This window comes from Pseudidiomarina indica, from assembly GCF_900104245.1.
In the GTDB taxonomy this organism is placed as follows: domain Bacteria; phylum Pseudomonadota; class Gammaproteobacteria; order Enterobacterales; family Alteromonadaceae; genus Pseudidiomarina; species Pseudidiomarina indica.
Window position 1 is genome coordinate 230,687 of the sequence record NZ_FMXN01000002.1, and the last position, 56,233, is coordinate 286,919.

The following is a 56,233-nucleotide window of genomic DNA, read 5'->3' on the forward strand; positions in this document are numbered from 1 at the left end:
ATTCAAGGTTTCAGCGGCATCCTCAAAGGTCCAGCCATCGGTTTGTAATAAGCTAGAACGTCCCGCAATCAAGTTTCCTTGCGGCACAATCTGCGCATGCGTAATGCCGTTATAGCGAATGGTTGGAATCACCTCAGAATCAGGGTTGTAAGCAGTGTGACCACTGACTTCTGGAGTGATTTTACCGATTTCGCGCATATCGTTAGTCGCTCGCACCGATTCCAGTTCGATTAAACCGAGTGTGGTATCTAACGCGATGATTCCAGGAAATACTGACTTTCCTGACACATCGATAACGCGCGCATTGGCTGGCACTTCGAGCTGGCTGCCAATCGCCACAATTTTCCCTTGATCAAATAACAGATCCGTATTGGGTAACACCCCTTGGGTGACCGTATGCAAGGTACCGCCCTGTAACAAGACTGGCTGGCTCTGAGCAGCACCTGGCACCATGTCATGAGCAACCGCGCTAACACTTAAGCTGGCTGCGATTACGCTAGTTAATAACTTTTTCATTCGTGCTCTCCTTGGAAGGCATGCTCGTGATGGCTGCTGTGAATCACGAATTGGTCACTCCAAATGTCATGATTGTCCTCGCAATGCCATGTAGGTTGTGGCTTTTTATAGCCATCCGTACGACCTTGGCGCTCGCTGGCAGGGCTTTGTAGCACCTTCTGAATCAGCTGCTGCTTTTCTGCTTCAACAGCGGCACGGAGCTGCATATCACGCTCGCGATCAAAGAACTTACGGGCGTTAATCCAAGTTTGCTCAACCCGTGAGTACGCACTTAACGGATGCCCATTCCAAATGACGAAGTCCGCGTGTTTGTCTTCTTTGATGCTGCCCACGTACTGATCAATCTTCAACTGCTTAGCTGGGTTCAGCGTGATCATTTGCAAAGCTTCATGTTCTGACATGCCACAGTAAGTGACTGATTTGGCGGCTTCGGTATTTAATCGACGCTGCAAATCGTTACTGTCGGAGTTAATACTCATCATCACGCCTTTTTCAGACATCAAGCAGGCGTTTTGCGGAATCGCATCATAGACTTCAAATTTAAATGCCCACCAGTCCGCGAAGGTTGAACCACTCGCGCCATGACGTGCCATTTCTGATGCTACTTTGTAGCCTTCAAGAATGTGCGTGAAGGTGGTTAAAGTGAAGTCAAACTCCTCGGCTAACCGCAGCAGCATCAGAATTTCTGACTGCACATAGGAGTGCGCATGAACAAACCGCTCGCTCTGTAAAATCTCGAGCAAGGTTTGTAGGCGGTAGTCAACCCGTGGCGGTGCTGTTTTTGCTTTTTCGCTACGGCTTAACTTGTTGTACGCATCCATTTGCTTTTTATAGTCAAGTGCTGCGGCAAACCCATCCCGCATTAATGCCTCAACCCCCATCCGCGTTTGCGGATAGCGCACGGTAAAGCTGGTGCCCCAGTTACTTTGTTTGACGTTTTCGCCCAAAGCAAACTTGATGCTTGGCGGTGCCAAATCAAATTTCATGGTATTCGCGTCCGCGCCCCAACGTAACTTGATCACTTGCGCTTGACCGCCCATTGGGTTGGCAGAGCCATGCAGCAATTGCGCCATGGTGGTGCCGCCCGCTAGCGAACGATAAATGTGAATATCATCAGGGTTCACCACATCGCCGATCCGCACTTCCGCAGTAATCGCTTCCGAACCTTCGTTCACACCGCCTTCAATCGCAATATGCGAGTGCTCATCGATAATCCCTGGCGTGACATGCTTGCCAGTACCGTCAATAACCACATAGCCGGATGGGGTGCGTAAGTCCTTGCCAATGCGGTAGAACTCGCCGTTACGAATCAGCACGTCGGTATTTTCCAGTACGCCTGCCTCGTCGGCAGTCCACACGGTCGCGTTTTTGATGTGAACGTTTTGCCGCTCTGGCATTGCATCCAACCCATAAGCAACGTTCGGGAACGTCAACTTGCTCACCAGCTCAGGCATCGCCGTGGAGGTTTCAACAGCGTTATTCGCGGTTGCGGCTTGGCGTTGTGCCGTTACTTGATGTTCTTGTCCCGTTGGCGCAATGGCAACCCCGGTGTAGCTATCCGCCGAGGCTTGCTCAAGACGCCAGCGCCAGACACCAGCAACTCCCGCTAACTCAGCATCAACCACAAACTCAACGGCAGAGTCGGTGCGCTTCGCATGGCGAATTTTTTGCCCCGCCAGTTCACCCGATACTTGCTTGCCATCCTTCAGTGTTAGGGTGGCTGTTTCGCCATTACCAATAGTCACTGTTAACGTGCCACCGAAATCGGCTTGACGCATTGGCTCCAATGCCACTTCTTGACCTTGTAACCAGACCGATTTAATTTGCCCGTCCACGAACAAATCGCCACTGGCAATAACGAAGTCCGCCATATAACCCGGGGCAATTTTACCGGCTTTATCACTGACTCCAGCAATTTTAGCCGGCACCGTGGTCAAGGCTGCCAAGGCTTTGTCAGTGCTTAAACCATGCTTAACGGCACGGCGTAAGTTTGGCCAAAAGTCATCTGCTTTTTTCAATTGATGCAGGGTAAACGAGAAATCAATGTTGGCTTGTGCTAACACCGCAGGGTTAGTCGGTGCCCGCTCCCAATGACGTAAATTCGCCAAACTCACATCAAGGTGGTCATCCACGCCTTGGACATCGGGTGCCGCAGGGAAATCGAGCGGGAGAATCAAGGTGCTGTTGGTATTTTTGATAGCATCCACGCGCGCGTATTCATAACCGGACCCAACAAAGGTCACTGGCACATTGAACTCTGCAAGCACATCATGAGCACGCAATAATGAGCGATCATCGCTCACTTTAAACACCATACCCTGCTGTTCAATCCCAATCAGCGCCGCCAAAGCTGCGTTGTATTCGACTTTCCCTTTGTGGGTTTCTTTGCCTTGTGCTTGTTCGTACCAATTGGCATCGGACAAGGTTTGGCGAATCAACGCAATCGAGCCCATTAATGATGACGGGTACTGTTGCAGTGAGGAGCCTTTATCAAAGGAACCGAAATGTCGCGCTCGCGGATTGTAGACCGCATTGTTGGCAATGGTATCGGCCAATGAAACCGTCACCGCTTGGCCTTGGAAAATGCCGTCAAGGCGAGCACTTTGAACCGCAGTGAAACCTTGGTTGATATAATTTTTTGCGGCTTTTGCGTCGGTTGCGAACTTATCCACCCAAGTCACTTGCGCATGGATGGCATCGTTGGCAGCATTGCCCCCTTCACGTTTGTTATTATATTGCGGCGTGGTGCTGCGATACGGAGGCCGTTCCGGGTTTTCCACCGCTGGCACACCATAGTTGCTGTAAGCATCAATGAAACCGGGATAGATGACATGCCCGCTGGCGTCAATAACCCGTGCTCCAGCAGGAGCCTGATTGTTACGTGCAATGGAGACAATTTTGCCGTGATTGATCACTAAGGTGGCATTTTCTAGCTTTTTACCAGGTTCTGTCACAATGGTGGCATTTTGAATTGCTATAAAGGTGGATGAGTTATCATGTAGGCCTCGAACTGGCGTGGTCTGCGATGCGGCTGCCAATATTGGCAGTGCGGCGCAGACTGATAATGCCAGCCTACTTAATGGTTTAATCCCGTTCATTGAGTTCCCCTTGTTTTGGTTTAAGGTTATCATCTCACCATATGGGGAACCATCGTGCGGTGCAATCCACGAACAGACGAAAAGCAGGTTGCAGTCGTTAAATTACACAAAAAGGAGAAATACATGAAGTCAGTTTTAAAAGCTGCAGGAAGTTTCATGGGAGTTGTAGCGTTAACCTTATCGACTACCGCTGCCGCCAACCATGCCTTTAATAACCCGGAGAAAGCCGTTGAGTACCGGCAAAAAGCCTTCTCACTCATGCAAAATAACTTTGCAGTGATGGGCGACATGGTGAAAGGCGATATTAAATTTGATGGTCAAGAGTTTACCGCGCGTGCCAACGACTTTGCCGCCTTAGCCGGCATGCCTTGGGTTGGTTTTCAGCAAGAAGGCGCAAAACCAGGTGACGACAGTGATGCCCTGCCGGCTATCTGGACGAACTGGGATGACTTTATGAAAAAAGCCGATCAGTTCCAAAATGATGCCAAAGCACTGCAACAAGCAGCGCTTTCTGGCAAACAAAATGACATTCGTAAGGCGTTCATGAGCGCGGCCCGCAATTGCAAGGCCTGTCATGACTCTTACAAGGATTAATCGTTAATTAATCCATTGATAAAGCGCAGCAGCAATGATCGCTGCTGCGATAATTCCTACGAGTCCTGACACCAAGCGTGGCGCACGCACCCCCTCCCGATAACCATGCACCATGGCACTCACCAAATTCACGCCGCGCAAACGGTACAAAATAATGGCCAGCAAATGCACCGCGATCAACGCCAATAACACATTAAATGTGGTGGCATGCACGCTCATCGCCAGTTGACTCAGGTCACGCGACACCGCATTCGCTAAAGGGCCAGAGAAGAAAATATCATCGGTGGCAAACAACCCACTGACAAACTGCACCAATAGCGCGAGCAATAAGGCGATAACGGCCCAACCGCCAGCCGCATTATGGGTATTCGAGGGCTGGTACTGCCCATGCCCCAACTCTTTTAGATGCCCGACCACAGCGCGTGGTCTCCGCACAAAGCTTTTGAAACGAGCCGACTCACTGCCCCAGAACCCCCATAGGATCCGCGTAATCACTAACGCGCCGAGTCCCCCTGCAAGTTGTAGGTGCAACTCCATGTAACCTTCTTCTGCGGTGTACCACATGGCCGCCAACAACACGACCGTTAGCCAATGGCTTACGCGCACAAATCCATCCCAAATTTTTACTCGTTGCATTTTATTCTTCCCTTATGTTCAATACCTCTTTCACGACACGCTGATTAGGCATTATCATGAATCAAACAACACATAGAGTACTTATCATTGAAGACGATTTTATTTCAAGAGAAGTACTGAAAGCTATGGTACACCAATTTTCGTTACCAACCGAAGTGGCAGAAACCAGTGCCCAAGCAATTCAATTGGCTATCACATCGCGGCCTTCGTTGATTCTTCTGGATCAAGAGCTTCCCGATGGCTCCGGCTTAGCAACTTACCAAGCCATTCGCGCAGAATTACAAGAAGACACACCGCCTGCGGCCATGATTTCTGGACATCAAACTCCGAAATTTATCACGCAGTGCCTCGCCGCTGGCATTGAGCACTGCTGGAGCAAACCGGTCACGCCACGGCAATTAGCTGAGTTGTTTCGCATCACCGGCCACATTGAGTAAGCGCTGACTTTCTACCAAGAATTTCTGCGCAAACTCACCAAAGTATTTCCGGACCTCAGCAAAACGTTCGATGAAGCCTTGTTTATTACCCTGCTCTAACTCTTCCAGCAGTTCATCGTACAAGGTCACATAGCGACGCAGCATTTTAAAATGATGAGGGTTGGCCGCAATAATGTCCGCATACAAGTGGGCATCTTGTGCGAACAGCCGCCCTACCATCATCAATTCCAGGTGATAAATCGGGGAACTTAACTCCACCAGTTGCTGTACATCCACTTGCTCCTGCGCTAAATGCGCGCCATAAACAAAGCTGGATAAGTGCCGCAGCACTTGCACAAATGACATGGCTTGGTCGTGGGCAGCTGCTGAAATAAACTTGATCCGTGCTCCCCAATATTCAATGGCTTGCAGCAACCATTGGTAGCCGGCTTCATCTCGCCCATGACAGGCCACCACCAGTTGCTTGGCAAGGGTGACTTGTTGCGGGCCGAACATGGGGTGCAGTCCCACCACGGGGCCGCTATGTTTGGCCAGCATGGCGGCCAAGGGTTGCTCTTTAATGCTGGTAAGATCGGCTAAAACGCAGCTGGGGGGCAGCATCGGCAGCTGTAGAATAACCTCTTCGGTGACCGTGAGCGGAACCGCGATCAACACCGCATCGGCTTGCTCACAACTGGCCGCGGCTCGCTGCCAATCATCCTTGTCGATCACCTCGACCGTGGCACCAGCATTTTGAAATAAACGAGTAAACAAGCGCCCCATAGCACCCACACCGCCAATCACCACCACTCGCTTATCACTCAAATGCACATCGGCTGCTTGCTGCTGGCGATAGGAATCCCGAATCACCCGACGTAGCACATCTTCAATTAAATCAGGCGAAATACCTAAGCGATGGGCTTCATCGCGACGTTGTTGAAACATCGCGGCTTCACGCTCAGGAACATACAAGGGTTGCCCCAGTTTCCGCTTCACCACGCCCACCTGTGCTGCTAATGCTTGGCGCTGTTGCAATAGCTGCACCAATTGACTATCGGTGGCATCAATACGCCGCCGTAACTCATCCAGCTGCTGCTCTGAATTTTCCAAGGTCATCTCCTTCGGCTCCAACACCCGTTCATCACTGATAAATGATGCTCTGTTGTACCATAAAAAAACCCGCCAGGCGGCGGGTTTTTCAATATCGCTTGATGTTGCTTACTTGCTAACCAACTTTTCGCGAATACGTGCAGCCTTACCTGAACGCTCACGCAAGTAGTACAGCTTGGCACGACGAACCGCACCTTTACGCTTCACCACGATGCTATCAACAATCGGGCTGTGGACTTGGAACGTACGCTCAACACCTTCACCATTCGAGATTTTACGAACGGTAACAGCACTGTGTAAGCCACGATTGCGCTTAGCGATAACCACGCCTTCAAATGCCTGAATACGCTGACGGTTACCTTCAGTTACCTTAACATTAACGACCACTGTATCACCCGGCGCGTAAGCTGGGAGGTCGGTTTTTAATTGTTCATCTTCGATCGCTTTGATCAAATTTTGACTTACTTTTGCCATGATAGCCTCGCTTGCCTAGGTTAACTACCCGAGTTCGAATCAGAATTTTGCAATTGCTGTTGAATAAATTCTTCCAGTAATTGTTTCTGCTCGTCAGTCAGAGCTAGGTTTTTAATCAATTCAGGACGTCGCAACCAAGTTCGACCAAGAGCTTGTTGCAAACGCCATCGACGTATTTGTTCGTGGTTCCCACTCAGTAAAACTGAGGGAACCGCCTCACCATCTAAGACTTCTGGTCGTGTATAGTGGGGACAATCGAGCAACCCAGTGGCAAATGAATCTTCTTGCGCTGAGTCTTGGTGCCCTAATACCCCGGGAATGAGTCGTGCAATTGCATCGATCATCACCATGGCGGGTAATTCACCACCACTTAACACGTAATCTCCAATCGACCATTCTTCATCAACGTGTCGAGTAATCACTCGTTCGTCGATGCCTTCATAGCGACCGGCGATTAAGATGAGCTTGTCATGCTGAGCCAGTGACTGCACTCCATCATGATCAAGCTTGCGACCCTGAGGTGATAAATAAATCACCTTAGTATCGGCGCCGAGTTGCTGCTTAGCGGCTGCAATCGCATCGGTGAGCGGTTGCACCATCATCAGCATCCCAGGACCTCCGCCATACGGGCGGTCATCAACGGTGCGATGACGATCATGCGTAAAGTCACGCGGATTAATGAGTGTTAACTCCAATAACCCATCGCGCACTGCACGACCCGTTACCCCATTGCTGGTAATGGCCTGAAACATTTCAGGAAAGAGGCTAATGACCCCAACCTGCAAGTGTCCCGTCATTAAAAGTCCGCTGGCCAATCCACAACAATGCGCTGCTCCGCAGTATTCACCTCAGTCACATACTGACTTTGAATAAACGGAATTAGGCGTTCAGAGCGCCCAAACGCATCATTGCTGTTCGCTTTCACCACCATCACATCATTCGATGCTGTGGCCATAATCTGGTCGACAATTCCCATGTGATAACCTTCGTGATTCACGACAGCCATCCCAATCAAATCGCGCCAGTAAAACTCACCGTCTGGCAACTCTGGCAATAACGCGGCATCAATCACAATGTCCGAACCCGTCAATAGATGGGCTTGGTCTCGATCATCAATTCCGGTTAACTTCACAATCAGTCCTTTATTGTGCTGACGCCATTCGTCGACTTGGACTGCTTGCACCTTGCCTGATTTACTTAATTGCCAAGGGCGGTATTCAAAAATCGCTTCGGGATCATCGGTGAAGCTTTGAACTTTAATCCAACCTTTTACGCCATAGACTGCGCCAAGTTGACCGACAATGACGGTTGTAGAAGGCTGATTCATCACTACCTATGATTCCGTTATTACTTAAGCTGCGCTGCGCGCGTCTTGAACAAGTTTAGCAACTCGCTCAGACAACGTTGCACCGTGTGAAACCCAATGTTCAACACGATCTAAATCAACGCGTAATTTTTCTTCCTGACCGCGTGCAGTCGGGTTGAAAAAGCCAACATTTTCAATGAAACGACCGTCGCGGGCATTGCGACTGTCAGTCACTACCATTTGGTAGAATGGGCGTTTTTTAGCGCCACCACGTTGTAAACGAATGGTTACCATTACGTTCCTCGATACAGTTTTTTAATGTTAAGAAATAAAAACCTCTCCGAGCTAGGTCAGAGAGGTCGTGGAATTTACCCGAATTCAAGGCGAAATGCAAGTAAATACTAGCCCCTTGGGAACATTCCTGGCGGCAGCTTGCCACCCATCCCACCAAGGCTTCGCATCATTTTGGCCATGCCACCGCCTTTCATTTTTTTCATCATCTTTTGCATTTGCATGAACTGCTTCAATAAACGGTTCACATCTTGCACTTGGGTGCCCGATCCAGCAGCGATTCGACGCTTCCGTGAGCCTTTAATTAAATCTGGAAATTCGCGCTCTTGAGGTGTCATGGAGTTAATGATGGCTTCCATGCGAATCGTCATTTTATCGTCCATCTGGCCTTTCATTTGCGCGGACATTTGGCCCATGCCTGGCAACTTATCCAATAAGCCCATCATGCCGCCCATATCCCGCATTTGCACCAGCTGCTCACGGAAGTCTTCCAACGAGAACTTCCCTTCTTTGATCACTTTCTTGGCTACTTTCTCAGCTTTGGCGCGATCGATTTTGGTTTCCAACTCATCGATCAACGACAGCACGTCGCCCATTCCTAAAATGCGCGAAGCAACTCGGTCTGGGTGGAAAGGCTCCAAGGCGGTATTCTTTTCACCTACCCCTAAGAACTTAATCGGTTTGCCAGTAATGTGACGAATCGATAAGGCCGCCCCACCACGCGCATCACCGTCGGTTTTGGTTAAAATCACCCCGGTCAGTGGCAAAGCTTCGTTAAATGCTTGGGCGGTATTGGCGGCATCTTGCCCCGTCATGGCATCAACCACGAAGAGGGTTTCAATGGGTTGAATTGCCTGATGCAGCGCTTCAATTTCTGTCATCATGGCTTCATCAACAGCGGTTCGACCCGCGGTATCCACAATCACCACATCGATGAATTTTTTGCGCGCGTGCTCAATGGCTTGTTCCGCAATTGCCACAGGCTGTTGTGCGGTCGTGGAGGGGAAAAACTCAACCTTCGCTTCGGCGGCAAGAGTTTCTAATTGCTTAATCGCGGCCGGACGATAGACGTCGGCGCTCACCACCATGACTTTTTTCTTATGCTTTTCTTTCAAATAGCGCGCTAGCTTGCCGGCACTGGTGGTTTTACCCGCCCCTTGCAAGCCCGCCATTAAAATCACTGCTGGCGGCTGCGTCGCCAAATTAATAGGCACATTTCCTTCGCCCATGGCATGTTCGAGCTCTTTTTGGACAATCTTTAAAAACACTTGTCCCGGCGTCAGGCTTTTATTGACTTCAGCCCCTAACGCTTGCTCTTTCACACGACTAACAAACTCTCGTACCACCGGCAATGCAACGTCAGCTTCAAGCAGCGCCATCCGCACTTCTCGCAGCGTATCTTTTATATTGTCTTCAGTGAGTCGCCCACGACCAGTAATATTTTTCAACGATTGTGATAATCGTTCGCTTAAATTCTCAAACATGCGAATCTGCTCACTCTAATGTTGCCGACTTAGATCTCGATGAATACTATGGTGGCGAGTATATCGTATTTCAACCAAAGTTTCTTGATCCTATTGGGTTTGCTCGCAACAATGCATATACTTAAAACCAGCTTCTGTTCGGCTATTTCTTATAAGGTGACATTAGAATGCATGTGCTGATCGCGCTAACTCTTGTTCTCTACATTCTTGCTGCAACACTCTTGTGGCGCCAAGCAGTGCGCTCACAATCCACCTCTTGGCCATTATGGGTGGTGCCCTTTGCCGCGGTGGTGGTGCATTTCGCCTTGTTGTGGAATTACCTGCAGTCTGATCAGTTTGACCATCTTAATTTGGCCTCGAGTTTAAGCAGCGTGGCGTTACTCCTTGCTGCATTAACCTTGTTCCGCAAACGCCGCTCCGGTGGGTTGTTGTTAAGCCCTATTATCTACTTATTTGCAGCGGTCACCTTGCTGGTTGTGCAATTGAGTCCGGCCAACTGGGGGCCGCAATTAAGTGGTGGGGTGGGGTTAGTGGTGCATGTTGTGCTATCGCTGGTCGCCTATGCAGTGCTCATGCTAGCAACCCTTTACGCCATTCAGTTACTGTATTTAAACCACGTTTTAAAAAACCATCAAAGTCGAGTCTTGGCGGGCTATTTACCTCCCTTGATGGTGGTGGAACGCTACTTTTTCCGGTTGCTCACGTCCGGCACCTTGCTACTCGCAGTATCCATCATCAGTGGGTTCGTGTTTTTGGACAATATGTTAGCCCAAGGGCAAGCTCATAAAACCATTTTAAGTCTTATCGCTTTTGTCCTGTACGCCATTGTCATTTCCATGCACCAAGTTCTCCACATGCGTGGACGGCCGTTGGTGATTACCAGCGTCATCGCCAGCTTTATTTTATCCTTGGCATACTTTGGCAGTCGCTTTGTGAAAGATGTTTTACTTTCAATGTAATCGATCAAGGAAATGTTTCGAAACACTTGACATGTTCAGTGAGCTAGTTAAATTGAGCATTGGTGACAAGTTAGCATAGGGTTATTTTTTGGACGACATATCCAGCGCAACACTCCTCATTATTTTAGGAGGATTGTTGCTACTTTCTGCATTTTTCTCAGGCTCAGAAACAGGGATGATGTCCGTCAACCGCTATCGGTTGCGGCACCTCGCTCAGCAAGGACAACCCGGGGCTCAACGGATTCAAGCCATGCTGGCTAAACCTGACCGCCTTATTGGGCTGATTCTGATTGGCAATAATTTAGTGAATATTGCCGCGTCAGCCATTGCCACTATTCTGTGCCTCCGCTGGTTCGGTGATGCGGGCATTCTCATCGCTACGTTTGGCACCACGCTCATCGTCCTTATCTTTGCGGAAGTCACGCCCAAAACAATTGCAGCGCTTCACCCGGAGCGGGTTGCCACGCCAGCATCTTGGATCCTGCAACCCTTATTACGGGTCATGTACCCCGTGGTGGCGTTCATTAATCTATTAACGAATGGTCTGATTCGTTTATTGGGGATCAATCCGCAGTCCCCCGCACGGGCTGATGCACTGAGTTCGGACGAACTAAGAACCGTGGTCAATGAAGCAAGCTCCATGATTCCATCGTCTCACCAACAAATGTTGCTGAGCATTCTTGATTTAGAGAAAGTAACGGTCGAAGACGTCATGACCCCACGTTCAGATATTGTCGCTATCGACGTGCAAAGTGACGTGAAGTCTATGATGAAACAACTCAGCCAAGCGCAATACACGCGCATTTTGTTGTACCGCAATGAAATTGATGATGCCATCGGCTTTCTGCATGCGCGCGATATCATGCAGTTATTTACCAAAAACTCGAGTGAGCTCGATAAATCAGAAATAGTCCGCGCCGCTCGAGACATTTACTTCATTCCTGAAGGCACACCTCTCAACGTGCAATTACTCAAGTTTCAACGCTATAAAGAACGAATTGGCTTAGTGGTTGATGAATACGGTGATATTCAAGGATTAGTTACCTTGGAAGATATTCTTGAAGAAATTGTCGGTGAATTTACCACCACAATCTTACCTGCCTCTACCGATAACGCTGTGGTTGAAAGTGATGGTTCGATTATTGTTGAAGGGGTGGCCAACCTACGCGATCTCAACAAAGAAATGAACTGGAGCCTACCGACCGATGGCCCTAAAACAGTCAGCGGTCTCATTATTGAAACCTTAGGTGATATCCCACAGCAGCCGTTATGCTTACGCATTGACGGCTATGCCATGGAAATTATTGAAAGCAGTGACAACTTAATTAAACGGGTGCGGTTTTTACCACCGTCTGCAATTTAACCAAAGAATAACCGCCACAGCCAACCCCGCTGTAAATCTTCTTCGCATTGGCGCAATTGGGCGCCATAGCGTCCAGCACGTTCTTGCACCCGTTCTGCCGTGCGCATCAACCACTGTTTCTGGCGGTAGGTCTGCCGCTTATAGCCGCCCCACCCTTCGTGGTAATTCAGATACTGTGCATAAGCATCCCACTTTGAGACACCGTTAATGCGGTGACTCTTAGAAATATACCAGCCCATAAAATCCATGGCATCATTAAAGTTATCCCGTGATGACCAGGAGTTACCGGTTTCTTTCACGTAGTCATCCCAGGTGCCGGTCTTGGCTTGTGAGTAGCCATAAGCACTGCTCACTCGGCCCCAAGGGATCACCCATAAAATATAGTCACGAGGGGGTTTGGCGTTGTGTTTGAAGGAACTTTCCTGATACATAATCGCCATTGGCACTTGAATGGGAACACCCCATTTCTTTTCCATTTTAGCTGCAGCTTTATACCAGTCTCGCTTTTCTTCGAAAATTCGGCATAAATTCTCCGGCTCCTTGGGGGGAGCCGTGGCACATCCTGCGATAGAAAAAGTCAACGTTGCTGCAATCACACCATAGCGTAACTTCATCATTTAACAATCCGCGGATTGACACAATGCCTTGCGGAAATACTCCTCTAAAAAGTCATCAAAACTCGATGTCGCATCTTGCTGTTCTTGCTGTTCTTGTTCAGCGATCGACTGCTGTTGCCATTGGTTGAACTGCGCTAACGAGAAGTGCTCAAAAGGCGCCGTTACCAATTGCTGTTTATATTGACGCGCCAACGCCATGCCCAGTTCGCCATTTTCCAGCTGATGCTCTTGCAGCTGTGCCATGAATTGACCGGATAACGTTCGTTCCGGATTCAACACACAATGATATTGGTTGGCCACTGCTTGCGTATAGGCACGGGTTTGATGGGCTTGGTCCATTAAGTGGGCCAACGGTTGCAAGTCAGCAAACAATTCTTCCAACCAATCAGCAATGGGACGTTCATAGCCATTATCATTCAGCGTTAAACGTGGATTCCGACCGTCCAGCACCACCCGATTAAAGTTCGCATCCGTCACACTTTGTGCGTCCCAGTCTAACTCGGCGCTGGGTTTGAAAATACAATACAGTAAGAACAAATCTAAAAACCGCATTTGCTCATCACTGATCCCGACCGGGCTAAATGGGTTCACATCAAGCGCACGAATTTCAATGTATTCCACCCCTCCGCGCTCCAACGCTTGGGTTGGAGTTTCGCCGGCTCGCGCTACTCGTTTCGGGCGAATCGTGGCATAAAACTCATTTTCAATTTGCAAAATATTGCTGTTCAGTTGGCGATATTCACCCTCCACCTTCACGCCAATTTTGCTGAATGCTACCGACTCTGTCGTGACTGCTCGACGTAAGCCTTTCACATAGTCGGCCAAGGAGTTATAGGTGATTTTTAAATCCGCTTGTTCTTTATTGGTGTAGCCCAAGTCGCTCATGCGTAACGAGGTGCCGTATGGCCGATACAGGGTACCTTTACCATGCTTTTCAAAACTAATTTGCCCTTCTGTTTGCTGTAAGAAGGATTTGCAAATAGCGGGCGAAGCACCAAATAAATAAGGAATGATCCAACACAGACGTTTGTAATTTCGGATCAACTGAAAGTATTGGCTCGACACAAAATCCTGGTCATTATCGACACCATAATAATGCGCTAAATGCTCAAACACGGCCGGGGGCAAACTGAAGTTAAAGTGCACCCCAGAAATAATCTGCATGCCACTGCCATAACGATAGGTCAGGCCTTGGCGGTACAAGGTTTTCATTCGACCACTATGAGAACTGCCATATTGAGCGATCACAATGTCATCACTGGAGCTCACAAAGCACGGCATGCTCAGCGGCCACAGCAGTTCGTCACCAATCACTTGATAGGTGCGTTTATGAACGTCTGCCAATTGCTGCAGAGTCACCTCAATACTGTCCGCTACCGGAGTAATAAACTCCATTAAGGTTTCGGCGTAGTCCGTGGTGATCAAGGGGTGTTTAAATGCTGAACCCAATTGGGTTGGATGGGGCGTCGCAGCAAGTGTGCCTTGCTCAGTAATCCGCAAAGCTTCTCGTTCAACACCGCGATGAATGCCACGTAAACTAGTAACGTGCTCGGGTTTGGCAAACAATGCCACCAAGTCGGCAAATTGTGACTGCAAAATAATTCCTGCCTTGTATATCGAGCCAAAGTCATGGCGAAATATTACTGGTTTATCAACGCTGCGTCCATGAAAGTTATTCGGGTTAAACGTTGGCAGTCATTGTTGTGCATGGCATCATAGCATTTCTTCTTTACAAATTCGTTGAGATGAGGCTTCGGATGCAGTTATTTGCAGGGTTAAAAGCTTGGTTTAAACGTCGCCCCGCGGCGCCTGATCCCTCTGCTCAAACAGAGCAGCCCAAACACAGCCATGAGTCCCTTTCGGAACGTGAACATCGGCTGCAAGCCATTGCTGCGACCAACCAGGCAAAAAGTGAGTTTTTAGCCAATGTGAGTCACGAAATTCGGACGCCGATCAATGCCATTTTAGGCATGACACAACTGTGCCTGAAAACCGAGCTGGACGCCCAACAACGGAGCTATTTGCACTCCATCGAAAGTTCATCGAGATTGCTCCTTGGCATTGTGAATGACTTACTCGATTTTGCCAAAATTGAGTCTGGCCATCTGACCATTGAAAAAATCCCCTTCGATTTAGACGAGGTGCTCAGTAATCTCACCGAGATGTTTGCGTACCGAGCGTACGACAAGAACTTAGAATTTATCATTAACCTGCCCACCAACATCCCGACTCGCTTGGTGGGCGATCCGTTGCGGCTGAACCAAGTTCTGGTGAACTTAGTGAGTAATGCGATTAAATTCACCGACAGTGGTGAAATCGTGATTGCCGCCACCTTGTTGGATATTAACGACCATGAAGTATTTTTGCGCCTGTCGGTTACCGATACCGGAATTGGCATGGACGAAAGTCAGCGCGCACGGTTATTCGATGCCTTCACGCAAGCCGACGCCTCCACCACCCGACGCTTTGGCGGTACGGGGTTAGGGCTGGCAATTAGTCAGCGTATTGTGAAGTTGATGAACCAGCATGGGCTCGGGGTGATCAGTACTCTAGGGCAAGGCTCTACGTTCTTTTTGGAGCTACAACTGCCGATTCAGCAAGGCTTGGATACATCAACCCGTGATTCGTTAATTAAGCGGCTCAGCAATAAGCGTGTGTTGGCCATAGAGGACAACCTGACCACGCGCGAAATGTTAACCGAGCTGCTCCGAAGTTATGCGGTTGATGTGATGAGTTGCCGTACCGCAGAAGAAGGAATGAGCTTGCTGCAACAGCACTCATTTGATGCGGTCATTGTCGACTGGCAGTTACCGGGCGGCATGAGTGGCATTGAGTTTTGTCAGCAGGTGCTGACCCACCAGCAAGAAGCCCCGCGCCTAATTTTGGCAACCAGTTACCATGCCAAAGATTTAATTGAAGAAGCACAGCAACTTGGCGTGGCTGAATATATCGTGAAGCCTTACACCAGCTCGGCGTTATTACGAGTGCTGAGCTCAGCATTGTCACTCAGTTCGCTTGAGGTTACTCCGGTTCTCAATTCTCACCTTGAAGGACTCAGCCGTGCGCCGGTGTTATTGGTGGAAGACAACGACATCAACCAACTGATTGCCAAAGAAATGCTGCAACATCTCGGGCTCACGGTTGATGTGGCGAAAAACGGACAAGAAGCCGTCGCCATGGTCAAGCAAAAAAATTATGCGTTAGTCTTTATGGACATTCAGATGCCGGTGATGGATGGATTAACCGCCGCCGAAATCATTCGCGGCCATTTTTCGTATCAGCAACTGCCGATCATTGCCATGACTGCCAATACCAGCAGTGAAGACGTTGAGCGTTCCATGGCGGCCGGCATGCAAGATCATATCAGCAAGCCGATTGATGAAGTGCAATTGATTAACGCCATTAAAAAGTGGGGCGTACGTGGCGAGTACAGTGCCGTGACGCCGGCCCCTGAAACGCCCTCAGCAACGCCAATCCAGGTCAGCTACCCCAACCATAGTGATATTGATTTTACTGGGGCAATGGCGCGCTTAGGACACAATATGCCTCTTTACCAAAGTTTGGTGGATCGCTTGTACGATGATTATCATCAGGCGCCCCAACAAGTGCTAGAGTTTTTATCCAAAGGCCAGCACCAGCAAGCCAAGCGCTTTTTCCATTCACTGAAAGGCGCTTCAGCAAACTTAGGTCTCATTAAGTTAACCCAAATTGCCGCCCAGCTTGAAGCCAGCATGGCGCGCGCTGCCATTGATGAAGTGGCTGATAACATTACCCGGCTCGACCCGTTATTAGAACAAGCGAAGCAAGCAGCGGCCGATTTAGCCTTATGGCACCAGCACCAGCAATCGAAAGGATCCAAAGTATGACCCGCTATTTTTTCTTACTGCCGTTGATATTAAGTTTATTGTGGTATTTTTATTTACGTAGTAATGGCTGGACCATTAAGCAAGGCGTGAAAGGGTTTATTTATATTGCGATACTCAGTGCATTCATTGCTGCGTTTTATACGCTGATGCTCTGGTTAACTGGACGTTAAACGAAAGGAATTGAACGCTAAGAGAAATGGCGCACCCGGGAGGAGTCGAACCTCCAACCGCTCGGTTCGTAGCCGAGTACTCTATCCAGTTGAGCTACGGGTGCATCACAACGGCGTTAAAAAAAGGCGGTGAGGGAGGGATTCGAACCCTCGATAGGGCTATAAACCCTATACTCCCTTAGCAGGGGAGCGCCTTCAGCCTCTCGGCCACCTCACCGCTTACTTGTGGCGTTGAATTCTAGCGATGTTCTCACATATGTCAAACGATTTTTCTGAATTAAGCGTTTGATTGCGGGATTTTTAATCATCTCGGTTGAAATCGAATCACAACTGTCATTTTTTGAGCTGTGAGGCCCCACAAACATTAGTCGTTATCGGCGTTATCAGCCTGACTATTTTCCTGCTGATGTTCAGCTTGAATCCGATTATAAATTTCTTCACGGTGTACGGCGACATCTTTCGGCGCATTCACACCAATACGAACTTGGTTCCCTTTCACTCCCAACACTGTGACTGTCACTTCGTCACCAATCATTAGGGTCTCACCCACTCTACGGGTTAAGATCAACATGAGCTTACTCCTTTCCCTACTTCATCGATTCCATACGGCTTCACTTAAGCCTGCACCGTATTTATTGTGTGGCTAAATTAACATGCCGGTGAAAATATAACAATTGCTATATTCCCAGTGAGTTTACCGTCTTTTAAATCGCAAAATTAAGGCGGACTGGCTCTATTCTAACAGGGTCGCTTCACCAAAACACGCCCTGTAAACTATGCTTGTCCGCCACTTTATGCCGTTTATCTCAATAGCTCTTCCAGTTTGGCTTGGGCTGTGGCTAATGCGTCAGGCAAAGCTTTCACATCGCTCCCACCGGCTTGCGCAAGATCAGGACGACCGCCGCCTTTACCCCCCACTTTTTCAGCCGCAACGTTGACGACGTCGCCAGCACGAACACGAGCGGTCAGGTCTTTGGTGACCCCGACAATCAAGCTGACTTTACCATCGCTGGCCAAGCCTAACACGACCACCCCTGATTGTAGCTGATTTTTTAAATCATCCACCATGTTTCGTAATGCTTTTGCTTCAATATTGGCTACTTCCGCAATAATGACTCGAGTGCCATGAATCGTGAGCGCATTATCCACTAAACTCGAGCCCGCATGAGCCGCCAGTTTTTGATTCAGTTCATCAATGGTCCGCTCAAGCTGACGGCTCCGCTCCAACTGCTGTTGCAGTCGCTCACCCACATGCGTTGAATCGGTTTTGAGCAACTCAGCCACCTGCCGCAGTTGCTGCTGTTGCTGTAAGTTAAACAGCACCGCACCGGTCCCACTCACGGCTTCAATACGGCGAACGCCTGAGGCAATGCCAGCTTCCGAGACAATCCGTACCACTCCAATATCACCGGTGCGCTGCACGTGGGTGCCACCACAGAGTTCCATGGAATAGGCACCAATGGTCAGCACCCGCACGTCATCGTCATATTTTTCACCGAACAAGGCCATAGCGCCTGCTTGCTGCGCTTGTTCAATGGGCATAATCTGCGCTTCCACTGGATGGTTCTTAAGGATTTCTTCGTTAATTTGTCGCTCAATGATATCCAGCTGCTGCGCCGTGACTGCTTCATAATGAGAGAAGTCAAACCGCAACCGCTCGGCAGTGACCAAGGAGCCTTTTTGCACCACGTGCTCACCCAACACATTCCGCAATGCCGCATGCAATAAGTGGGTGGCGGTGTGGTTGCGTTTAATCGACTCACGTCGCTCACTATCAATTTGAGCAGAAACCGTATCACCAACGGTCAGTTTGCCGGTGGCCTGCCCGTGGTGCGCAATGGCCTTACCAATCAATTGGGTATCGGTGACTTGAAACTCAACCCCCTGACTGGTTAATTTACCAGTGTCCCCAACTTGACCACCGCTTTCAGCGTAGAAAGGGGTGCGCGATAGCACCACGATGCCCTTCTGGCCCGCGGCCAGCTCAGTTACGGATTCACCGTCGACAAATAATTCCACAATGGTGGCAACATCGCTGTCATTGGCGTAGCCAGAAAATTCCGTTTGTGCGGAAGACTTTAACCGTTGGTTATAATCCACTCCAAAAGAGGACGCCTGTTGCGCTCGCTGACGTTGCTGCTCCATGGCGGCTTGGAAACCATCTTCATCAATGGTTAATTCTTTTTCGCGAGCAATATCTGCGGTTAAATCCATCGGGAAGCCGTAGGTGTCATAGAGCTTAAATACCACGTCACCCGGCAATACCGTGCCATCAAGGTTTGCGATAGCGTCATGCAACATGGCCAAGCCACGTTCCAAGGTTTTCCGGAACTGTTCTTCTTCACGACGTAACGCATCTTCAATGATGCGTTGTTTGCTGCGCAACTCTGGGTAAGCATCTCCCATTTGGCGCACCAAGCTGGCCACCAACCGATAAAAGAAGGTTCCTTCCGCCCCTAACATGCTGCCGTGGCGCACGGCGCGGCGAATAATCCGACGTAAGACGTAACCACGCCCTTCGTTGGACGGTTGCACACCATCGGCAATCAAAAAGCTGCACGAACGAATATGGTCTGCAATGACCCGTAAGGATTGGCTGGACGTATCCGTGGTGCCAATAATTTCCGCCGCATCGTGAATGAGCGCCTTGAACAGATCAATCTCGTAGTTGCTATGCACGTGCTGCATCACTGCCGCAATCCGCTCGAGCCCCATGCCGGTATCCACCGAAGGCTTGGGTAACGGCAATAAGGTGCCGTCGGCTTGGCGGTTATACTGCATAAATACCAAGTTCCAAATTTCGATATAACGGTCTCCATCTTCTTCAGGAGTACCGGGAGGACCGCCCCACACATCGTCGCCGTGGTCATAGAAAATTTCGGAACAAGGACCACAAGGACCCGTGTCCCCCATGGACCAAAAGTTATCTTTCGCACCAATGCGTGAAATACGATCGGTGGGAACACCAATATGGTTGGCCCAAAGGTCATACGCTTCATCGTCTTCGGTATACACCGTGACCCATAGCTTGGACGCTGGAATTTGCAGTTTCCCAGTTAAGAATTCCCACGCAAAATCAATGGCTTCCTTCTTAAAGTAATCACCAAAACTGAAATTACCCAGCATTTCAAAGAAAGTATGGTGACGTGCGGTATAACCGACGTTTTCAAGATCGTTGTGTTTACCACCAGCTCGGATACAACGCTGTGCAGACACAGCTCGGGTGTAATCGCGCTGTTCATCGCCTAAGAATACGTCTTTAAACGGCACCATGCCCGCGTTGGTAAATAAAAGGGTCGGGTCATTCCCTGGAATTAACGATGCTGACGGGACGCGTTGATGCCCCTTGGCCGCGAAAAACGCCAGAAACGCTTCACGGATTTCCGCACTGGTCATATGCATGAACAATTTCCTAATGACATTTTGAAGTGAAAATTCTGCTGATTATATGGGCTAAAATGCTACCATGAAAGCAGGCGATACACTAGTCCGAAGCAGCCATTCTCTGCCGCTCTAACGCTTGCTGTATCTGGTCAAGACGATACCCTCGCTGCATTAAGTGACGCATGATTCGATTGCGTTCTTTCGGGTCTTGCGGAGGGGTGTGACCGAAGCGGCGTACCAAGCGTTCATAACACTGCTCCACCCAGTCTGGTTCTTGATCCTGCAACGCTTGTTCCAATAGCTCGCCTTGAATGCCTTTTTGAGCAGCGGCAGCACGGATTTTCTGAATGCCATCCCCACGGGCAAGGCAGCTTCGCAACCACACCTCAAGATAGCGTTGATCACTTTGCCAACCCAGTTGTTGTGCCTTGGTGAGAACCTTTTCGATGGTTTTGTGGTCAAAACCTCGGAGCTGCAGTTTTTGCTGTAATTCACGCGCGCTATGTTCACGACGAGCGAGCAAGCGGACGACAATTTCTTCAGCTTGTTGAATATCGTTATTCTGACTATCTGACATGTCACTCACGTTTAATTGTTTAGGGAACAGCTATGATGCCATATCGCTATGCTATTTTACTGCCACTGCTGGGGGCGACGTTAATCGGCTGCCAACCGGTGGTCAAAACCGATGAACAGCATACCATTCATGTTACCGGGCATGCAGTCACTGCAGTTACCCCGAATCAAGCTCATCTGACATTTAATATTGAGCGTGAAGGAGCCGAACTCAGCACCATCAAACAACAAATCGATGAGGTTTCCGCTGCCATCCTAGCGGCGTTGCGCTCTCATGATATCGATGATGAGGATATCACTTCCTACAACATGCAAGCGGGCCCCACCTACGATTATGTGGATGGCAAGCGAATTCCCCGTGGTTTTAGTGCGTCACGCTCCATCAAAGTGTATTTGGCCGAGCTGGATCACTACGATGCTATCATCGATCACGCGTTTAAAGCAGGGGCAAGCCACCTCAATCAAGTTCAATTCAGTGTCCGCGAAGCGGAAGAGATTTATCAGCAACTGTTAGCGCAAGCGGTGGCTCATGCGCAGCAAAAAGCGAAGAAGATGGCTGCGGCAAGTGACAGCGAGCTTGGCGCTGTGGTGACGATTCATGAATCCAGCTACGCGCCCCCCATGCGCCAAGAAGCGGCCATGATGCGAATGAGTGATAGCGCCAGTGTCAGTCTTCCTGGGAAACACGACATGCAAGCTCAAGTGAATGTGACCTTCGCCATCACACCTTAACGCCATACGGCTGTCGCAGGGGTGTGTAGGGTCATGCAGTGCAGCGCCCCCCCCGCTTTAATAAACTCGTCAGCGGCCACGCCTAGCACCGTTAATTCGGGCGCCGCTTGACGCAGCAATGCCAATGCCTCGGCATCGGTTGCCAAGTCAAACTGAGGCACAATGAGCACCTCTGCAACTCGGATAAAATTTACATAGCTGGCCAAGAGTGGGTGGACTCCGCGCGGGTACACCTGGGCCTGCTGCCGCACGGTGACATAATCAGCCGCGATCGGCGCGAGCGGTTCCGGTTGAGGAACTTGCACAATACGATACGCTTGGCCTGCGGTGTTACGCCAGCGTTGAATTTGCTGCAGCTGCGCGTGATAGGACTCCCAATAACGCCCCTGGGGTTGCGGCATTGCCACCACCAGGGTGTCCGCAGATAAAAACTGGACTTGGTTATCAACATGACCACCGGTTTCATCATCAGGGTGAGCAAACTCTAACCAGTAGACCTGCTGCACCCCGAGCTCTTCATGAAACAATTGTTCCACTGCGGCACGTGCCCAGTGTGGATTATTTCGTAACACGCTGGCTGCATGAACAACGATCGTCCCCGCCCCATCGGTGGTCAGCGCGCCACCTTCCAGAATCAGTGGATGCTGCTGAAACGGCAACCGCAATCGCTGCGCCAGCCGTTGCGCGAACTGTTGATCGTCGTGAAAATCTGGATATAACCCATGCCATGCTGAAAATTGAAAGCCTTGCGCATGCACCTGCTGGGAGCCCGGTAACTGCGTCCAGAGCGGCCCAATGTCCCGCGCCCAGGCATCATTGTATGCCACGGTGAAGTGGTGGAAAGAGTGAGGCAAGATGCGCTGCGCCCTTGCTAACTCACTGGGGTGCACGCCAATGTAAAATGGATGAATACCTTGCAGTTGCTCAGCCAGCGCAATGAGCTGCTGCTGGGCTGGCTGCCCATGCTCTCGCCAAACATCATCGCGAAAGGGCCATAACGTGAGCAATGGCCCGGTTAATTGCCAATCTGCTAACAGCATCATTTTCGCGTGCGAGCGCGTCCCTTGGTCGGTTTATCGCTCGCTCGTGCTTTGATTTTCTCGGCGTTCACGCGACGTGCGCGCGCATAACGTTTTTGCCGTGATTCGGTTTTCCGCGGGTCAAGAAAGGTGCGTGTTTCTGGCGGCAGGCCAACCAGCTCACGCAAATAGTTAATGGTGGGCAGCGGCAACTCGGCCCAGCCGCTTTGTGGCAGACCTTGTTCGAGTTTGATGTTGCCATAACGAATCCGAATCAGACGGCTTACTTGCACGCCTTGGGATTCCCACAACCGCCGCACTTCGCGATTTCGACCTTCGGTTAACATCACACGGAACCATTGGTTCATGCCTTCACCACCGCCGCGTTTGATATCTTTAAAAGAGGCCATGCCATCCTCTAACTGCACTCCCTGCTTCAGCTTGCGCAGCATGTCATCGGTCACTTCCCCGAACACTCGCGCCGAGTATTCACGCTCAATGGCATGCCCAGGGTGCATCAACCGGTTGGCCAGTTCACCGTCGGTGGTAAACAGCAGTAATCCCGAGGTATTAATATCTAACCGCCCGACCGCAACCCAACGGGCACCTTGCACCCGTGGCAAGCGATCATAAACCGTCGGACGCCCTTCTGGATCACGCCGCGTGCAAAGCTCGCCTTCTGGCTTGTGATACATCAGCACCCGACAAACCACTTCTTCTTGCGGTTTAATCGACACTTCATGCCCATCAATACGCACCACGGCGCTCTCATCAATGCGCTCGCCTAAACTGGCAACTTGACCATTGACACTGACACGCCCGGCGGCGATTTTGGCTTCTAATTCACGGCGTGAACCATGCCCCGAACGGGCTAATACTTTTTGCAGTTTTTCACTCATAGGTTGTTATGACTCTTCGTTGGTCGCTCTCTCAGCGGTTATTTCAAGTTTAATCTGAGCGATCTGCTCGGGTTGCTTCGCTTTGGTAGCAGGCTCCGGAATTGCAGGCAATTCAGATAAGTCTCGTAAACTAAAATAATCCAAAAATTCTGCGGTTGTCGCATACAGTTGCGGCCGCCCAGGTACTTCTCGGTGCCCCACCACTTTAATCCAGCCTCGTTCTTGCAGGGTTTTCATAATGCTCGAACTGACACTAACTCCGCGAATTTCTTCAATATCGCCGCGGGTAATAGGTTGCCGATAAGCAATCAGGGCTAAGGTTTCCAGCAATGCTTGGGAATAGCGGGCGGGCTTCTCTTGCCACAACCGACTTATTATATCACCCAATTCATGACGTGTCTGAAATCGATAACCAGACGCCACATTCACCAACTGCACACCGCGCTCTTGATAGTCTTGTTGGAGTTCTTCCAACACCTGGCGGACCTGCTTACGGCTCACATTCTCAGGCGCAAAATGCTCCACCAATTGTTGCTCTGTTAACGGCGTCTCCGCCACAAACAAGAGCCCTTCAATGGCTTGTTTAAGTTGTTGAATCAGCATAAATCGAATCTCGATGCGTGACATGAATTTCGCTAAAAGTATCCACCTGTACCACTTCTATCAAGGCTTCTTTCACTAATTCAAGGATCGCCAAAAAGCTAACAACCACCCCGGCTTTGCCTTCACGAGGGTCGAATAAGTCTCGAAAACGCAGGCGTTGATTCTGTTGCAATAAGTCGAGAATTCGACTCATCCGCTCCCGGGTGGATAACTTTTCTCGTTGCACTTGATGGCTATTCAGTAAAGCTGCCTGAGCCAGTGCTTGGCTCAGTGCAAGCGCCAGCTCATGCAACGCAATTTCAGGTAAGGGAGCAGCCACCAATTCACGCGCCTCCGTCGCTGCCTGTGCAAGGAAGTAATCACGCTCCGCTTGCGGCAAGCTCTCCAAATGCTCAGCCCCTTGACGGATGGCTTCATACTCTTGTAACCGCCGCACCAGCTCAGCCCGAGGGTCTTCTTCGTCCTCCTCGTCAGTCGGTGCGCGCGGCAATAACATGCGACTTTTAATTTCTGCCAACATGGCCGCCATGACTAAATAATCTGCCGCCAGTTCAAGCTTCAAGTCTTTCATCATCTCAACATATTCCATGTATTGTTGAGTGATGGGCAAAATGGGCAATTCCACAATATCGAGCTTTTGCCGACGGATCAGATACAGCAGTAAATCCATTGGCCCGGCAAAGGTTTCTAAAATGAGTTCGAGGGCATCCGGCGGAATATACAAGTCTTCCGGTTTTTCAATGACCGGTTCGCCGCGGACAAAGCCGAGCGGTAACGATTGCTGTTGGGCGACTCCCATGTCCTGATTGCTCATTGCAATCTAAGCACCTTGAAACGGACGAATATCACCAGCCCCTTCACGGACGATGGTCACTTCTCCTTCAGCGAGGTCAATCACCGTGGTAGGCTCTTCGCCGCGGTTATTACCATCAATGATCAGATCCACTTGGTTGCCCAAGCGCGCTCGAATTTCGTAAGGATCGGACTCGGCAAAATCATGGGCATCTAACACCAAACTGGTCGACATCAGGGGCTCCCCCATGGCTTCCAGTAATGCCATCACAATCGGGTCATCGGAAACGCGAATACCGATGGTTTTACGCTTCGGGTTCAGTAAGCGGCGCGGAACTTCTTTGGTTCCTTTTAGAATAAAGGTGTACGCTCCCGGCGTGTTGTTTTTCAGTAGCCGAAACATGGCGTTATCGACTTTTGCATAGGTTGATAACTCAGATAAATCCCGACACAACAGGGTGAACAGGTGGTCTTTATCTAAGTTCCGAATTTGGCAAATCCGCTCGACTGCATTTTTATCCCCAATGCGGCAACCAATGGCATAACCAGAGTCAGTTGGGTAAATCACCACCCCACCTTGCATAATGGTTGCTGCCGCTTGTTGAATTAACCGTTGCTGCGGATTTTCTGGGTGAATGGAATAAAATTGGCTCATCGTGCTCTCAACCTCATTGATTGCAAAGGAATTGGTAAATCTACTACCATACCCTCCATATTGGCACACAGTGGTCCGGTAAACAAAGATTTTTGCCCAATTCACGCCAGCGCATGGGGAAGTGAAAGTCTGACCCTACCGATGCGGCAAGCCCGATCTCTTGGGCAAATGTGGCTAACGCTGCCCGTTGCCCCGGCGCTTGGGTGCTGATCGCTACTTCCACCCCTTGCACCCCCACAGATTTTGCTTCGGTCAGCAACCGGCGCAGCCACTTATTGCTTAGTTGATAGGCATGGGGGTGAGCAATCACCGTCACCCCACCTGCGGCTGTCACGGCTTGCACCGCTTCGGCAATCGACACCCACTGAGTGGCGATGTAGGCTTGCTGGCCTTTGCCCAAATAACGCCGAAATGCGTGTTCGAATGAGCTGACCCAGCCCCCTGCCACCATGGCATCGGCCAAATGTTTGCGGGTGGGCATGGTCACGCCATGCGCCAACTGCGGGTCAACCGCAATACCAGCCTGATGCAGTTTACCGATCATTTGCTGATAGCGCGTCCGCCGCCGTGCTTGCTGCTGTTCCAGTAACTGCAGCAAAGCAGGTGCTTGCGGATCAAAGTTCAACGCCACCAGATGAATTTCAAATTGCTGCCAAGAACACGTAATTTCAGTGCCATGAATCAGGGTTAATGGCAGCTTGTCTGCGGCAATGCACGCTTGAGCTTCTGCTAACCCAGCAATGGAATCATGGTCCGTTAACGCTAAGTGGGTCACCCCATGCTCACACGCGCGATGCATCAGCTCCGTTGGGCTCAACACACCGTCTGAATAGTAGCTATGGCAATGTAAATCGTAGCGCGGTGCTGAACTAGAGTCGTGCTGCAAGTTCAGCTCCTTGGCGAATTGCACGTTTTGCGTCCAGTTCCGCAGCCACATCCGCGCCCCCAATTAAATGCACCGAGCAGCCCTGTGCGAGCAACTCATCATGCAATTCGCGTTGCGGTAACTGCCCGGCACAAATCACCACGTGATCCACTGGTAACAATTGTTCCTTGCCATCGATATCAATCAACAATCCTTGATCGTTAATTTCTTTATAGGTGACACCAGCCAACATTTTCACACCCTTTTTGGTCAGGGTGGCGCGATGGACCCAGCCCGATGTTTTGCCCAAGCCAGCCCCTACTTTTGACGTTTTACGCTGTAATAACCAAACCTCTCGCGGTGTTGATTCTGGTTGCGGCGGCATTAAGCCACCCCGCTCTGCATATTCCTGATCAACGCCCCACAGTCGCGACCATTCCTCGATATCTAAGGTGGGCGACTGTTCGGTGGTTAAATACTCCGCCACATCGAAGCCAATCCCACCGGCTCCAATAATCGCGACTTTTTGCCCCACCGGACGGTGATCGCGAAGCACGTCAAGATACCCGAGCACCTTGGGATGATCACTGCCAGGCATGGTGACCACGCGCGGCACCACGCCGGTCGCGATCACCACTTCATCATAGTCGTGGGCACTGAGGGTAGCGGCGGTCACGCGCTGGTTCAGGTGCACACGTACCCCAGTGTCTTGCAACCGCTCACGGTAATAACGCAAGGTTTCATGAAACTCCTCTTTCCCTGGAATCTGTTTGGCATAATTAAATTGCCCGCCGATGTCCGCTGCGGCGTCGTACAAGTCAATCTGATGCCCGCGCGTTGCAGCACGAGTTGCAAACTCCAGCCCAGCTGGACCCGCGCCAACCACGGCAATACGTTTGGCAACGGCAGCCGGTGGGAACACCAGCTCAGTTTCATAACAGGCTTGCGGGTTGACCAAGCAGCTGGCACGCTTATTTTCGAACACATGGTCTAAGCAAGCTTGGTTACAGGCAATGCAGGTATTTATTTTTTCGGGCTGTCCTTGTTGTGCTTTTGCCACAAAGTGGGCATCGGCTAACAATGGGCGTGCCATCGATACCATGTCCGCAACCCCGTCCACCAGCAATTGCTCTGCTACCTCTGGCGTGTTAATTCGATTCACCGCCACCACCGGAATGGTGAGGTGCTCTTTTACTTTTTTGGTGATCCAAGTAAAGGCTGCTCGTGGTACCGAGGTGACAATGGTAGGGACGCGTGCTTCATGCCAACCGATGCCGCTGTTAATGAGGGTAACCCCTGCTGCTTCCACGGCTTTACCGAGCGCTATCACTTCGTCAAAAGTATTGCCTTCTGGGACTAAATCCAGCATCGACAGACGATAAATAATGATGAATTCTGGCCCGACCGCGGCACGAATCGCCCGAATAATTTCCAATGCCAAGCGACTACGGTTTTCAAACGTGCCGCCCCAACGATCGGTTCGGTGATTCGTTCGGGGGCAGATAAATTGGTTAATCAAATAACCCTCAGAGCCCATCACTTCAACCCCATCATAACCCGCTTGCTGAGCCAGCTTCGCCGCTCGGGCAAAATGCCGAATGGTTGCCTGAATTTGCCGCTCACTCAGCGCATGGGGCGTAAACGGGTTAATAGGTGCTTTCAGCTTGCTCGGTGCTGCCGCAAACGGATGGTAAGCATAACGGCCGGTATGCAAAATTTGCATACAGATTTTTCCCCCAGCCTCGTGCACCGCAGAGGTCACCAACCGATGCTTTTGCACCTGCCAAGGGCGGCTCAACTCACTCCCAAAAGGACTAATTCGGCCCCTAAAATTTGGGCTAATTCCTCCAGTAACGATTAAGCCAACCCCACCTCGAGCTCGTTCGGCATAGAACTCGGCGAGTTTTGCAAAACCGTTTTTCTCTTCTTCTAACCCGGTATGCATGGAGCCCATAAGCACCCGGTTTTTGAGTTGGGTAAAGCCCAAATCTAAGGGCTGAAATAGATGTGGGTAGTGCATTGTCACAGTGACCTCAACTTAAACGCATGTTTGAATAAAGTCACTGTACTCACTTTTCATTAAAAATAATAGCCAATGTTGATGTTCAAGCGCGTATTGGTATCGTCCGATTCACCGCTCATCGAGCCCCCGATAAATGGCTGATTGCGCGCAATGACTAAATCAAAATAGGTATAGAGTCCCCCAGCTGCGACCGCAACGCCTAACACATTCATCAGGGTGTCTTTATCGTAATAGCGTTTGTTCGTCATTAGACTGAAGTCATTATAAAATGTTAAGTCAGTGATTGGCCCCAGTGAAACCGGCAACTGATAGGCAACGTTTGCCGTATATAGTCGAGCTTTCGAGGGAATCGTATCGTAATAGGCATAAGCGCCGACCACAATTCCACGATTCAGTCGATCAAGATCGTAATCATACTCACTCACCTGCCCCATCAGGGTCCAACGGTCATGCTGATACACCCCATGAAGTGCCCACGCTGTCCGTTCTCCAATATTGGTGAGGCCATCGTTCATTTTGCCCCATTGCAAACTGGCGCCAAACTCGGCAGCTCGTTGCTCATCAAACAACCACTTGTGCGCTCCTCGTAGTGCCCAGCTATTCGCTTCTGCAGCAGCTTGAATGGGGGCATCATATAAATCTTCACCCACTAACCGAATACCGACCGGGTCATAAGCATAGCGATCGGCCTTACTTGAAGCGCCACTGTTGGCCCCGCCAAGTTCATCATTTTTAAAGAACGCGATATCAAAGTCCCAGTCGTCCCCCCGGTATAGCAACTTGGCGCCTAAATCGTGATCGTCTTCAAGTCCGACATAAAAGTTGGAACTGAAAAAGTAGTTATTGGCGTTATACGGATGATTTCCAAAAGGAACTTTCGTTACGCCTAACTGGCCCTGCCATTGCTCGGTAAAGTTGTAGCCAACCCACGCATGTTGAACCACATCCATATACTGGAACCAGCGATATTGAGCGGATAAAATGACATCCCCAATTTCGCCATTGAAATCAATTCGGAATAGATCGAAAACAAAATCTCCCCCACGATCCTTGGCGGGTTGATCATAGTCTGCCCAAACATATTGAGCGCGAACTGCGCCACCGATACGAATCGGCGGGTTTTGAGCTGTTTGAACCTCTTCTTCTAGTTGTTCAACGCGCGCTTCCAAGGTCTCTCCTTGTACCTTTTGACGCGCCACAACTTGCTGCTCCAGCTCAACCACCCGCTGTTTTAATGCTTCGATTTGCTCGAGTAATACTTTGAGTTCTTCCTCTGTAGATAACTCTTGCGCTGCCACTGATGTCACCGCAAGGCTTACTGCAACGGTCACTGCACATGACAGTTTGACCATCATTGATACTCCTCCTTTAACGTAAAACATGTAAAAAATGCATATGTTTGTGGTAATGCTCAATTAAATCACTAATCACCGCATCCCGTGACCAGCCTAAAATATCGTAGTCTTGCCCTCCTTCGCGCAGATGAACCTCGGCACGGTAGTAGGTATACTCGTCTGGCGAGGCATTCGAGTCATTCTCGGTGTAGGTGAACGAGGGTTGAACATGAGCCGCCAACTGAACTTGATAGATAAAATCCAGCTCTTCGCCATGCATCACTCGAAAGGTTTTAACACTGTCATCATCCAACTCGAGCTCGACGGTTAAACCGGCCTGACGAAGCTCTTCCGCCACCTCGTTTAATGCCGGTTGAACCACTTGCTTCAGAAAGCGTTGCCCGACCATTAAGCTTGGAAAATCAATAATCGTATGAAGTCGTTCTCGCCAGTTTTGGTGACTCACTGAGGACGCCATCAAATAATTATTCTGCAAGGTGTCTTTCTTATAGACATCCACCTGCAACGCCCGGACTAAGCCATAGGTTGCTATCAATAACACGATAGTGAACGGCAAAGCACTCGCAATCGCCATTGTTTGCAGCGCGCCCAGTCCTCCTGCCAATAACAGAATAATTGCCACCAACCCGGTCCCACCCGCCCAAAAAATTCGTTGCCACACCGGGGTGTCATTGCGCCCGTTGGAACATAACATGTCTACCACCATTGAACCGGAGTCTGATGAGGTCACAAAAAACACCACCACCATTAAGGTACCGATAACACTCAAGATACGACTCCAAGGGAACTGCTCAAAAAAGACGAACAGAGCAACCGACACATCTTGTTGTACCATTTCGCCAAGTGATGCCACTCCTTGGTTAATAATCAGCTCAATGGCAGAGTTACCAAAAAATGTCATCCACATGAGAGTGAAACCAGAGGGCACCAGCAGTACCCCCAGCACGAATTCCCGAATGGTTCGGCCACGGGAAATTCGAGCAATGAACAAGCCTACGAAAGGAGCCCAACTTAGCCACCAGCCCCAGTAGAAAATGGTCCAACCGCCAATCCAATCGGTTTTTTCATAGGCAAACAAGTTAAAGGTGTTGCTCACTATGTCCGACACGTAAGCCCCGGTATTTTGAACAAAGGCTTGTAATAAGAACACCGTCGGCCCCAGTAATAAAACGAAGAGCAATAACAACACGGCTAATACAATATTCAACTCAGACAAACGACGAACTCCTTTATCTAAGCCGGTTGTTACCGATACCACGGCGAGCGCCGTAACGCCAATAATGAGGAAAACTTGGACGGTGTCAGATATCGGAACATCTAACAGGTAGTTAAAACCTGCGTTGATTTGGGTCACTCCATAACCTAATGAGGTGGCAATACCAAATACGGTGCCAATAACGGCAAAAACATCCACCGCATGCCCGATTGGCCCATAAATTTTATCCCCAATCAGCGGATATAACGCAGAGCGCAACGTGAGTGGCAGGCCGTGACGATAAGCAAAAAATGCCAGAATCAACGCAACAATGGCGTAAATGGCCCAGGCATGCAGTCCCCAATGGAAAAATGTGATTTTCATCGCTTCGCGGGCTGCATCAACGGATCCTGGCTCTGCCAACGGTGGTGCTAAAAAGTGCATCACAGGTTCGGCCACCCCGAAAAACATGAGGCCAATCCCCATCCCTGCTGAGAACAACATCGCAAACCAAGTGATACGAGAGTAATCAGGTTCCGAATGGTCGGGACCGAGTTTGATGGTGCCCATTCGGGAAAATCCAAGGTAAACCACGCTGAGTAAAATAATTGCGACCGCAAGCACGTAGAACCAGCTTGCGTTGGTGATGATTGCACTCTGCACCGTATCAAACCATCGACTTGCTACGTCTGGAACGGTTGCTGCGAAAATAATAATGAGTGTAATTAATCCAGCGGCACTATAAAAAACAGGTGGGTTCAACTTGGCGGGGGATTGTTTATCCGTCATGGAGTTTCCTTGGCTTGCTGTGAGAATTTCTCTCTATTATAGCCAACCAGCAGATTTTTTCTGAGCGCCAAAAAAAACGGCTTCTCGAGAGAAGCCGTTTTATATCACGGATATGTTGTCTAACTCGCGTGGCGATTAGATAACAATCGCGCGCTCTACAATTTCAACAAGCGCCCAAGACTTGGTCTTAGAGACTGGACGAGTTTCGCGAATAATCACGGTATCGCCAGCTTTGCACTCGTTGTTTTCGTCGTGTGCGTGTAACTTAGTCGTACGGGTGATGTATTTCCCGTAGATTGGGTGTTTAACACGGCGAGTTACTGCAACAGTGATAGACTTATCCATCTTGTCGCTAACAACACGACCTTGCAGAGTACGAACACGTTTTTGATCAGTCATTACGCACCTGCCTTTTGAGTCAAGATAGTTTTCACACGTGCAATATCACGACGCACTTGCTTCAACATGTGGGTTTGATTCAACTGACCAGTTGCTGCTTGCATGCGTAAGTTAAACTGCTCACGACGCAACCCCAACAACTCTTCGTTCAGTTGCTCAACGGTTTTTTCTTTCAGTTCGTTCGCTTTCATTACATCACCGTCCGAGTAACAAAGGTGGTTTTGAATGGTAGCTTACGTGCCGCAAGTTCGAACGCTTCGCGTGCGATATCTTCCGAAACACCATCAATTTCATACAGGACACGACCTGGCTGAATCTGGGCTACCCAGTACTCCACGCTACCCTTCCCTTTACCCATACGCACTTCTAAAGGCTTTTGAGTAATTGGTTTGTCAGGGAATACGCGGATCCAAATTTTACCTTGACGTTTAATATGACGCGTCATGGCACGACGAGCTGCTTCGATCTGACGAGCAGTCATACGACCACGCTCAACAGATTTCAAACCGAAAGTACCGAAGCTGATCTTGTTACCTGCTTGCGCCAAGCCACGGTTGCGGCCCTTGTGTACCTTACGGAATTTAGTACGCTTTGGTTGTAACATATCGTATCTCCTTACTTACGGCCTTTAGGGCGTTTTGCTGGAGCTGCTGGTTTTTCTTCAGCAACTGGCATGCCACCAAGAACTTCGCCTTTGAAGATCCATACTTTGACACCAAGGATACCGTAAGTGGTGCTGGCTTCAGCTGTAGCGTAGTCGATGTCTGCACGCAATGTGTGCAGTGGAACGCGACCTTCGCGGTACCATTCGGTACGTGCGATTTCTGCGCCGCCTAAACGACCGCTTACTTCCACTTTGATACCTTTAGCGCCAAGGCGCATTGCGTTTTGTACTGCACGCTTCATTGCACGACGGAACATTACGCGGCGCTCTAACTGACCAGCGATGTTTTCCGCAACCAGTTTTGCATCAAGCTCTGGCTTACGTACTTCTGAAATATTAATTTGCGCAGGAACGCCGGTTAATTTTGAAATCGCTTGACGCAATTTCTCAACGTCTTCGCCTTTTTTACCAATCACAACGCCTGGGCGTGCCGTGTGAATTGTGACACGGATGCTTTTCGCTGGACGCTCGATGACGATGCGAGATACTGACGCGTTGGCCAGTTCTTTCATCAACATGGTGCGAACCAGGTGGTCGCTGTGCAGGTTATCTGCGAAATCTTTCGTATTCGCGAACCAGGTGGAATTCCATGGTTTTGTGATACCTAGGCGAATACCATTAGGATGTACTTTCTGACCCATAATTTTATCTCCTAGCTATCTGATACAACCACAGTAATGTGGCTGGTACGCTTAAAGATACGATCAGCACGACCTTTCGCACGAGGCTTGATGCGCTTCATGGTAGGACCTTCGTCAACCATAACTTTCGCAACTTTCAACTCGTCGATGTCGGCACCTTCGTTGTGCTCAGCATTCGCGATTGCTGACTCTAATACCTTTTTCAACAGAACTGCTGCTGATTTTGGGCTGTAGTTCAGAATGTCCAGTGCTTTCGCTACTGGCAAACCCCGAATTTGGTCAGCAACCAACCGGCCTTTTTGCGCAGAAAGGCGAGCAAACTTGTGAATAGCAATAGCTTCCATCTTTAGTCTCCCTTAGCGTCTCTTCGCTTTCTTATCTGCGACGTGGCCACGATAAGTGCGGGTTGGTGCGAACTCACCAAGCTTGTGACCAATCATTTCGTCAGTAACGAACACTGGTACATGCTGGCGACCGTTATGAACAGCAATGGTTAAGCCGATCATATCTGGGATAATCATTGAACGACGGGACCAAGTTTTAATTGGCTTTTTGTCCCCGGCTTCCAACGCTTTCTCCACCTTATTCAATAGGTGAAGGTCAATAAATGGACCTTTTTTAAGAGAACGTGGCATGTCTAATCCTCAACTCTTATTTGTTGCGACGACGTACGATGAAGCCATCAGTACGCTTGTTCTTACGGGTCTTATAACCCTTGGTTGGAATACCCCATGGAGTAACCGGATGACGGCCACCTGAAGTACGCCCCTCACCACCACCGTGCGGGTGATCAACTGGGTTCATGGCCACACCACGTACGGCTGGACGCATACCGCGCCAACGTGCTGCACCTGCTTTACCCAACTGACGCAGCATGTGTTCTGCGTTACCCACTTCACCGATGGTTGCACGGCAGTCTGCGAAAATGCGGCGCATTTCGCCAGAGCGCAAACGTACAGTAACGTAAGCACCTTCACGTGCTAACAGCTGTACTGATGCACCTGCTGAACGAGCCAGCTGGGCACCTTTGCCAGGCTTCATTTCGATCGCATGAATCACTGCACCCACAGGAATGTTGCGGAGTGGCAATGTGTTACCGCTTTTGATTGGAGCCTCTGCACCAGACATGATTTGATCGCCAGCTTTCATGCCTTTTGGGGCAAGAATGTAGCGACGCTCACCGTCTGCATACAGCACCAACGCGATATTCGCTGAACGGTTTGGATCATATTCCAAACGCTCAACTGTCGCTGGGATACCATCTTTGTCGCGCTTAAAGTCGATCATGCGGTAGTGGTGCTTGTGACCACCGCCAATATGACGAACTGTAATACGACCGTTATTGTTACGACCACCTTTCTTGTTGTTTTTATCCAACAATGGGCCGTAAGGCTTGCCTTTATACAGGTCTTCGTTAACCACTTTAACAACGTGGCGACGACCTGGAGACGTAGGCTTACACTTAACTAATGCCATGTGAATTCCTCCTGTTACTCAGCGCCGCCGACGAAGTCGATGTCCGCACCTTCTTTCAGGGTGACATACGCTTTTTTCCAGTCGCTACGCTTACCAAAGCGCATACCGGTACGTTTGGTTTTGCCTTTGACGTTCACAGTACGAACGCTATCCACTTCAACTTCAAACAGCTTTTCAACAGCTGCTTTGATTTGTGGTTTAGTGGCATCTTTCGCTACTTTGAAAACAACAGTGTTCGCAGTTTCTGCAGTCACTGTCGACTTCTCAGAAACATGAGGTGCTAAGATCACAGTTAGCAAACGTTCTTCGCGCATCATGATAACACCTCCTCGATTTGCTTCACTGCGTCAGCAGTCATTAAGACTTTCTCAAAAGCAATCAAGCTAACAGGGTCAAGACCTTGCACGTCACGAACGTCGACTTTGTGCAGGTTACGTGCAGCTAGGAACAAGTTCTCGTCAACTTCTTTCGTTACGATAAGAACATCGTTCAATTCCATTGCTTTTAATTGAGCAACCAACGCTTTAGTTTTTGGTGATTCAACACCAAACTTTTCGACCACGACTAAACGGTCTTGACGAACCAGTTCAGACAAGATGCTTTTCATTGCACCGCGGTACATTTTTTTGTTTACTTTTTGCTCGTGGCTACGTGGTTTTGCTGCAAAGGTCACACCACCAGCACGCCAGATTGGGCTGCGAGTAGTACCTGCGCGAGCGCGACCAGTACCCTTCTGACGCCATGGCTTTTTGCCACCGCCAGATACTTCAGAACGCGTTTTTTGTGCTTTAGTGCCTTGACGTGCGCCTGCAGCATAAGCAACGACTACCTGATGAATCAGAGCTTCGTTGAACTCGCGTCCAAAGGTAGCTTCGGAAACTTCAAGAGCGCCATTTGCGTCTTTTAATGTTAATTCCATCACCATTCTCCTCAGACGTTACGCCTTAGCCTTGACTGCTGGCTTAACGATAACATCGCCGCCAATAGCACCCGGGACAGCACCGCGAATTAGCAACAAGCCACGCTCTGCGTCAACACGTACAACATCTAATGTTTGTACGGTCACTTGCTTGTTACCCATTTGACCGGCCATCTTTTTGCCTTTGAACACCTTACCCGGAGATTGGTTTTGACCAATAGAACCCGGCGCACGATGCGACAACGAGTTACCATGGGTTGCATCCTGACCGCTAAAGTTCCAACGCTTGATAGTTCCTTGGAAGCCTTTACCCTTAGAAATACCAGTAACGTCTACTTTTTTTGTCTCAGCAAAAATTTCAACAGTGATTTCTGAACCCACTGTGAACTCTTCACCTTCTCCATTCTCTAGGCGGAATTCCCAGAGCCCGCGACCTGCTTCAACACCTGCTTTCGCAAAGTGGCCAGCAAGTGGCTTTGTAACGCGGTTTGCTTTTTTAGTACCTGTCGTCACTTGAAGCGCGCGATAACCATCAGTTTCCTCAGTTTTTACCTGAGTCACACGGTTTGCTGTCACTTCGATCACAGTAACAGGTACAGAAGCGCCGTCTTCTTGGAAGACGCGAGTCATTCCTACTTTACGACCGACTAGACCAATAGCCATTGTTAAAACCTCTCGTGTGTAATCCTATTACTGCCCGCTTAACCCAGGCTGATCTGTACATCAACACCCGCTGCAAGGTCTAAACGCATCAACGCATCTACAGTCTTGTCAGTTGGATCCATGATGTCGATCAAACGCTTGTGGGTACGGATCTCGTACTGGTCACGCGCATCTTTGTTCACGTGTGGAGAAATCAACACGGTGAAACGTTCTTTGCGTGTAGGCAGTGGGATTGGGCCACGTACCTGAGCACCAGTGCGCTTTGCAGTCTCAACGATTTCTGCAGTCGACTGGTCAATCAGACGATGATCGAACGCTTTCAAGCGAATCCGAATTCTTTGATTAGCCATAAAAATCAAAGCCTCAATATAAAGAGCATTTAAAAAAGAGCACAGAAAAACACCGACACTCTGGCAGCATACCGAGTGTGGTATTTTCAACGAAAATCCATTCAATCCCCTATCGGGACTGCTGTGGCAACATATCACAAGTCATAAAATCCACTAGGGATCTATCACTGTGGCGGGGAATTATACAGTTTTTACGGGGAAACGCAACGATAATATGCAGAAAAAAGGAGCTTCATCGACTGCTATCGATGAAGCTCTTAAGAAGAGTTATTGCTGTGCCGCGTAGGCTTCTACTTCCCGCCAAACACGGATTAAATTCTCATTCAGAATTTTCTTGATATCAGCTTCGGAATAGCCGCGATCAAGTAGCCCTTGGACCAAATTCGGATAACTCGCAACATCTTTGAGCCCCACCGGTAAGGAGTCGCCCACGCCGTCATAATCTGAGCCAATACCGATGTAATCAATGCCGACCAGATTTTTGACGTAGTCAATGTGATCCAACACTTGCTCAAGTGACGCAAACGGGAACGGGTTTTTCGTCCGCACTGCGGCAATTCGTTGCTCCGCTTCGTCGGAACCCTTGCCATATTGCTCATTAATCGCTGCAATTTGTTTGCGAATAATATCGCCATAGCGGTTAGCTTGCTGCGTCACAAAGGATGACCCAAAGTTAATCATGATCACGCCCCCTGTCTCGGCGAGCTTTTTAATCATGTCATCACTCATATTCCGTTCAAAGCCCGGAGTAAACGCGCGTAATGATGAATGCGAGGCAATCACTGGAACTGCCGAGGTTTCGACAGCCTGCCAAAACGCATCATCAGACACGTGGGAGATATCAATCATCACTCCCAACCGATTCATCTCTTTCACCAACTCTTTGCCAAATGGACTCAAGCCATTCCACTGCCGGCGGATATCATAAGAAGAGTCAGCAATATGGTTTGATTCGCTATGGGCTAAGGTGATGTAGCGAATGCCACGATCGTAGAAGGTTTGCAGGTTGGCCAAATCACCTTCAATGGGTGACCCGTTTTCCATTCCCAGTGCTAATGAAATGAGCCCTTGCTCCTGATGTTTGAGCACGTCATCGACGCTATAGGCCATGGCAAACTTATCCGGCGCGCGCCATGCTAAGGCTTCCATACTATCAATCAATTGATGCGCTAGTTGGTAACTCGCACCCGGTGTTTGCTCAAGGTTGGCCGGTATATAAATGGACATAAAAGGCACATTTAAGCCGCCCTGCTTAGCGCGCACATAATCGAAATCGCCGCGCTGAGTTGCTTGGGTGACATCTTCCCAATCTCGAAACAAGCGGTACGGCACATCAATGTGGGTATCAATGATTAAATGTTGCTGCGCAATTTCTCGCGCTTTTTCACCCGCAGTATACTCTTGAGCAGTGACCGCTTGGGTGATGCTCAGTGCACCAAGCACCCCCAACAGAATCAACTTTTTCACCGGTAGTTCCTCGTTGCTTTTATTATTGTTGGACATAAAAAAGCAGCCTACCACATGTTTTCAAGCGATTCACTTGGATTTACTGAAACTCATCGCGAAGACAAGCATGGCGAGCGCACCAGCAACCACTGTTCCCAATACTGGTGCCGCCATCAAGGCAAAGATAAACTCCGTTTGTAGCCACATGTCGCTCATCCTTGTTAGGTATCAAAGCGTTATTCTTCGTGATTCATGATCAAGTCAACGGAGGCTTCCACCACTTGATTCAGCACTCGAGCTGGGCTTAATGACGCTTTCAACTCAGCGACGTATTGGCCGAATTCCACCAAGGCATCTAATTTTACGTCGTAACCAACATCGTAAACTTGCTGGGCAATGGATTGCTCAACCATGGTTTCAATGGTTTGTTGTTCGTCTTGTTGAGTGGCGGATGCTTCAGCATATGCTGGGCTCAACACAAACATGGAAGAAAGAGCAATTGCAGTGATAGTGGTTTTCATGGGAATCTCCTAGTTTATTCGTCTATTAACTGATGACCGAAGTCACTAAGAGCAATGCAATGGCCATGCCAACTTTTAACTGGAACGCTTTAAAGTGAAGTTAATGCTTTAAATTCAAAGGGCTGTGATGAGCGCCGTTCAAAACCCAGAAGTTGAGAAGAAATGAGGAGATCCATTGGCTCAAAAAGCCAATGGATCAAATTTACTAATTATTGGGCAAAAAGCGCACGTGCCTGACCGACTTCAGCATAAGCAGCACTGAGCAGCTCACGCACATCCGTCGCCTGGGGACCTCGTTGGCTGAGCAACTGCCGCCACTTTTTCGCACCGGGCCCGCCTTGGAATAAGCCAATCATATGCCGGACCACGTGCCACGGGCGTCCGCCCTGAGCCACATGCGCCTCCGTATATTGAATCATGGCTTCAATTACCTGCTCAATATCCACCTCGCGTGGGGCACCATATTCGGCATCAAACTGGGTAAGCAACATGGGGTTTTGATAAGCTTCCCGCCCCACCATCACACCATCGACATGGGCAAGATGCTGACGAATTTCTGCCATGGTCTTTACCCCACCGTTCAAGGTAATGTGTAACTGCGGGTAACGTTCTTTCATCCGATACACGCGATCATAGCGCAGCGGTGGGATATCTCGGTTCTGCTTGGGGCTTAACCCCTTCAACCAGGCGTTGCGTGCATGCAAGGTGAAATGCTGGCAGCCTGCGTCAATCACTGGCTCAAGAAAACCTTGCAAATACTCGTCACTGTCATGCTCGTCAATTCCCAACCGCGTTTTCACCGAAATCACAATGTCAGGTGCTGCCGCTTGCATGGCTGCCACACAGGCCGCAACGGTGTCTGGCTCGGCCATCAAACAGGCCCCAAAGCGGCCATTCTGAACGCGATCAGACGGGCAACCAACATTAATATTCACTTCCCGATAACCACGCTCCGCAGCAATCCGCGTGCATTCTGCCATCGCGGCCGGATCACTGCCCCCCAACTGCAGCACCACGGGCTGTTCCGCGGTATGAAACTGGAGTAAGTCCATTTTGCCGTACAGAATTGCTCCCGTCGTGACCATTTCGGTATACAGCACCGTATACTGCGTCAATAATCGATGGAAATAACGGCAGTGCCGATCGGTCCAATCCAGCATGGGCGCAATCGACAGCCGGCGATTAAAATCGGTGTTCATAGTGTTCTGTGTTGATGGACAATGACTGGGTAATGACACAAGGGACGAACCTTCGTAGCGAGTAAACGGGCATTATACGCTGATTTAATCGTGAGCCCAACAGCTAGGCTAATGCGGATCAAAGTGATACACTGAAGTCATGAACAAACAAGATACTCAACGCCTTATTCGTAAGGCAGAAAAACTCTGTGAACAGCGTGGTGCACGGTTAACCCCGGCGCGCCGTGAAGTGTTTGAAATTTTGGCCGAGCAGCAAGGTGCCATCGGTGCTTATGATCTGCTGGACAAACTCAAAGTCGCGGTGCCCAATGCGAAGCCGCCAACCATTTATCGTGCTTTGGACTTTTTACAAGAACACGGATTTGTTCATAAGATCACGTCATCTAACAGCTATGTTTTATGCAGCCATTTTGACCACCAACATCCGGTCCAAATGCTGATCTGCGAAGACTGTGGTGCGGTGCAAGAAATCCAATCCGATGGTGTGTACGAAGCACTGAAAAAACAAGCCGAAGGTCAAGGGTTTCAAGTGTCTTCGCAAACCATCGAAGCCCACGGTTCCTGTAAAGATTGTCTGGCACAAGCCGGGGCCTAGTAATGGCCCCCTTCAACAACTTCTGATTTCGCTAAATTCCGGAAGCGTGAGTACTTCCCTTGGAAGGCTAATTTAACGCTGCCAATGGGACCGTTCCGCTGTTTCCCAATAATGATTTCTGCCACGCCTTTGTCTTCGGTTTCCGGGTGATACACTTCATCACGGTAGATAAACATGATCACGTCGGCGTCTTGTTCAATCGAGCCTGACTCCCGCAAGTCGGAGTTCACCGGCCGTTTGTTGGTGCGTTGCTCCAATGAACGGTTCAGCTGAGACAAGGCCACCACAGGCACTTCCAATTCCTTGGCTAAGGCTTTTAAGGAACGCGAGATTTCTGCAATTTCTAAGGTCCGGTTTTCTGCCATACCCGGCACCGTCATCAACTGCAAATAGTCCACCATAATCATCGATAGCCCCCCATGCTCACGGTACACGCGGCGCGCTCGCGAACGTACTTCAGTGGGAGTTAAGCCCGAGGAGTCATCGATATATAAGTTGTTCTTCTGGGCCAACAGGTTCATCGTTGACGATAGTCTGCTCCAATCTTCTTCAGCCAGCTGACCGGTACGAATGCGGGTTTGATCCACGCTACTCATGGACGCCAATATCCGCATCATGATTTGTTCCGAGGGCATCTCTAAACTAAACACCAACACCGGTTTTGGGGATCGCATGGCGATGTTTTCGGCAATATTCATCGCAAACGTTGTTTTCCCCATTGATGGCCGTGCCGCCACAATAATTAAATCCGACGGCTGGAGGCCAGCTGTCATCTGGTCCAAATCAATAAACCCGGTTGCCGCCCCAGTGATCCCATTGTTATTTTCACTTAACGACAGGGCTTCAATGCGATCAATGGTACGTTCCAAAATCGGTGCTATTGCGACCGGCCCTTCATTTTCGTTGGTACGTTTTTCAGCAATGCTAAACACGCGGCTTTCTGCCGTATCTAGCAACTCGCTGGAATCACGCCCCTGCGGGTTAAAGGCACTATCAGCAATTTCATTAGCGACACCAATCAGCTCCCGCAAGATAGCCCGCTCGCGGACAATCTCGGCATAGGCACGAATATTCGCAGCACTGGGAGTGTTCTTGGCAATTTCGCCTAAGTAAGCAAAGCCGCCGACTTCTTGTAATTTACCTTCGGCTTCTAAATCTTCCGAAACCGTGACCAAGTCAATCGGCTGGTTTTTCTCGGTTAACCGATGCATGGCACGGAAAATTAAACGGTGAGCACGATGATAAAAATCATCCGCAATCACATCACCAGCAATGGCATCCCAAGCTTGGTTGTCCAACATTAAGCCGCCCAGGACAGACTGCTCAGCTTCAATGGAATGAGGAGGTGTTTTGATGGAATCCAGTTTCGCATCAGTGCTGCGCTGGTTTCCTTTACGTGCTTGTCGTGCTAGTTGCTGTTCGGCCATGAAAGTTCCATTCACTACGAGTAATTGCTGACATGGAACTATACAAAATCGTCGGTCAGTTAGGAAGTGAATCCGACGAATCGTTGTAAATCGTGTGCGGCCTGAATCTCAGGCAAAAAAAATCCGCAGTTAGCAATAACTAACTACGGATTTCTAGCAGTGAGCTGGTGAACTAAACGAGCTTATTCGCCAGCAACAACGTGCAATTGAATTTTTGCAAAAACATCAGCATGTAATTGCAATTCAATTTCGTATTCGCCAACTTCACGCAAAGTACCATTTGGTAACAATACTTCAGACTTGGTGATTTCAACGCCAGCAGCAGTCACTGCAGCTTCAATATCACGCGTTCCGATAGAACCAAATAGTTTCCCTTCGTCACCCGCTTTTGACGTGATGACAACCGGCTCTAATGCGTTCAATTGCTCTGCACGAGCTTGAGCTGTGGCTAATTCTTCAGCCAATTTAGCTTCGAGCTCGGCACGACGCCCTTCGAACATTTCGATGTTCGCCGCAGTTGCTGGAACAGCTTTACCTTGCGGGAACAAAAAGTTACGAGCATAGCCAGACTTAACAGTCACTTGGTCACCCAAGCTGCCTAAGTTGGCGACTTTATCTAATAGAATAATTTCCATAGTACGCTACCTCTGAGTTGCTGAGATCGTTCGCGCTACTGGCTTACTGATGTGAATCAGTGTAAGGCAGTAACGACAAGTAACGTGCACGTTTGATGGCACGCGCCAACTGACGCTGGTACTTCGCAGAAGTGCCAGTGATGCGGCTAGGAACGATTTTGCCACTCTCAGTGATGTAATTTTTTAGAGTAGCGATATCTTTGTAATCAATTTCTTTAACGCCTTCAGCCTTGAAACGGCAGAATTTACGGCGACGGAAAAAACGAGCCATGATGGTCTCCTCAAATCTTCACAAGTTGCTGGGCATGGAGTACAAGTTTGCCAATTCCGTTTTTATCTTCTATTCGATTCAAAAAACCACTGGCCTGTACGACATCACCAACCTTTAAATTGTTTGCCCATTGCACTGCACTATCACCACTCATAACAACAGCAATTCGAACAAAGCTGCGTCGTGAGAATCCGGCTTCAAGCTGTTCTGAACGATGTTCTAACACAAAACTCAGATGCTGAATGCCTGCCGGACTGCTGGTTAACCGTGGTGGTTTGATAACACTCCCACCCAACTGATAATGGTTATCCACAATGGTAGACACAGGTGTGATACGGCTTATGCCGCGTCGTCGCTGTTGTCTTGTTCTTCGTTGCGGCTTTCGCTCTTACGTGGTTCTTCTTTCTTGCTCAATGGAGAAGCTTCAGTGATGGCTTCTTTTTTGCGCATGATCATGTTACGTAAGACCGCATCGTTGTAACGGAACGCAGTTTCCAGCTCTTCCACAACTTCTGCAGGCGCTTCGATGTTCATCAACACATAGTGTGCTTTGTGCAACTTGTTGATTGGGTATGCCAATTGACGACGACCCCAGTCTTCTAAACGATGAATGGTGCCGTTACCCTGTTTGATGGTCTCGCTGTAACGCTCGATCATGCCAGGGACTTGCTCGCTCTGGTCTGGATGGACCATGAATACGATTTCATAATGACGCATTTCTGCTCCTTATGGTTCATAGCTACTAACGGGCTCAGTCACACCCTTAGCAGCAAGGAACGCTCAAAGTAAGTTAAACAACTTTTGACTGATTTAAGCGGCGGGATTTTAGCCGAATTCGCGCTCGTTCACAAGTCTGATTGAGCTTCGTGTCCGTTTTTAATCAGATCAATCAAAATACTGACATATTGCTCAGGCAAGGCACCGAAGGTTTCCCACTGTCCTTGCACGCGAAAACGCTGAATCGAATCGGCTGATAGCTGCTCCTCGGGTGCTTGCAAACGGCCGTTGAGCTGCAATAAATTACCATGTTGCACCTCTACTTCGAGCACCCACCCATAGGGTTGCTGTTGATCGAGTAACCGCCATTCATGGCGTGCTTCAATACGTTGCTCAATGTCATAGAGCACGTCTTGCAGCGCGGGCGTACTTGGCTCAGCCACTTGATAGGTCACGTATAAAAACGGTTTATTCGAGCGTTGGCCAGGCGCCAACTCGCCCATGGGTAACCAAGCTAAGGCCAGCATCACCATGAGTAAGCCAGCAATAATTAACGGACGCCAACTCCGTCTAGCGGCTTTGACGTTGTCGAACCACTTCATATAAGCAAACTCCTGTCGCCACTGAAACGTTTAAACTACTGACGGTTCCTAACAATGGAATCTGAATGAGCTCGTCACAGGTTTCGCGCGTTAAACGTCGCATGCCGTCCCCTTCAGCCCCCATGACCAAGGCCACAGGACCGCGGAAATCAACCTGATATAAGGTTTGGGTTGCTTCACCTGCCGTGCCAATCACCCACACCTGCTTGTCTTGCAACTGGCGCAGGGTTCGCGCTAGATTGGTGACTTGCACAAATGGCACGGTTTCTGCTGCACCACAGGCCACTTTGCTCACCACGGGAGTAATTGCGGCGGACTTATCTTTCGGCACGATCACGGCGGTCACTCCTGACGCATCTGCCGTACGCAAGCATGCCCCTAAGTTATGTGGATCGGTCACCCCATCAAGGACAAGGAAAAATGCCTGTTGTCCGGCTTCGTCACACAGTCGATCCAGATCATGTTCATTCAAAGGTGGAATTGCCGTTGCCGTAATCACAATCCCTTGGTGATTGCCGCCTTCGACTTTTTTATCTAAGGTGGCTTTGGGCACAAACTGAACTCGAATCCCGAGCCGTTGCGCACTGCTCACCAACTCTTGCAAAGCTTTATCTTGGCGCTCGCGAGTCGCAAATACTTCCACCAATCGCTCGGGTTGTTGTTCCAGCACCGCTCGGACCGGGTGCAAGCCAAAAATGGATACTTTTTTACTCATTGATTACTTCTTCTTCCGCGGTTTCTTTTTGCTTTGACGGGCATTTTCTTTCGCTTTACGTTTTGCTTTAATCCGTGCTTGGGTCGCCTGCTTTTGCTTCCGTTTACTGACTTTCTCGGGCGCTTTGGCTGATATTTTTGAGCTTGGAGTTAAGCGAACTTGCCCACGGGGACTTTCAGCGGCGAGTAAATCCAAGTCTATTTTACGCTCATCGAGGGTCACTGACCGCACTCGCACTCTCACTTTATCACCGAGTCGGTACACCGTACGAGTGTTTTCACCAATCAACAGTTGTTTTTCAGCATCAAATAAATAGTAGTCATTGGTGAGGTAACTGACATGCACCAAGCCGTCGATTTGCAAATCATCAATTCGTACAAACAAGCCAAAGTTGGTGACCGCCGCAACCACGCCCCCAAACTCCGTACCAATATGGTCTTGCATGAACTCGCACTTGAGCCATTCATCCACCTGGCGTGTCGCATCATCGGCCCGCCGCTCGGTCATCGAACTATGGACGCCTAGCTCTTCTAACTGCTCGGTACTGTATAGCCACGCACCTGCATACGCGGGAGAATCCCCATGCTTGCGTTTCAATAGTGCTTTAATCGCACGGTGTAAGATGAGATCTGGGTAACGTCGAATCGGTGAGGTAAAATGCGCATACTCATCCAATGCTAAGCCAAAGTGGCCTTTATTATCTGGGCTATAAACCGCTTGCTGCATGGAACGTAATAACATGGTTTGAATCAGTTCGGCATCCGGCCGCTCGGCCACTTGCTCCAGCACCGCCACATAATCGCGAGGCGTGGGTGTGGCACTGCCTTTCATGGTAATTCCTAGCTCGGCGAGGTAACTACGAAATGCAGCCAACCGCTCCAGCGATGGTGATTCGTGCACCCGGAATAATGCGCCAGCGTCTTCATGTTCTTCAATAAACCGCGCCGTCGCGACGTTGGCCATGATCATACATTCTTCAATGATGGTATGGGCCACATGGCGACGAACGGGCTCAATGGTTTCAATTTTGCGTTCTGCGTTAAAAATAAAACGCGTTTCAAGGGTTTCGAACTCTATCGCAGAACGTCGTTGCCGTGCTTTTTTAAGGGCACGATACAATTGATGCAAGTGCTCAATGGTGCCCAACACCGGTGCATAATCTTGGCGCAGCTTCGGGTCCCCCTCAATAATGGCGGTGACTTTGTTATACGTTAACCGCGCATGAGAGTTCATCACAGCAGGATAAAAACGGGATTGCCGTAGTTGCCCTTGGGCGTCGATGGCCATTTCCGCTACCAAACATAAGCGATCCACCCCTGGGTTCAATGAACACAAGCCGTTGGAAAGCTTTTCAGGCAGCATCGGAATCACGTAGTTAGGAAAATAAACCGAATTCCCACGGGTAAACGCATCGCGATCCAACGCCGTTTGCGGTTGCACATAGTAACTGACGTCGGCAATGGCAACCCATAAGCGCCAGCCGCCTTGCTCGTCAGGCTCGGCACATACCGCATCGTCAAAGTCACGGGTGTCATCGCCATCAATGGTGATCAGTGGCAGCTCTCGTAAATCCACACGCCCGGCATAGGACGCAGGATCAACCTCATCACTCAGTTGCGCTAGCTCAGCCTCGATGCCAGCCGACCATTGATGTGGAATATCGTGTTCACGAATGGCAATTTCGATTTCCATTCCCGGTGCCATATGGTCACCCAGTACTTGCACGATTTGGCCAATCGGACTGCTCCGCCGCGTTGGCCGTTGGGTGATTTTAGCCACCACGATTTGGCCATGACGAGCCCCTTGGGTTGCTTCGGGTGGAATAATAATATCTTGGCTAATGCGTTTGTCGTCGGGAACCACAATGCCAATGTTTTGTTCGATGAAATAGCGCCCGACAATGTCACTTTGCCGTGGTTCAATCACCCGCACCACGCGCCCTTCAAGCCGGCCTTTGCTGTCAACGCTTTGCTGTTGCACCAACACCCGATCGCCATGCAGCACGTTCACCATTTGGTGGTGGGGAATAAATAAGTCCGTGCCACCGTCATCGGGTTGGCAAAAGGCATACCCATCACGGTGCCCAATAATACGGCCCTTAATGAGGTTCATGCGTTCCGGTAAGCCGTATGCATTGGCCCGGGTAAAAATCAGCTGGCCATCGCGTTCCATTGCTCGTAAACGTCGTTTAAGCCCAACATGCTGTCGTTGGTCCGTTAACTGGAAATGGTCAATAAATTCTTCAAACTGAATCGGCTTAAGGCGAGATTCAACCGCCGCTAGTAACTGCTCACGGGTCGGAATTTCGACTTCGTATTCAGGCGTTTCTTGAGTTTTGTTCGTCATTATTTCTCTATATTGCAATGCTCAAATGCATTGATGAGGGTAACCCTTAGCATAACAGGTTCTGGTGTAACCGTGGAATGAAATTTAATCGAAAGGAGGTATTATGAGATTGGTGCCTAGGGCCGGACTCGAACCGGCACGTTGTCGCCAACGGTGGATTTTGAATCCACTGCGTCTACCAATTTCGCCACCCAGGCACGGGGACTAACTGAAGTATGGTGCGCATTATACTGATCAGAATGCCGCACGCAAGATATTTTCATGAACAATTGATCGTTCGATTACTTCCTAACCAGCGCCGCGTAAAAACTAGCACTCGGTGGGAAATATTCGTTACTATACGGCTTTATTTCTTTTCATCATTGGTATCCACTGGCTATGACAACAGAAACTGATTCCATGACCGATGCGCCACGCTCCACGGCAGAAATTCATGCGAGCTTTCCCAGCGCTGGATTTTTCCGTCGCCTTGCAGCAATGGTCTATGATTTTCTAGTGGCGGTTGCCATCTTAATGTTAGCAACAGGCATTGCTCTGATTTTACCGGCCCTCTTAAACCACCTAGGCATCATTCAACTGAGTGAAGACTTTACCGCGGCGGATTGGCTCAACCAAACGCCCTTATTTTTGCTCTATCTGATTCTGGTGCTGGGTTTTTTCTTCGGCTGGTTCTGGTGGCGCAGTGGGCAAACCATTGGGATGCGTGCATGGCGGTTAAAAATACAACAGCGGAATGGGCACCGGATCACCAAAAAACAAGCCTTTATCCGTTTACTCACCTGCTGTTTTGGGTTGGGTAATTTATGGGTACTGGTCGATTTCAAACAGCGCCGTGCTTGGCACGATTACGCGGCGGGAACAGAGTTGGTTACTCTGTCTAAAGAAGCTAACCAACTCTATTACTGGAAAGAACTGTAACGCTAACTATCGCGTCGGCGCATCATCCAAATCGCCCAGCCTGCAAAAATCAGGCTGGGTAGCAATGCCCCAAGCAAGGGTGGCAGACGATATACCTGGGCCATCGGACCAAATATCTCATTACTGACATGGAACCCAAACCCGGTAATAACCCCCAATAAAATTCGCGCCCCCATGGTGGTGGAACGCAACGGGCCAAAAATAAACGACAGCGCAACTAGCAACATCACTGCCACCGTGACGGGAGCCAATAGTTTCCGCCAAAGAGCCAATTCATACCGTTCGGATGCTTGTCGGTTGGTTTGTAAATATTCCACGTAATCCAATAGCCCACGAATCGACAAGGATTCTGGTTTCACCGTCACCACCCCCAGTTTGTCGGGAGTGAGTGACGACTGCCACATCATCGCGGCTTGTTGCGTTTGGATAATACGTTCCAGGGTATATTCTGTTTGGGTCACATCGAACAAGCGCCACTGCTCCCCACTAAAGGTTGCCGTGCGTCCTTGGGTGATGAGTTCCAATTCATTGTTATTATCGAAATGGTAAATGGTGATATCCCGCAGTCGCCCGGTATCTTCCACTTCGCCAATATTAACGAAGTTCATGCCATCACGCGCCCACACACCTTGTTGAGCCGAAATCAAGCTGCCGCCAGAAATGGCTCGTGCCCGTAATTCACGCCCATGGGATTCCAGCTGTGGCGCAATCCACTCGCCCATTGCCATCACTGCCAACATCATAATAACGGCAGCCTTCATCACCGATCCCACAATGTTTAGCCGCGAGCGACCAGCGGCCAGCATCACCACCAGCTCTGAATTGCTGGCTAACATGCCCATGCCTAGTAAGCCACCCAACAGTGCCGCCATGGGGAAAAACACTTCAATATCACGAGGTAAGCTGTAAAGCACAAAAATCCCTGCATCGGCAATGGTATAACTGCCTTTACCAACGGATTTCAGTTGTTCCACAAAACGAATCAGGCCAGACAGGCCACTCAACACGGCAAGACTCAGAATGGAGGTAATTAGTACGGTCCGCGCAATATAGCGGTCTAAAATTGACATCATGCCCGTGACCCCTTCAGTCGAGCGAGGGTCCGCAGCCCTATCGGCCGCCCTTTCGCGATTAGCAGGATGCCACACAATAGCAGTAAGACATGAATCCACCACAAGCCAATACTGGCTGGAATGGTGCCGTCAGCCACCGCTGAGCGTGCTGCCATTAAAGTGAGAAAGTAGCCCAAGTAGATCAACAACGCGGGAGCCATTCGAGCAAATTTCCCTTGCCGTGGGTTTACCCGACTGAGAGGAACAGCAATTAAGGTCAACAGAGGCATGGCCAGCGGAATAGCAATTCGCCATTGCAATTCGGCTTGTGCTTCAACATCGTCCAAGCCAATCAATTCACTGGTGCTGTAGGATTCCAGCTTTCGAATATATTCGGAGGTTTCTTGTTCTTTGATTTGCAGGCTGTATTCATCGAACTGCATCACCTGAAACTCACGCTCAACAAAGCTCTGAGCATAGCGCATGCCATCGTTTAGGACCAAATTTTGAGCACCGGTGGCAGCAGCCAATACACTGCCGGCATCAGCCATCACCACACTGCTACCAATAATGCGGTTGTTTTCATCCCGTAACGACTGAGCCACAAACACTTCATCCAAATCGCCATTGGCGTCCAGCCCCTGCACATAAATGACCGCCTTCTGGTTGCTCGCTTGTTGGAACCGACCTGGCATGATGACACTGAGGCCACTTTCACTGCGCGCTTTTTCTTCCACCAGCCGTTCTTGCTCCAGCGACCAAGGCACCAGATACAACGTCAATGCTGCGGTGCAGAGCGCTAACAGCGTCGCCAGCACCAAGGTAACCCGCGCCACATACCATTCGCTCACGCCACAGGCATGTAATACCGTCATCTCGTTATCGGCATAGATTCGCCCATGGGCTAACAAAATTCCGAGGAATAGACTCAACGGCAAGATCAAGGCCGCCAATGCAGGCAAGTTCAGGCCAAGTAACTGCATCACAACCTGACTTGGAATTTCTCCGGCCGACGCATCGGCAAGAACGCGAACAAATTTTTGACTAACAAAAATAGTCATCAACACCAGCAGTACGGCAAATTGAGACTTGAATGTTTCACGGATTAAATAGCGAAATATGCGCACTGAACCCCACTCTTAACTTAGGTTTTTACTGGAAATGCTGGCGATTTTAAGTAAACTTGGCGTTTTCCTGATGGATTATTCTATGGCAGCGATCTGCTGTCAACCGCAGTAAATTGGAGCATATATGGAGTTCAGCGTAAAAAGCGGCAGTCCTGAGAAGCAGCGTACTGCCTGTATCGTGGTTGGTGTGTACGAACCTCGCCGTTTGTCAGGAGTTGCCGAGCAACTGGATAAAGTGAGTGAGGGGTTCATTAGCAACCTGTTACGCCGAGGTGACTTGGAAGGGAAATCCGGTCAGATGTTGTTATTACACAACGTCCCTAATGTCCTCAGTGAGCGCGTATTATTAGTCGGTTGCGGCAAAGAGCGAGAGCTTGACGAGCGCCAGTACAAACAAATCATCGAAAAGACCATTCAAACGCTGAGCGATACCGGTTCCATGGAAGCAGTGTGCTTCTTAAGCGAATTAAATGTCAAAGGTCGCGATACCTATTGGAAGGTGCGCCAGGCGGTTGAAGCCACCCAAAGCACCTTGTACGCTTTTAACCACCTCAAAACACGCAAAGACGAGCCGCGTCGCCCGTTACGGAAAATTGTTTTTAACGTGCCATCACGCCGTGAGCTACCGATTGGTGAAAAAGCCATTGCGCACGGGGTAGCCGTTGCTAAAGGAATGAACCTTTGCCGCGACGTAGCCAACATGCCCCCTAACATTTGTACACCGCGTTATTTAGCCGAACAATGCAGCGAGCTGGCGGAACGTTATGAGTCTCTCAGCTTCACCGCGGTGACTGAGTCCGAGATGGAAGAGCTTGGCATGAACTCCTACTTAGCCGTGGCTCGGGGTTCTGCGAACGAAGCCGTCCTCAGCTTGTTGCATTATCAGGGCGGCGGTGACGAAGCACCTATCGTTCTGGTCGGCAAAGGCCTGACCTTCGACTCCGGCGGTATTTCCATTAAGCCAGCGGCAAATATGGACGAAATGAAATACGATATGGGTGGTGCTGCTGCAGTATTAGGAACCATTCAAGCCATTGCGGAGCTCAAACTGCCGATCAACGTTATTGGTGCATTAGCAGGCTGTGAAAACATGCCTGACGGGCGTTCTTACCGTCCGGGTGATATACTCACCACCATGAGCGGCCAAACCGTGGAAGTCATCAACACCGATGCGGAAGGTCGGTTGGTGTTATGTGACACTTTAACCTACGTCGAGCGCTTCCAACCCGAAGCGGTGATTGACGTTGCAACGCTTACCGGTGCCTGTGTGATTGCCTTAGGCAACCATGCCAGTGGGTTAATGAGCCCACACAACCCGCTCGCTCATGAAATAGTCAATGCCGCAGAACAAAGTGGTGACCGCGTTTGGCGATTACCCTTATGGGATGAATACCAAGCGTCATTAGAAAGTCCCTTTGCCGATATGAATCATTTAGGGGGACGCGAAGCTGGCACAATTACCGCCGCGTGTTTCTTATCTCGATTCACAAAAAAATATCATTGGGCGCATTTGGATATTGCTGGCACCGCATGGCAGAGTGGCGCCAAAAAAGGTTCTACTGGCCGGCCAGTGCCTTTGCTAACGCAATTTATTATCAACCGCACTGCCGCCAGCGAGCAGGTGTAACAAAAGAGCGACTATGGCGCACGGAATATTTTATGTACTCGATGGCTTAACCGAGCAACAGCAACAGCAGTTTTTCTGTCAACAAATTGCCCAGCTTTGGCGAGACCATAAAAGTGTACGTGTTTGGTGCGCCTCACAAACTGCAGCCGAACAACTGGATGAAAGTTTGTGGCGATTCCCAGCGGATAGCTTTGTGCCCCATAACTTAGTGGGGGAAGGCCCGCCGCAAGGGGCGCCCGTTGAACTGTGCTGGCCCCAAGCGCCAGCCTCGCCGCGCCGTGCTGCGGTGGTGGTGAATCTGATGGACGACCTGCCGCCTTGGCAAGGCGCTCGACTCATTATCGATCATGTTCCTGAAATTGAGCCACAGCGGCAAGCGGCTCGCGAACGCTACAAACATTATCGGCAGCATGGCATTGGCTTAAAAACCATCCCTGCTGCTGACTTGATTCTTTCAAAAACGGATTAGTATAACGTGAAGGTTTCGATGGAAAAAACGTATTCCCCCCAAGCGATTGAGCAAGAACTTTATCAGCATTGGGAAGCGCAAGGCTATTTTAAACCCTCTGGGCAAGGCGATGCTTATTGCATCATGATTCCTCCGCCCAACGTCACTGGCAGCCTGCATATGGGGCATGCGTTCCAACATACCATTATGGATACCCTGATTCGCTACAAGCGAATGGATGGTTTCAATACCTTATGGCAGGTGGGAACAGACCATGCTGGTATCGCCACGCAAATGGTGGTTGAGCGGCAGCTGGCGGCACAGGGCATCACCCGGCAAGAAATTGGGCGCGAAGCATTCATTGATAAAGTATGGGATTGGAAAGCCGAATCAGGCGGAACCATTACCTCACAGATGCGCCGTTTGGGTGACTCCGTCGACTGGGAGCGGGAACGCTTCACCATGGACGAAGGCCTCTCTAATGCCGTGAAAGAAGTGTTTGTGCGCCTGCATGAAGAGAATCTTATTTATCGCGGTAAGCGGTTGGTAAACTGGGATCCTAAATTACAAACCGCCATTTCAGACCTTGAAGTTGAAAATAAAGAACAACAAGGCCATATCTGGCACCTTCGTTATCCCCTTGCCGATGGCATCACAACCGCCGACGGCCAAGCTTACTTAGTGGTTGCAACCACGCGCCCTGAAACCATGCTCGGTGACGTCAGTGTGGCCGTCCATCCGGACGACCCACGTTATCAATCATTAATTGGCAAATTCATTGAGCTCCCCTTGGTGAATCGCCGGATTCCAATTATCGCCGACGATTACGTTGACCAAGAATTCGGTACTGGGTGCGTTAAAATCACCCCAGCTCACGACTTCAATGACTACGACATTGGTAAGCGGAATCAATTGCCCATGATTGCCGTGTTGGATAATCATGCACATATCATGCCGGTTGCTGGCCTATACACCCACACCGGTGAAGCACTCACTGATCTTGATGGGTTTGACGGCACCTTGCCAGAAGCCTATCACGGGCTGGATCGTTTCGAAGCACGGCGACGTATCGTCGCTGATTTTGAAGCTTTAGGATTACTCGATAAAGTTGAAGCCCACGTCAATAAGGTGCCGTACGGCGACCGTGGCGGTGTGCCCATTGAGCCCCATTTAACCGACCAGTGGTACGTCCGCGTGGCACCACTGGCGGAAGTTGCGACCGCTGCCGTCGAAAATGGCGATATCCAATTCGTACCGAAGCAATACGAAAATATGTACTTTGCGTGGATGCGCGATATTCAAGATTGGTGTATTTCACGACAGCTTTGGTGGGGTCATCGAATTCCGGCTTGGTATGACGAGCAGGGCAACGTCTATGTCGGCCGCGATGAAAGCGAAGTGCGCACCAAACATCAACTGGGCGACATTCCTTTGCGCCAAGATGATGACGTATTAGATACCTGGTTCTCATCCGCATTATGGACCTTCTCCACCTTGGGTTGGCCAGAGAACACCGAAGATCTCAAAACCTTCCATCCTACCGATGTGTTGGTCACGGGCTTCGATATCATTTTCTTCTGGGTTGCCCGGATGATCATGTTAACCATGCACTTCTTGAAAGATGAGCAAGGTAAACCACAAGTTCCATTCAAAACCGTGTACGTAACCGGCCTGATCCGTGACGATGAAGGCCAAAAAATGTCGAAGTCAAAAGGCAACGTGCTCGACCCGTTGGATATGATTGAGGGCATTGAGCTGGATGACTTGGTGGCCAAACGCACGGCCAATATGATGCAACCGCAGTTGGAAGCAAAAATTAAGCAACGTACGGAAAAGCAATTCCCGAATGGTATTGCCGCTCACGGTACGGACGCGTTACGCTTCACGCTTGCCGCTTTGGCCTCTACCGGACGAGATATCAACTGGGACATGCAGCGCCTCGAAGGCTACCGTAATTTCTGTAATAAATTATGGAATGCGAGCCGCTATGTGCTGATGAATACCGAATCCCAAGATTGCGGTATGCAAGGCGGTGAGCTCGAGCTATCACTGGCGGATCAGTGGATTATTGAGCAGTTTAACGACACCGTGAAACAATTCCGTAGCGCCTTGGATCATTATCGTTTTGACCAAGCCGCTAGCATTGCTTACGAATTCACCTGGAACCAGTTCTGTGACTGGTATTTAGAACTGACCAAACCGGTGCTGTTTAAAGGCACGGAGAGCCAATTGCGCGGTACACGCCACACCTTGATTACGATGCTGGAGCAATTACTGCGTTTGCTGCATCCACTGCTGCCATTTATTACCGAGTCAATCTGGCAACGCGTGGCTCCGTTGGCGGGTTGTGCAGGCGACACCATCATGTTGCAGCCTTATCCACAAGTGCAGCCGCAGCAATACGCCGCCGCAAGCGCTGACATGGAGTGGTTGAAACAGGTGATTGTGGCCATTCGTAACATTCGTGGCGAGATGAACCTCTCACCCAGTAAGCCATTACCGATACTCTTTAAGAATACCGATGCCACAGCCCGTCAACGGCTGGAGCAAAATGCTAACTTTTTGAGTGCGTTGGCAAAACTTGAAAGTATCGAATATTTGAGCGAGCACGACGAACCACCAGCCAGTGCAACGGCCTTGGTTGGGCGGATGGAAGTTCATATTCCGATGGCTGGTTTAATCGATACGGCGGCTGAATTAGCGCGGCTAGAAAAAGCGATTGAAAAGGCGCAAAAAGAATATGACCTGTTCAATCGTAAGCTGAGCAATGAAAACTTTGTCAGCAAAGCGCCTGCAGACGTTATCGCGAAAGAACGCGAAAAACTCAGTGCTGCAGAAGAGGCGTTAGCACAACTGAAGTTACAACATGCCAAGATTGCTGCCCTGTAACAGGGGCAGCCTGGCTGATGAACTCAGCACAGTAATGACGACGAAGCTACTCGGCTTCGTCGTCTTCTTCCTCACCAAAGAACGTTCCCCAGCCGTCGTAGTCAACCCCGACTAGGTTCGCAATTTTGGTCACTTCTTCGGTTTGCAATTGCAGGATCTGTGCATCGAGCTTGACGCGACTCATCGCAATAAAGGCAAATAACCGAGAGCCATCATCTAATTCAAACTCATCGGCATCGTCAACATGATACCCTGCTTTCACGAGCTCTACTGCTGCCTTTTCAAGCTTGGTAAAATCCGGGCTCGCAAGGTGATGTTCGATGTCAAACAGATCCGTTGGATTGGCGCCGTCGGCAATAAGTGCAGCGACGGTTTCATCACTTTGTTGCAATAACTGATTTAAATCATTAGCCATGGGCGACCGTTCCTTGTGCTAACTCTTGGTCTAGCTTAGCGATATGATGTTGCATTAACTGGTGGCAATGTGCCGTTAACTCCCGCACGCCATCCTCACCGAAGTCGGCAATGCGTACGGGCTTTAATAATTCAATGATCACGGTGCCATTATCCCAGCGATTTAAGCGTATCTTTTGATGCAAATTAGACACACAAATGGGCACAATGTCGACACCTGCTCTTATTGCCGTGCGGAATGCTCCGGTTTTAAACGGCAATAACCCCCGCCCATAGTTTCGTGTTCCTTCAGGAAAGAGCAAAATGGATAAGCCTTTGGTGCGGATAGCTGTTGCTGCTTGTTCAATGGTTCCATGGGCTCGGCCCTTGTTATTCCGATCAATCA

The 56,233-nt window shown here is 49.7% G+C and carries 61 protein-coding genes and 3 tRNA genes (2 of these 64 cut by a window edge); 12 read left to right on the top strand and 52 right to left on the bottom strand.

All coding sequences use genetic code 11. The features are described 5' to 3' along the window. On the bottom strand, positions 1-516 hold the 5' end (the start) of the coding sequence (locus BLP64_RS02730) for an amidohydrolase family protein (protein ID WP_092591504.1). Its footprint begins 771 nt before the window's first position; only the first 516 of its 1,287 coding nucleotides appear in the window; its start codon is at positions 514-516; its stop codon lies beyond the left edge, outside the window. Further along, complete coding sequence (locus tag BLP64_RS02735) at positions 513-3,614, bottom strand: amidohydrolase family protein (protein ID WP_092591507.1); 3,102 nt, start codon at positions 3,612-3,614, stop codon at positions 513-515. Before BLP64_RS02735 ends, BLP64_RS02730 begins: the two co-directional genes overlap by 4 nt. A 123-nt stretch (positions 3,615-3,737) precedes the next feature. Between BLP64_RS02735 and BLP64_RS02740 the strand changes: the two genes are divergently transcribed. After that, positions 3,738-4,208, top strand: coding sequence for a c-type cytochrome (locus BLP64_RS02740; RefSeq protein ID WP_092591509.1), 471 nt, complete (start codon positions 3,738-3,740; stop codon positions 4,206-4,208). A gap of 3 nt (positions 4,209-4,211) precedes the next feature. On the opposite strand, the gene BLP64_RS02745 is transcribed toward BLP64_RS02740, so the two are convergent. Further along, positions 4,212-4,844: a cytochrome b/b6 domain-containing protein gene (locus tag BLP64_RS02745; protein WP_092591511.1), complete on the bottom strand. Its 633-nt coding sequence runs from the start codon at positions 4,842-4,844 to the stop codon at positions 4,212-4,214. 56 nt (positions 4,845-4,900) lie between these two features. Here BLP64_RS02745 and BLP64_RS02750 point away from each other — a divergent pair, with 56 nt between their 5' ends. Further along, entirely contained in the window at positions 4,901-5,281 is a 381-nt protein-coding gene (locus BLP64_RS02750; RefSeq protein ID WP_092591513.1) for a response regulator, read from the top strand. Here BLP64_RS02750 and tyrA read toward each other — a convergent pair. From tyrA to ffh, 6 genes are all read right to left on the bottom strand, one after another. Further along, entirely contained in the window at positions 5,243-6,376 is a 1,134-nt protein-coding gene (tyrA, locus tag BLP64_RS02755) for a bifunctional chorismate mutase/prephenate dehydrogenase (protein ID WP_092591515.1), read from the bottom strand. The two genes, BLP64_RS02750 and tyrA, sit on opposite strands and share 39 nt — an antisense overlap. A 102-nt stretch (positions 6,377-6,478) precedes the next feature. Beyond that, on the bottom strand, positions 6,479-6,844 hold the full coding sequence (rplS, locus tag BLP64_RS02760) for a 50S ribosomal protein L19 (protein WP_092591517.1): 366 nt from the start codon (positions 6,842-6,844) through the stop codon (positions 6,479-6,481). Between the two features lie 20 nt (positions 6,845-6,864). Next, the gene (gene trmD, locus BLP64_RS02765) at positions 6,865-7,629 is read right to left on the bottom strand and encodes a tRNA (guanosine(37)-N1)-methyltransferase TrmD (RefSeq protein WP_092591714.1); all 765 of its coding nucleotides are present in this window, start codon (positions 7,627-7,629) and stop codon (positions 6,865-6,867) included. An 11-nt stretch (positions 7,630-7,640) separates the two neighbouring features. Next, positions 7,641-8,171 (bottom strand): ribosome maturation factor RimM, encoded by a 531-nt coding sequence (gene rimM / locus BLP64_RS02770; protein ID WP_092591519.1) that lies wholly within the window; start codon positions 8,169-8,171, stop codon positions 7,641-7,643. A 24-nt stretch (positions 8,172-8,195) separates the two neighbouring features. Next, on the bottom strand, positions 8,196-8,444 hold the full coding sequence (gene rpsP, locus BLP64_RS02775) for a 30S ribosomal protein S16 (protein ID WP_092591521.1): 249 nt from the start codon (positions 8,442-8,444) through the stop codon (positions 8,196-8,198). A gap of 107 nt (positions 8,445-8,551) precedes the next feature. Then, on the bottom strand, positions 8,552-9,925 hold the full coding sequence (gene ffh / locus BLP64_RS02780) for a signal recognition particle protein (RefSeq protein WP_092591523.1): 1,374 nt from the start codon (positions 9,923-9,925) through the stop codon (positions 8,552-8,554). A gap of 167 nt (positions 9,926-10,092) precedes the next feature. On the opposite strand from ffh, the gene BLP64_RS02785 reads away from it, so the two are divergent. Together BLP64_RS02785 and BLP64_RS02790 are read left to right on the top strand one after the other, a co-directional pair. Further along, complete coding sequence (locus BLP64_RS02785; RefSeq protein WP_092591525.1) at positions 10,093-10,884, top strand: cytochrome C assembly family protein; 792 nt, start codon at positions 10,093-10,095, stop codon at positions 10,882-10,884. Positions 10,885-10,972: 88 nt separating this feature from the next. Then, positions 10,973-12,247 (top strand): HlyC/CorC family transporter, encoded by a 1,275-nt coding sequence (locus BLP64_RS02790; protein ID WP_092591527.1) that lies wholly within the window; start codon positions 10,973-10,975, stop codon positions 12,245-12,247. Here BLP64_RS02790 and BLP64_RS02795 read toward each other — a convergent pair. Beyond that, complete coding sequence (locus BLP64_RS02795; RefSeq protein ID WP_092591716.1) at positions 12,244-12,861, bottom strand: transglycosylase SLT domain-containing protein; 618 nt, start codon at positions 12,859-12,861, stop codon at positions 12,244-12,246. The genes BLP64_RS02790 and BLP64_RS02795 overlap by 4 nt on opposite strands. A gap of 3 nt (positions 12,862-12,864) precedes the next feature. Further along, positions 12,865-14,460: a glutamate--cysteine ligase gene (gshA, locus tag BLP64_RS02800; protein WP_092591529.1), complete on the bottom strand. Its 1,596-nt coding sequence runs from the start codon at positions 14,458-14,460 to the stop codon at positions 12,865-12,867. A 161-nt stretch (positions 14,461-14,621) separates the two neighbouring features. On the opposite strand from gshA, the gene BLP64_RS02805 reads away from it, so the two are divergent. Continuing rightward, on the top strand, positions 14,622-16,730 hold the full coding sequence (locus BLP64_RS02805) for a response regulator (protein WP_176754891.1): 2,109 nt from the start codon (positions 14,622-14,624) through the stop codon (positions 16,728-16,730). Next, on the top strand, positions 16,727-16,900 hold the full coding sequence (locus BLP64_RS10770) for a hypothetical protein (RefSeq protein WP_176754892.1): 174 nt from the start codon (positions 16,727-16,729) through the stop codon (positions 16,898-16,900). The genes BLP64_RS02805 and BLP64_RS10770 overlap by 4 nt, the downstream gene beginning before the upstream one ends. A gap of 27 nt (positions 16,901-16,927) precedes the next feature. On the opposite strand, the gene BLP64_RS02810 is transcribed toward BLP64_RS10770, so the two are convergent. From BLP64_RS02810 to BLP64_RS02830, 5 genes are all read right to left on the bottom strand, one after another. After that, positions 16,928-17,004, bottom strand: a tRNA-Arg gene (locus BLP64_RS02810). A gap of 23 nt (positions 17,005-17,027) precedes the next feature. Next, positions 17,028-17,117: transfer RNA gene (locus BLP64_RS02815), tRNA-Ser, on the bottom strand. Between the two features lie 147 nt (positions 17,118-17,264). Then, positions 17,265-17,471, bottom strand: a complete 207-nt coding sequence (gene csrA / locus BLP64_RS02820; protein ID WP_092591533.1) for a carbon storage regulator CsrA — start codon at positions 17,469-17,471, stop codon at positions 17,265-17,267. 230 nt (positions 17,472-17,701) lie between these two features. Beyond that, positions 17,702-20,302 carry an alanine--tRNA ligase gene (alaS, locus tag BLP64_RS02825; protein ID WP_092591535.1) on the bottom strand — a complete coding sequence of 867 codons (2,601 nt, stop codon included), beginning with the start codon at positions 20,300-20,302 and terminating at the stop codon, positions 17,702-17,704. Between the two features lie 82 nt (positions 20,303-20,384). Continuing rightward, the gene (locus BLP64_RS02830; protein WP_092591537.1) at positions 20,385-20,861 is read right to left on the bottom strand and encodes a regulatory protein RecX; all 477 of its coding nucleotides are present in this window, start codon (positions 20,859-20,861) and stop codon (positions 20,385-20,387) included. Positions 20,862-20,893: 32 nt separating this feature from the next. Here BLP64_RS02830 and BLP64_RS02835 point away from each other — a divergent pair, with 32 nt between their 5' ends. Beyond that, complete coding sequence (locus BLP64_RS02835) at positions 20,894-21,592, top strand: SIMPL domain-containing protein (RefSeq protein WP_092591539.1); 699 nt, start codon at positions 20,894-20,896, stop codon at positions 21,590-21,592. Here BLP64_RS02835 and BLP64_RS02840 read toward each other — a convergent pair. From BLP64_RS02840 to dusA, 23 genes are all read right to left on the bottom strand, one after another. Next, complete coding sequence (locus tag BLP64_RS02840; protein ID WP_092591541.1) at positions 21,589-22,635, bottom strand: agmatine deiminase family protein; 1,047 nt, start codon at positions 22,633-22,635, stop codon at positions 21,589-21,591. The two genes, BLP64_RS02835 and BLP64_RS02840, sit on opposite strands and share 4 nt — an antisense overlap. Continuing rightward, a complete protein-coding gene (gene rluB / locus BLP64_RS02845; RefSeq protein WP_092591543.1) occupies positions 22,632-23,510 on the bottom strand; it encodes a 23S rRNA pseudouridine(2605) synthase RluB in 879 nt (292 codons plus the stop codon). The genes BLP64_RS02840 and rluB overlap by 4 nt, the downstream gene beginning before the upstream one ends. A 6-nt stretch (positions 23,511-23,516) precedes the next feature. Beyond that, positions 23,517-24,113, bottom strand: coding sequence for an SMC-Scp complex subunit ScpB (scpB, locus tag BLP64_RS02850; RefSeq protein WP_092591545.1), 597 nt, complete (start codon positions 24,111-24,113; stop codon positions 23,517-23,519). After that, entirely contained in the window at positions 24,094-24,927 is an 834-nt protein-coding gene (locus BLP64_RS02855) for a segregation and condensation protein A (protein WP_092591547.1), read from the bottom strand. The genes scpB and BLP64_RS02855 overlap by 20 nt, the downstream gene beginning before the upstream one ends. 6 nt (positions 24,928-24,933) lie before the next feature. Next, positions 24,934-25,560, bottom strand: coding sequence for an L-threonylcarbamoyladenylate synthase (locus BLP64_RS02860; protein ID WP_092591549.1), 627 nt, complete (start codon positions 25,558-25,560; stop codon positions 24,934-24,936). A gap of 43 nt (positions 25,561-25,603) precedes the next feature. Further along, positions 25,604-26,470 carry a PHP domain-containing protein gene (locus BLP64_RS02865; protein WP_233340084.1) on the bottom strand — a complete coding sequence of 289 codons (867 nt, stop codon included), beginning with the start codon at positions 26,468-26,470 and terminating at the stop codon, positions 25,604-25,606. Continuing rightward, positions 26,430-28,445 (bottom strand): NADPH-dependent 2,4-dienoyl-CoA reductase, encoded by a 2,016-nt coding sequence (locus BLP64_RS02870; RefSeq protein ID WP_092591553.1) that lies wholly within the window; start codon positions 28,443-28,445, stop codon positions 26,430-26,432. The genes BLP64_RS02865 and BLP64_RS02870 overlap by 41 nt, the downstream gene beginning before the upstream one ends. 59 nt (positions 28,446-28,504) lie before the next feature. Next, positions 28,505-29,803 carry a carbohydrate porin gene (locus tag BLP64_RS02875; protein ID WP_233340085.1) on the bottom strand — a complete coding sequence of 433 codons (1,299 nt, stop codon included), beginning with the start codon at positions 29,801-29,803 and terminating at the stop codon, positions 28,505-28,507. A gap of 13 nt (positions 29,804-29,816) precedes the next feature. Beyond that, positions 29,817-31,787 (bottom strand): BCCT family transporter, encoded by a 1,971-nt coding sequence (locus tag BLP64_RS02880; RefSeq protein ID WP_092591555.1) that lies wholly within the window; start codon positions 31,785-31,787, stop codon positions 29,817-29,819. Positions 31,788-31,922: 135 nt separating this feature from the next. Next, complete coding sequence (gene rpsQ / locus BLP64_RS02885; RefSeq protein ID WP_092591557.1) at positions 31,923-32,186, bottom strand: 30S ribosomal protein S17; 264 nt, start codon at positions 32,184-32,186, stop codon at positions 31,923-31,925. Continuing rightward, positions 32,186-32,377 carry a 50S ribosomal protein L29 gene (gene rpmC, locus BLP64_RS02890; protein ID WP_092591559.1) on the bottom strand — a complete coding sequence of 64 codons (192 nt, stop codon included), beginning with the start codon at positions 32,375-32,377 and terminating at the stop codon, positions 32,186-32,188. Before rpmC ends, rpsQ begins: the two co-directional genes overlap by 1 nt. Further along, positions 32,377-32,790, bottom strand: coding sequence for a 50S ribosomal protein L16 (rplP, locus tag BLP64_RS02895; RefSeq protein ID WP_092591561.1), 414 nt, complete (start codon positions 32,788-32,790; stop codon positions 32,377-32,379). The genes rpmC and rplP overlap by 1 nt, the downstream gene beginning before the upstream one ends. 11 nt (positions 32,791-32,801) lie before the next feature. Then, positions 32,802-33,491 (bottom strand): 30S ribosomal protein S3, encoded by a 690-nt coding sequence (rpsC, locus tag BLP64_RS02900; protein ID WP_092591563.1) that lies wholly within the window; start codon positions 33,489-33,491, stop codon positions 32,802-32,804. Positions 33,492-33,502: 11 nt separating this feature from the next. Then, a complete protein-coding gene (gene rplV / locus BLP64_RS02905; RefSeq protein ID WP_092591565.1) occupies positions 33,503-33,835 on the bottom strand; it encodes a 50S ribosomal protein L22 in 333 nt (110 codons plus the stop codon). Positions 33,836-33,847: 12 nt separating this feature from the next. Continuing rightward, positions 33,848-34,126 carry a 30S ribosomal protein S19 gene (gene rpsS, locus BLP64_RS02910; protein ID WP_092591567.1) on the bottom strand — a complete coding sequence of 93 codons (279 nt, stop codon included), beginning with the start codon at positions 34,124-34,126 and terminating at the stop codon, positions 33,848-33,850. A 16-nt stretch (positions 34,127-34,142) separates the two neighbouring features. After that, positions 34,143-34,967: a 50S ribosomal protein L2 gene (gene rplB / locus BLP64_RS02915; RefSeq protein ID WP_092591569.1), complete on the bottom strand. Its 825-nt coding sequence runs from the start codon at positions 34,965-34,967 to the stop codon at positions 34,143-34,145. Positions 34,968-34,981: 14 nt separating this feature from the next. Then, a complete protein-coding gene (gene rplW / locus BLP64_RS02920) occupies positions 34,982-35,284 on the bottom strand; it encodes a 50S ribosomal protein L23 (RefSeq protein ID WP_092591572.1) in 303 nt (100 codons plus the stop codon). Next, entirely contained in the window at positions 35,281-35,886 is a 606-nt protein-coding gene (gene rplD, locus BLP64_RS02925; protein WP_092591574.1) for a 50S ribosomal protein L4, read from the bottom strand. The genes rplW and rplD overlap by 4 nt, the downstream gene beginning before the upstream one ends. 18 nt (positions 35,887-35,904) lie before the next feature. Continuing rightward, positions 35,905-36,549 carry a 50S ribosomal protein L3 gene (gene rplC, locus BLP64_RS02930; RefSeq protein WP_092591576.1) on the bottom strand — a complete coding sequence of 215 codons (645 nt, stop codon included), beginning with the start codon at positions 36,547-36,549 and terminating at the stop codon, positions 35,905-35,907. 38 nt (positions 36,550-36,587) lie between these two features. Beyond that, the gene (gene rpsJ, locus BLP64_RS02935) at positions 36,588-36,899 is read right to left on the bottom strand and encodes a 30S ribosomal protein S10 (RefSeq protein WP_008488677.1); all 312 of its coding nucleotides are present in this window, start codon (positions 36,897-36,899) and stop codon (positions 36,588-36,590) included. Positions 36,900-37,166: 267 nt separating this feature from the next. Beyond that, positions 37,167-38,366, bottom strand: a complete 1,200-nt coding sequence (locus BLP64_RS02940; RefSeq protein WP_407681260.1) for a dipeptidase — start codon at positions 38,364-38,366, stop codon at positions 37,167-37,169. Positions 38,367-38,581: 215 nt separating this feature from the next. Then, positions 38,582-38,866 (bottom strand): hypothetical protein, encoded by a 285-nt coding sequence (locus tag BLP64_RS02945; protein ID WP_092591580.1) that lies wholly within the window; start codon positions 38,864-38,866, stop codon positions 38,582-38,584. A 209-nt stretch (positions 38,867-39,075) separates the two neighbouring features. Continuing rightward, positions 39,076-40,065 (bottom strand): tRNA dihydrouridine(20/20a) synthase DusA, encoded by a 990-nt coding sequence (dusA, locus tag BLP64_RS02950; RefSeq protein ID WP_092591582.1) that lies wholly within the window; start codon positions 40,063-40,065, stop codon positions 39,076-39,078. Between the two features lie 139 nt (positions 40,066-40,204). Here dusA and zur point away from each other — a divergent pair, with 139 nt between their 5' ends. Next, the gene (gene zur, locus BLP64_RS02955) at positions 40,205-40,660 is read left to right on the top strand and encodes a zinc uptake transcriptional repressor Zur (RefSeq protein WP_092591584.1); all 456 of its coding nucleotides are present in this window, start codon (positions 40,205-40,207) and stop codon (positions 40,658-40,660) included. On the opposite strand, the gene dnaB is transcribed toward zur, so the two are convergent. The 9 genes from dnaB to BLP64_RS03000 form a co-directional block, all read right to left on the bottom strand. Continuing rightward, positions 40,657-42,087 carry a replicative DNA helicase gene (gene dnaB / locus BLP64_RS02960; RefSeq protein ID WP_092591586.1) on the bottom strand — a complete coding sequence of 477 codons (1,431 nt, stop codon included), beginning with the start codon at positions 42,085-42,087 and terminating at the stop codon, positions 40,657-40,659. The two genes, zur and dnaB, sit on opposite strands and share 4 nt — an antisense overlap. Positions 42,088-42,269: 182 nt before the next feature. Then, the gene (gene rplI / locus BLP64_RS02965; RefSeq protein ID WP_092591588.1) at positions 42,270-42,722 is read right to left on the bottom strand and encodes a 50S ribosomal protein L9; all 453 of its coding nucleotides are present in this window, start codon (positions 42,720-42,722) and stop codon (positions 42,270-42,272) included. A gap of 43 nt (positions 42,723-42,765) precedes the next feature. Next, positions 42,766-42,993 carry a 30S ribosomal protein S18 gene (gene rpsR, locus BLP64_RS02970; RefSeq protein ID WP_006956988.1) on the bottom strand — a complete coding sequence of 76 codons (228 nt, stop codon included), beginning with the start codon at positions 42,991-42,993 and terminating at the stop codon, positions 42,766-42,768. A 10-nt stretch (positions 42,994-43,003) separates the two neighbouring features. Beyond that, positions 43,004-43,318, bottom strand: a complete 315-nt coding sequence (priB, locus tag BLP64_RS02975) for a primosomal replication protein N (RefSeq protein WP_233340086.1) — start codon at positions 43,316-43,318, stop codon at positions 43,004-43,006. Positions 43,319-43,332: 14 nt separating this feature from the next. Further along, positions 43,333-43,710: a 30S ribosomal protein S6 gene (rpsF, locus tag BLP64_RS02980; RefSeq protein WP_092591590.1), complete on the bottom strand. Its 378-nt coding sequence runs from the start codon at positions 43,708-43,710 to the stop codon at positions 43,333-43,335. A gap of 128 nt (positions 43,711-43,838) precedes the next feature. Beyond that, on the bottom strand, positions 43,839-44,312 hold the full coding sequence (locus tag BLP64_RS02985; RefSeq protein ID WP_092591592.1) for a hypothetical protein: 474 nt from the start codon (positions 44,310-44,312) through the stop codon (positions 43,839-43,841). Beyond that, a complete protein-coding gene (rlmB, locus tag BLP64_RS02990; RefSeq protein ID WP_092591594.1) occupies positions 44,281-45,027 on the bottom strand; it encodes a 23S rRNA (guanosine(2251)-2'-O)-methyltransferase RlmB in 747 nt (248 codons plus the stop codon). The genes BLP64_RS02985 and rlmB overlap by 32 nt, the downstream gene beginning before the upstream one ends. A gap of 3 nt (positions 45,028-45,030) precedes the next feature. After that, positions 45,031-47,373, bottom strand: coding sequence for a ribonuclease R (rnr, locus tag BLP64_RS02995; RefSeq protein ID WP_092591596.1), 2,343 nt, complete (start codon positions 47,371-47,373; stop codon positions 45,031-45,033). 110 nt (positions 47,374-47,483) lie between these two features. Next, positions 47,484-47,570, bottom strand: a tRNA-Leu gene (locus tag BLP64_RS03000). A gap of 181 nt (positions 47,571-47,751) precedes the next feature. Between BLP64_RS03000 and BLP64_RS03005 the strand changes: the two genes are divergently transcribed. Beyond that, positions 47,752-48,291, top strand: a complete 540-nt coding sequence (locus tag BLP64_RS03005; RefSeq protein WP_092591598.1) for an RDD family protein — start codon at positions 47,752-47,754, stop codon at positions 48,289-48,291. Positions 48,292-48,293: 2 nt separating this feature from the next. Here BLP64_RS03005 and lptG read toward each other — a convergent pair whose 3' ends face one another. Both lptG and lptF read right to left on the bottom strand, forming a co-directional pair. Beyond that, on the bottom strand, positions 48,294-49,361 hold the full coding sequence (gene lptG / locus BLP64_RS03010; protein ID WP_176754897.1) for an LPS export ABC transporter permease LptG: 1,068 nt from the start codon (positions 49,359-49,361) through the stop codon (positions 48,294-48,296). Then, entirely contained in the window at positions 49,361-50,470 is a 1,110-nt protein-coding gene (gene lptF / locus BLP64_RS03015) for an LPS export ABC transporter permease LptF (protein ID WP_092591602.1), read from the bottom strand. Before lptF ends, lptG begins: the two co-directional genes overlap by 1 nt. A gap of 124 nt (positions 50,471-50,594) precedes the next feature. Between lptF and pepA the strand changes: the two genes are divergently transcribed. The 3 genes from pepA to BLP64_RS03030 are packed head-to-tail and all read left to right on the top strand — an operon-like array spanning position 50,595 to position 55,434. Then, complete coding sequence (gene pepA, locus BLP64_RS03020; RefSeq protein ID WP_092591604.1) at positions 50,595-52,097, top strand: leucyl aminopeptidase; 1,503 nt, start codon at positions 50,595-50,597, stop codon at positions 52,095-52,097. Between the two features lie 13 nt (positions 52,098-52,110). Then, on the top strand, positions 52,111-52,566 hold the full coding sequence (locus BLP64_RS03025; RefSeq protein ID WP_092591607.1) for a DNA polymerase III subunit chi: 456 nt from the start codon (positions 52,111-52,113) through the stop codon (positions 52,564-52,566). Between the two features lie 18 nt (positions 52,567-52,584). Beyond that, positions 52,585-55,434, top strand: coding sequence for a valine--tRNA ligase (locus BLP64_RS03030; protein ID WP_092591609.1), 2,850 nt, complete (start codon positions 52,585-52,587; stop codon positions 55,432-55,434). A gap of 46 nt (positions 55,435-55,480) precedes the next feature. On the opposite strand, the gene rraB is transcribed toward BLP64_RS03030, so the two are convergent. Both rraB and BLP64_RS03040 read right to left on the bottom strand, forming a co-directional pair. Then, positions 55,481-55,849, bottom strand: a complete 369-nt coding sequence (gene rraB, locus BLP64_RS03035; RefSeq protein ID WP_092591611.1) for a ribonuclease E inhibitor RraB — start codon at positions 55,847-55,849, stop codon at positions 55,481-55,483. After that, positions 55,842-56,233 carry the 3' portion of a 1-acylglycerol-3-phosphate O-acyltransferase gene (locus BLP64_RS03040; protein WP_092591613.1) on the bottom strand. 343 nt of this gene lie beyond the right edge of the window, so 392 of the gene's 735 nt are visible here — the last part of the coding sequence; the start codon falls outside the window, past its right edge — the gene reads right to left on this strand; its stop codon occupies positions 55,842-55,844. The genes rraB and BLP64_RS03040 overlap by 8 nt, the downstream gene beginning before the upstream one ends.

Excerpts from the sequence above, each read along its gene's own strand:
- dusA (WP_092591582.1), bottom strand. The coding sequence starts at position 40,065 with ATGAACACCGATTTTAATCGCCGGCTGTCGATTGCGCCCATGCTGGAT.
- rpmC (WP_092591559.1), bottom strand. The coding sequence starts at position 32,377 with ATGAAAGCGAACGAACTGAAAGAAAAAACCGTTGAGCAACTGAACGAA.
- BLP64_RS02860 (WP_092591549.1), bottom strand. The coding sequence starts at position 25,560 with ATGAGCCAATTTTATTCCATTCACCCAGAAAATCCGCAGCAACGGTTA.
- BLP64_RS02795 (WP_092591716.1), bottom strand. The coding sequence starts at position 12,861 with ATGAAGTTACGCTATGGTGTGATTGCAGCAACGTTGACTTTTTCTATC.
- rplV (WP_092591565.1), bottom strand. The coding sequence starts at position 33,835 with ATGGAAGCTATTGCTATTCACAAGTTTGCTCGCCTTTCTGCGCAAAAA.
- rplD (WP_092591574.1), bottom strand. The coding sequence starts at position 35,886 with ATGGAATTAACATTAAAAGACGCAAATGGCGCTCTTGAAGTTTCCGAA.
- rraB (WP_092591611.1), bottom strand. The coding sequence starts at position 55,849 with ATGGCTAATGATTTAAATCAGTTATTGCAACAAAGTGATGAAACCGTC.
- rluB (WP_092591543.1), bottom strand. The coding sequence starts at position 23,510 with ATGAGTGAAAAACTGCAAAAAGTATTAGCCCGTTCGGGGCATGGTTCA.
- rpsF (WP_092591590.1), bottom strand. The coding sequence starts at position 43,710 with ATGCGTCATTATGAAATCGTATTCATGGTCCATCCAGACCAGAGCGAG.
- rpsQ (WP_092591557.1), bottom strand. The coding sequence starts at position 32,186 with ATGACTGATCAAAAACGTGTTCGTACTCTGCAAGGTCGTGTTGTTAGC.
- rplW (WP_092591572.1), bottom strand. The coding sequence starts at position 35,284 with ATGATGCGCGAAGAACGTTTGCTAACTGTGATCTTAGCACCTCATGTT.
- rplI (WP_092591588.1), bottom strand. The coding sequence starts at position 42,722 with ATGGAAATTATTCTATTAGATAAAGTCGCCAACTTAGGCAGCTTGGGT.
- dnaB (WP_092591586.1), bottom strand. The coding sequence starts at position 42,087 with ATGGCCGAACAGCAACTAGCACGACAAGCACGTAAAGGAAACCAGCGC.
- rplP (WP_092591561.1), bottom strand. The coding sequence starts at position 32,790 with ATGTTACAACCAAAGCGTACTAAATTCCGTAAGGTACACAAGGGCCGC.
- rpsP (WP_092591521.1), bottom strand. The coding sequence starts at position 8,444 with ATGGTAACCATTCGTTTACAACGTGGTGGCGCTAAAAAACGCCCATTC.
- zur (WP_092591584.1), top strand. The coding sequence starts at position 40,205 with ATGAACAAACAAGATACTCAACGCCTTATTCGTAAGGCAGAAAAACTC.
- rpsC (WP_092591563.1), bottom strand. The coding sequence starts at position 33,491 with ATGGGTCAGAAAGTACATCCTAATGGTATTCGCCTAGGTATCACAAAA.
- rpsJ (WP_008488677.1), bottom strand. The coding sequence starts at position 36,899 with ATGGCTAATCAAAGAATTCGGATTCGCTTGAAAGCGTTCGATCATCGT.
- csrA (WP_092591533.1), bottom strand. The coding sequence starts at position 17,471 with ATGTTGATCTTAACCCGTAGAGTGGGTGAGACCCTAATGATTGGTGAC.
- alaS (WP_092591535.1), bottom strand. The coding sequence starts at position 20,302 with ATGCATATGACCAGTGCGGAAATCCGTGAAGCGTTTCTGGCGTTTTTC.
- rlmB (WP_092591594.1), bottom strand. The coding sequence starts at position 45,027 with ATGAGTAAAAAAGTATCCATTTTTGGCTTGCACCCGGTCCGAGCGGTG.
- scpB (WP_092591545.1), bottom strand. The coding sequence starts at position 24,113 with ATGCTGATTCAACAACTTAAACAAGCCATTGAAGGGCTCTTGTTTGTG.
- BLP64_RS02805 (WP_176754891.1), top strand. The coding sequence starts at position 14,622 with ATGCAGTTATTTGCAGGGTTAAAAGCTTGGTTTAAACGTCGCCCCGCG.
- BLP64_RS10770 (WP_176754892.1), top strand. The coding sequence starts at position 16,727 with ATGACCCGCTATTTTTTCTTACTGCCGTTGATATTAAGTTTATTGTGG.
- rimM (WP_092591519.1), bottom strand. The coding sequence starts at position 8,171 with ATGAATCAGCCTTCTACAACCGTCATTGTCGGTCAACTTGGCGCAGTC.
- BLP64_RS02745 (WP_092591511.1), bottom strand. The coding sequence starts at position 4,844 with ATGCAACGAGTAAAAATTTGGGATGGATTTGTGCGCGTAAGCCATTGG.
- tyrA (WP_092591515.1), bottom strand. The coding sequence starts at position 6,376 with ATGACCTTGGAAAATTCAGAGCAGCAGCTGGATGAGTTACGGCGGCGT.
- BLP64_RS02735 (WP_092591507.1), bottom strand. The coding sequence starts at position 3,614 with ATGAACGGGATTAAACCATTAAGTAGGCTGGCATTATCAGTCTGCGCC.
- BLP64_RS02830 (WP_092591537.1), bottom strand. The coding sequence starts at position 20,861 with ATGTCAGATAGTCAGAATAACGATATTCAACAAGCTGAAGAAATTGTC.
- rpsR (WP_006956988.1), bottom strand. The coding sequence starts at position 42,993 with ATGGCTCGTTTTTTCCGTCGCCGTAAATTCTGCCGTTTCAAGGCTGAA.
- lptG (WP_176754897.1), bottom strand. The coding sequence starts at position 49,361 with ATGTCAATTTTAGACCGCTATATTGCGCGGACCGTACTAATTACCTCC.
- BLP64_RS02875 (WP_233340085.1), bottom strand. The coding sequence starts at position 29,803 with ATGATGGTCAAACTGTCATGTGCAGTGACCGTTGCAGTAAGCCTTGCG.
- BLP64_RS02840 (WP_092591541.1), bottom strand. The coding sequence starts at position 22,635 with ATGATGCTGTTAGCAGATTGGCAATTAACCGGGCCATTGCTCACGTTA.
- BLP64_RS02855 (WP_092591547.1), bottom strand. The coding sequence starts at position 24,927 with ATGAGCAATCAGGACATGGGAGTCGCCCAACAGCAATCGTTACCGCTC.
- rpsS (WP_092591567.1), bottom strand. The coding sequence starts at position 34,126 with ATGCCACGTTCTCTTAAAAAAGGTCCATTTATTGACCTTCACCTATTG.
- rplS (WP_092591517.1), bottom strand. The coding sequence starts at position 6,844 with ATGGCAAAAGTAAGTCAAAATTTGATCAAAGCGATCGAAGATGAACAA.
- BLP64_RS02785 (WP_092591525.1), top strand. The coding sequence starts at position 10,093 with ATGCATGTGCTGATCGCGCTAACTCTTGTTCTCTACATTCTTGCTGCA.
- rplC (WP_092591576.1), bottom strand. The coding sequence starts at position 36,549 with ATGGCTATTGGTCTAGTCGGTCGTAAAGTAGGAATGACTCGCGTCTTC.
- BLP64_RS02945 (WP_092591580.1), bottom strand. The coding sequence starts at position 38,866 with ATGAAAACCACTATCACTGCAATTGCTCTTTCTTCCATGTTTGTGTTG.
- pepA (WP_092591604.1), top strand. The coding sequence starts at position 50,595 with ATGGAGTTCAGCGTAAAAAGCGGCAGTCCTGAGAAGCAGCGTACTGCC.
- BLP64_RS03025 (WP_092591607.1), top strand. The coding sequence starts at position 52,111 with ATGGCGCACGGAATATTTTATGTACTCGATGGCTTAACCGAGCAACAG.
- BLP64_RS02740 (WP_092591509.1), top strand. The coding sequence starts at position 3,738 with ATGAAGTCAGTTTTAAAAGCTGCAGGAAGTTTCATGGGAGTTGTAGCG.
- rnr (WP_092591596.1), bottom strand. The coding sequence starts at position 47,373 with ATGACGAACAAAACTCAAGAAACGCCTGAATACGAAGTCGAAATTCCG.
- BLP64_RS02985 (WP_092591592.1), bottom strand. The coding sequence starts at position 44,312 with ATGAAGTGGTTCGACAACGTCAAAGCCGCTAGACGGAGTTGGCGTCCG.
- BLP64_RS02750 (WP_092591513.1), top strand. The coding sequence starts at position 4,901 with ATGAATCAAACAACACATAGAGTACTTATCATTGAAGACGATTTTATT.
- BLP64_RS03030 (WP_092591609.1), top strand. The coding sequence starts at position 52,585 with ATGGAAAAAACGTATTCCCCCCAAGCGATTGAGCAAGAACTTTATCAG.
- BLP64_RS02835 (WP_092591539.1), top strand. The coding sequence starts at position 20,894 with ATGATGCCATATCGCTATGCTATTTTACTGCCACTGCTGGGGGCGACG.
- BLP64_RS02870 (WP_092591553.1), bottom strand. The coding sequence starts at position 28,445 with ATGCACTACCCACATCTATTTCAGCCCTTAGATTTGGGCTTTACCCAA.
- BLP64_RS02880 (WP_092591555.1), bottom strand. The coding sequence starts at position 31,787 with ATGACGGATAAACAATCCCCCGCCAAGTTGAACCCACCTGTTTTTTAT.
- ffh (WP_092591523.1), bottom strand. The coding sequence starts at position 9,925 with ATGTTTGAGAATTTAAGCGAACGATTATCACAATCGTTGAAAAATATT.
- rplB (WP_092591569.1), bottom strand. The coding sequence starts at position 34,967 with ATGGCATTAGTTAAGTGTAAGCCTACGTCTCCAGGTCGTCGCCACGTT.
- BLP64_RS03005 (WP_092591598.1), top strand. The coding sequence starts at position 47,752 with ATGACAACAGAAACTGATTCCATGACCGATGCGCCACGCTCCACGGCA.